The 50,309-nt window shown below is 61.3% G+C and carries 49 protein-coding genes and 3 pseudogenes (1 of these 52 cut by a window edge); 33 read left to right on the forward strand and 19 right to left on the reverse strand.

The genetic code is table 11. The features are described 5' to 3' along the window. Positions 1-148, forward strand: the 3' portion of a protein-coding gene (locus HMPREF3140_RS12860; RefSeq protein ID WP_002909014.1) for a GlsB/YeaQ/YmgE family stress response membrane protein. It extends 101 nt beyond the left edge of the window; 148 of the gene's 249 nt are visible here — the last part of the coding sequence; its start codon lies off the left edge, out of view; its stop codon occupies positions 146-148. Positions 149-245: 97 nt separating this feature from the next. Here the strand turns inward: HMPREF3140_RS12860 and HMPREF3140_RS12865 are convergent. Then, a pseudogene (locus HMPREF3140_RS12865) lies at positions 246-498 on the reverse strand (hypothetical protein). A 569-nt stretch (positions 499-1,067) separates the two neighbouring features. On the opposite strand from HMPREF3140_RS12865, the gene HMPREF3140_RS12875 reads away from it, so the two are divergent. After that, positions 1,068-2,048 (forward strand): DUF1852 domain-containing protein, encoded by a 981-nt coding sequence (locus HMPREF3140_RS12875; protein WP_002909008.1) that lies wholly within the window; start codon positions 1,068-1,070, stop codon positions 2,046-2,048. 23 nt (positions 2,049-2,071) lie between these two features. Then, positions 2,072-3,103: a methionine synthase gene (locus tag HMPREF3140_RS12880; protein ID WP_002909005.1), complete on the forward strand. Its 1,032-nt coding sequence runs from the start codon at positions 2,072-2,074 to the stop codon at positions 3,101-3,103. An 82-nt stretch (positions 3,104-3,185) separates the two neighbouring features. Here HMPREF3140_RS12880 and HMPREF3140_RS12885 read toward each other — a convergent pair whose 3' ends face one another. The 5 genes from HMPREF3140_RS12885 to HMPREF3140_RS12905 all read right to left on the reverse strand — a co-directional run bounded on the left by HMPREF3140_RS12885 (position 3,186) and on the right by HMPREF3140_RS12905 (position 8,295). Continuing rightward, positions 3,186-4,373, reverse strand: a complete 1,188-nt coding sequence (locus tag HMPREF3140_RS12885; RefSeq protein ID WP_024622677.1) for an MFS transporter EitD — start codon at positions 4,371-4,373, stop codon at positions 3,186-3,188. 56 nt (positions 4,374-4,429) lie between these two features. After that, positions 4,430-5,191 (reverse strand): siderophore ABC transporter ATP-binding protein EitC, encoded by a 762-nt coding sequence (locus HMPREF3140_RS12890; protein ID WP_004212506.1) that lies wholly within the window; start codon positions 5,189-5,191, stop codon positions 4,430-4,432. Further along, positions 5,191-6,228: a FecCD family ABC transporter permease gene (locus HMPREF3140_RS12895; protein WP_032411769.1), complete on the reverse strand. Its 1,038-nt coding sequence runs from the start codon at positions 6,226-6,228 to the stop codon at positions 5,191-5,193. Before HMPREF3140_RS12895 ends, HMPREF3140_RS12890 begins: the two co-directional genes overlap by 1 nt. Continuing rightward, positions 6,228-7,226, reverse strand: a complete 999-nt coding sequence (locus HMPREF3140_RS12900; protein ID WP_032411766.1) for a siderophore ABC transporter substrate-binding protein EitA — start codon at positions 7,224-7,226, stop codon at positions 6,228-6,230. The genes HMPREF3140_RS12895 and HMPREF3140_RS12900 overlap by 1 nt, the downstream gene beginning before the upstream one ends. 106 nt (positions 7,227-7,332) lie before the next feature. Continuing rightward, entirely contained in the window at positions 7,333-8,295 is a 963-nt protein-coding gene (locus HMPREF3140_RS12905; RefSeq protein ID WP_050483789.1) for a LysR family transcriptional regulator, read from the reverse strand. A gap of 96 nt (positions 8,296-8,391) precedes the next feature. On the opposite strand from HMPREF3140_RS12905, the gene HMPREF3140_RS12910 reads away from it, so the two are divergent. The 4 genes from HMPREF3140_RS12910 (at position 8,392) to HMPREF3140_RS12925 (ending at position 14,362) form a co-directional block, all read left to right on the forward strand. Next, complete coding sequence (locus tag HMPREF3140_RS12910) at positions 8,392-9,378, forward strand: NAD-dependent epimerase/dehydratase family protein (protein ID WP_004151848.1); 987 nt, start codon at positions 8,392-8,394, stop codon at positions 9,376-9,378. A 96-nt stretch (positions 9,379-9,474) separates the two neighbouring features. Beyond that, positions 9,475-10,089, forward strand: a complete 615-nt coding sequence (locus HMPREF3140_RS12915) for a TetR/AcrR family transcriptional regulator (protein WP_002908963.1) — start codon at positions 9,475-9,477, stop codon at positions 10,087-10,089. Between the two features lie 74 nt (positions 10,090-10,163). Then, on the forward strand, positions 10,164-11,273 hold the full coding sequence (locus HMPREF3140_RS12920; RefSeq protein ID WP_004151847.1) for an efflux RND transporter periplasmic adaptor subunit: 1,110 nt from the start codon (positions 10,164-10,166) through the stop codon (positions 11,271-11,273). Beyond that, entirely contained in the window at positions 11,270-14,362 is a 3,093-nt protein-coding gene (locus HMPREF3140_RS12925) for an efflux RND transporter permease subunit (RefSeq protein WP_032411759.1), read from the forward strand. The genes HMPREF3140_RS12920 and HMPREF3140_RS12925 overlap by 4 nt, the downstream gene beginning before the upstream one ends. Positions 14,363-14,417: 55 nt before the next feature. Here HMPREF3140_RS12925 and lldD read toward each other — a convergent pair whose 3' ends face one another. The 4 genes from lldD to HMPREF3140_RS28795 form a co-directional block, all read right to left on the reverse strand. Beyond that, positions 14,418-15,602, reverse strand: a complete 1,185-nt coding sequence (lldD, locus tag HMPREF3140_RS12930; RefSeq protein ID WP_004151846.1) for an FMN-dependent L-lactate dehydrogenase LldD — start codon at positions 15,600-15,602, stop codon at positions 14,418-14,420. 254 nt (positions 15,603-15,856) lie between these two features. Continuing rightward, positions 15,857-16,489, reverse strand: a complete 633-nt coding sequence (locus HMPREF3140_RS12935) for a TetR/AcrR family transcriptional regulator (RefSeq protein ID WP_002908882.1) — start codon at positions 16,487-16,489, stop codon at positions 15,857-15,859. After that, entirely contained in the window at positions 16,486-16,881 is a 396-nt protein-coding gene (locus HMPREF3140_RS12940; RefSeq protein WP_002908881.1) for a DoxX family protein, read from the reverse strand. Before HMPREF3140_RS12940 ends, HMPREF3140_RS12935 begins: the two co-directional genes overlap by 4 nt. 100 nt (positions 16,882-16,981) lie before the next feature. Beyond that, positions 16,982-17,119: a hypothetical protein gene (locus tag HMPREF3140_RS28795; RefSeq protein ID WP_014343173.1), complete on the reverse strand. Its 138-nt coding sequence runs from the start codon at positions 17,117-17,119 to the stop codon at positions 16,982-16,984. Between HMPREF3140_RS28795 and HMPREF3140_RS12950 the strand changes: the two genes are divergently transcribed. The 8 genes from HMPREF3140_RS12950 to ldtE all read left to right on the forward strand — a co-directional run bounded on the left by HMPREF3140_RS12950 (position 17,118) and on the right by ldtE (position 24,409). Continuing rightward, a complete protein-coding gene (locus HMPREF3140_RS12950) occupies positions 17,118-17,315 on the forward strand; it encodes a hypothetical protein (RefSeq protein ID WP_002908880.1) in 198 nt (65 codons plus the stop codon). The genes HMPREF3140_RS28795 and HMPREF3140_RS12950 overlap by 2 nt on opposite strands. 483 nt (positions 17,316-17,798) lie before the next feature. Next, positions 17,799-18,176: a Fe-S cluster assembly scaffold SufA gene (gene sufA, locus HMPREF3140_RS12955; protein WP_004143232.1), complete on the forward strand. Its 378-nt coding sequence runs from the start codon at positions 17,799-17,801 to the stop codon at positions 18,174-18,176. 2 nt (positions 18,177-18,178) lie between these two features. After that, positions 18,179-19,666 (forward strand): Fe-S cluster assembly protein SufB, encoded by a 1,488-nt coding sequence (gene sufB / locus HMPREF3140_RS12960; RefSeq protein ID WP_070553002.1) that lies wholly within the window; start codon positions 18,179-18,181, stop codon positions 19,664-19,666. 16 nt (positions 19,667-19,682) lie between these two features. Then, positions 19,683-20,429 (forward strand): Fe-S cluster assembly ATPase SufC, encoded by a 747-nt coding sequence (gene sufC, locus HMPREF3140_RS12965; protein WP_002908876.1) that lies wholly within the window; start codon positions 19,683-19,685, stop codon positions 20,427-20,429. After that, positions 20,404-21,678: a Fe-S cluster assembly protein SufD gene (gene sufD, locus HMPREF3140_RS12970; protein WP_023285262.1), complete on the forward strand. Its 1,275-nt coding sequence runs from the start codon at positions 20,404-20,406 to the stop codon at positions 21,676-21,678. Before sufC ends, sufD begins: the two co-directional genes overlap by 26 nt. Then, on the forward strand, positions 21,675-22,895 hold the full coding sequence (gene sufS / locus HMPREF3140_RS12975; protein ID WP_002908867.1) for a cysteine desulfurase SufS: 1,221 nt from the start codon (positions 21,675-21,677) through the stop codon (positions 22,893-22,895). The genes sufD and sufS overlap by 4 nt, the downstream gene beginning before the upstream one ends. Before the next feature lie 11 nt (positions 22,896-22,906). Continuing rightward, entirely contained in the window at positions 22,907-23,323 is a 417-nt protein-coding gene (gene sufE / locus HMPREF3140_RS12980; protein WP_002908865.1) for a cysteine desulfuration protein SufE, read from the forward strand. Positions 23,324-23,422: 99 nt separating this feature from the next. Beyond that, positions 23,423-24,409, forward strand: coding sequence for a L,D-transpeptidase LdtE (ldtE, locus tag HMPREF3140_RS12985; RefSeq protein WP_032411756.1), 987 nt, complete (start codon positions 23,423-23,425; stop codon positions 24,407-24,409). A 61-nt stretch (positions 24,410-24,470) separates the two neighbouring features. Here ldtE and HMPREF3140_RS12990 read toward each other — a convergent pair whose 3' ends face one another. Beyond that, positions 24,471-24,707, reverse strand: a complete 237-nt coding sequence (locus HMPREF3140_RS12990) for a major outer membrane lipoprotein (protein ID WP_002908860.1) — start codon at positions 24,705-24,707, stop codon at positions 24,471-24,473. 312 nt (positions 24,708-25,019) lie between these two features. Then, positions 25,020-26,432 carry a pyruvate kinase PykF gene (gene pykF / locus HMPREF3140_RS12995; protein WP_002908859.1) on the reverse strand — a complete coding sequence of 471 codons (1,413 nt, stop codon included), beginning with the start codon at positions 26,430-26,432 and terminating at the stop codon, positions 25,020-25,022. A 137-nt stretch (positions 26,433-26,569) separates the two neighbouring features. Between pykF and HMPREF3140_RS28800 the strand changes: the two genes are divergently transcribed. The 3 genes from HMPREF3140_RS28800 to fumD all read left to right on the forward strand — a co-directional run bounded on the left by HMPREF3140_RS28800 (position 26,570) and on the right by fumD (position 27,150). Then, positions 26,570-26,701 (forward strand): hypothetical protein, encoded by a 132-nt coding sequence (locus HMPREF3140_RS28800; RefSeq protein WP_004217210.1) that lies wholly within the window; start codon positions 26,570-26,572, stop codon positions 26,699-26,701. 88 nt (positions 26,702-26,789) lie between these two features. Continuing rightward, entirely contained in the window at positions 26,790-26,948 is a 159-nt protein-coding gene (locus HMPREF3140_RS13005) for a hypothetical protein (protein WP_014343172.1), read from the forward strand. Beyond that, complete coding sequence (gene fumD, locus HMPREF3140_RS13010; RefSeq protein ID WP_004180357.1) at positions 26,938-27,150, forward strand: fumarate hydratase FumD; 213 nt, start codon at positions 26,938-26,940, stop codon at positions 27,148-27,150. The genes HMPREF3140_RS13005 and fumD overlap by 11 nt, the downstream gene beginning before the upstream one ends. A gap of 17 nt (positions 27,151-27,167) precedes the next feature. Here the strand turns inward: fumD and HMPREF3140_RS13015 are convergent, their stop codons facing one another. Then, positions 27,168-27,806: a TetR/AcrR family transcriptional regulator gene (locus HMPREF3140_RS13015; RefSeq protein WP_032411753.1), complete on the reverse strand. Its 639-nt coding sequence runs from the start codon at positions 27,804-27,806 to the stop codon at positions 27,168-27,170. Positions 27,807-27,932: 126 nt separating this feature from the next. Here HMPREF3140_RS13015 and HMPREF3140_RS13020 point away from each other — a divergent pair, with 126 nt between their 5' ends. The 4 genes from HMPREF3140_RS13020 (at position 27,933) to HMPREF3140_RS13035 (ending at position 32,832) form a co-directional block, all read left to right on the forward strand. Beyond that, a complete protein-coding gene (locus tag HMPREF3140_RS13020) occupies positions 27,933-29,786 on the forward strand; it encodes a bifunctional sugar phosphate isomerase/epimerase/4-hydroxyphenylpyruvate dioxygenase family protein (RefSeq protein WP_032411751.1) in 1,854 nt (617 codons plus the stop codon). Between the two features lie 71 nt (positions 29,787-29,857). Then, the gene (locus tag HMPREF3140_RS13025) at positions 29,858-31,180 is read left to right on the forward strand and encodes an MFS transporter (protein ID WP_004148701.1); all 1,323 of its coding nucleotides are present in this window, start codon (positions 29,858-29,860) and stop codon (positions 31,178-31,180) included. Between the two features lie 15 nt (positions 31,181-31,195). Then, complete coding sequence (locus HMPREF3140_RS13030) at positions 31,196-32,032, forward strand: shikimate dehydrogenase family protein (protein ID WP_064185894.1); 837 nt, start codon at positions 31,196-31,198, stop codon at positions 32,030-32,032. Between the two features lie 56 nt (positions 32,033-32,088). Further along, a complete protein-coding gene (locus tag HMPREF3140_RS13035) occupies positions 32,089-32,832 on the forward strand; it encodes a substrate-binding domain-containing protein (protein ID WP_021313482.1) in 744 nt (247 codons plus the stop codon). Here HMPREF3140_RS13035 and HMPREF3140_RS13040 read toward each other — a convergent pair. The 4 genes from HMPREF3140_RS13040 to HMPREF3140_RS13055 form a co-directional block, all read right to left on the reverse strand. After that, the gene (locus tag HMPREF3140_RS13040; RefSeq protein ID WP_004151841.1) at positions 32,816-33,565 is read right to left on the reverse strand and encodes an ABC transporter ATP-binding protein; all 750 of its coding nucleotides are present in this window, start codon (positions 33,563-33,565) and stop codon (positions 32,816-32,818) included. The two genes, HMPREF3140_RS13035 and HMPREF3140_RS13040, sit on opposite strands and share 17 nt — an antisense overlap. Further along, positions 33,562-34,569, reverse strand: a complete 1,008-nt coding sequence (locus tag HMPREF3140_RS13045) for a FecCD family ABC transporter permease (RefSeq protein ID WP_032411745.1) — start codon at positions 34,567-34,569, stop codon at positions 33,562-33,564. Before HMPREF3140_RS13045 ends, HMPREF3140_RS13040 begins: the two co-directional genes overlap by 4 nt. Beyond that, positions 34,559-35,617, reverse strand: coding sequence for an ABC transporter substrate-binding protein (locus HMPREF3140_RS13050; protein WP_032411743.1), 1,059 nt, complete (start codon positions 35,615-35,617; stop codon positions 34,559-34,561). Before HMPREF3140_RS13050 ends, HMPREF3140_RS13045 begins: the two co-directional genes overlap by 11 nt. A gap of 91 nt (positions 35,618-35,708) precedes the next feature. Next, positions 35,709-36,521 (reverse strand): DNA-binding transcriptional regulator, encoded by an 813-nt coding sequence (locus tag HMPREF3140_RS13055; protein ID WP_004200238.1) that lies wholly within the window; start codon positions 36,519-36,521, stop codon positions 35,709-35,711. A gap of 177 nt (positions 36,522-36,698) precedes the next feature. Here HMPREF3140_RS13055 and HMPREF3140_RS13060 point away from each other — a divergent pair, with 177 nt between their 5' ends. The 8 genes and pseudogenes from HMPREF3140_RS13060 (at position 36,699) to HMPREF3140_RS13095 (ending at position 45,067) form a co-directional block, all read left to right on the forward strand. Further along, the gene (locus tag HMPREF3140_RS13060) at positions 36,699-38,363 is read left to right on the forward strand and encodes a bifunctional 3-(3-hydroxy-phenyl)propionate/3-hydroxycinnamic acid hydroxylase (RefSeq protein WP_032411740.1); all 1,665 of its coding nucleotides are present in this window, start codon (positions 36,699-36,701) and stop codon (positions 38,361-38,363) included. Position 38,364: 1 nt separating this feature from the next. Next, on the forward strand, positions 38,365-39,309 hold the full coding sequence (gene mhpB / locus HMPREF3140_RS13065) for a 2,3-dihydroxyphenylpropionate/2,3-dihydroxicinnamic acid 1,2-dioxygenase (RefSeq protein ID WP_020801869.1): 945 nt from the start codon (positions 38,365-38,367) through the stop codon (positions 39,307-39,309). Positions 39,310-39,326: 17 nt separating this feature from the next. Then, positions 39,327-40,193 (forward strand): 2-hydroxy-6-oxonona-2,4-dienedioate hydrolase, encoded by an 867-nt coding sequence (mhpC, locus tag HMPREF3140_RS13070; protein WP_032411738.1) that lies wholly within the window; start codon positions 39,327-39,329, stop codon positions 40,191-40,193. Positions 40,194-40,203: 10 nt separating this feature from the next. Next, a pseudogene (gene mhpD / locus HMPREF3140_RS13075) lies at positions 40,204-41,011 on the forward strand (2-keto-4-pentenoate hydratase). Continuing rightward, positions 41,004-41,954 (forward strand): acetaldehyde dehydrogenase, encoded by a 951-nt coding sequence (mhpF, locus tag HMPREF3140_RS13080; protein WP_004200234.1) that lies wholly within the window; start codon positions 41,004-41,006, stop codon positions 41,952-41,954. Before mhpD ends, mhpF begins: the two are co-directional and overlap by 8 nt. Then, positions 41,951-42,967: a 4-hydroxy-2-oxovalerate aldolase gene (gene mhpE / locus HMPREF3140_RS13085; protein ID WP_023159651.1), complete on the forward strand. Its 1,017-nt coding sequence runs from the start codon at positions 41,951-41,953 to the stop codon at positions 42,965-42,967. Before mhpF ends, mhpE begins: the two co-directional genes overlap by 4 nt. A 75-nt stretch (positions 42,968-43,042) precedes the next feature. Continuing rightward, positions 43,043-44,239, forward strand: coding sequence for a 3-(3-hydroxy-phenyl)propionate transporter MhpT (gene mhpT, locus HMPREF3140_RS13090; RefSeq protein ID WP_004148691.1), 1,197 nt, complete (start codon positions 43,043-43,045; stop codon positions 44,237-44,239). Positions 44,240-44,341: 102 nt separating this feature from the next. Then, positions 44,342-45,067, forward strand: a complete 726-nt coding sequence (locus tag HMPREF3140_RS13095; protein WP_009307636.1) for a purine nucleoside phosphorylase YfiH/LACC1 family protein — start codon at positions 44,342-44,344, stop codon at positions 45,065-45,067. 12 nt (positions 45,068-45,079) lie between these two features. Here the strand turns inward: HMPREF3140_RS13095 and HMPREF3140_RS13100 are convergent, their stop codons facing one another. After that, the gene (locus HMPREF3140_RS13100) at positions 45,080-46,660 is read right to left on the reverse strand and encodes a rhodanese homology domain-containing protein (RefSeq protein WP_032411731.1); all 1,581 of its coding nucleotides are present in this window, start codon (positions 46,658-46,660) and stop codon (positions 45,080-45,082) included. A 5-nt stretch (positions 46,661-46,665) separates the two neighbouring features. Further along, a complete protein-coding gene (locus HMPREF3140_RS13105) occupies positions 46,666-47,268 on the reverse strand; it encodes a cysteine dioxygenase family protein (protein ID WP_002908526.1) in 603 nt (200 codons plus the stop codon). A gap of 106 nt (positions 47,269-47,374) precedes the next feature. Here HMPREF3140_RS13105 and HMPREF3140_RS13110 point away from each other — a divergent pair, with 106 nt between their 5' ends. From HMPREF3140_RS13110 to HMPREF3140_RS13120, 3 genes and pseudogenes are all read left to right on the forward strand, one after another. Further along, positions 47,375-48,268: a LysR family transcriptional regulator gene (locus HMPREF3140_RS13110; RefSeq protein WP_014907422.1), complete on the forward strand. Its 894-nt coding sequence runs from the start codon at positions 47,375-47,377 to the stop codon at positions 48,266-48,268. A 144-nt stretch (positions 48,269-48,412) separates the two neighbouring features. Further along, positions 48,413-49,508 (forward strand): annotated as a pseudogene (locus HMPREF3140_RS13115) (LLM class flavin-dependent oxidoreductase). Beyond that, positions 49,495-50,309, forward strand: an 815-nt coding sequence (locus HMPREF3140_RS13120; protein ID WP_180339939.1) for an acyl-CoA dehydrogenase family protein, incomplete at its 3' end; no start/stop codon positions are given. The pseudogene HMPREF3140_RS13115 and the gene HMPREF3140_RS13120, both read left to right, overlap by 14 nt.

Genomic DNA, 50,309 nt, shown 5'->3' on the forward strand with positions numbered 1-50,309 from the left:
TTTGGGGATCATCGGCGCCGTGGTCGGCGGCTGGATCAGTACCCTGTTTGGTTTTGGCAAGGTCGATGGGTTTAATTTCGGCAGCTTCGTGGTAGCGGTTATCGGTGCGCTGGTGGTACTGTTTATCTACCGGAAAGTGCGTAGCTAATTTTCAGCTGCTCAGCTGTAAATAAGTACATAAAAGCTGCCGCGATATGCGGCAGCTTTTTTATTGCTGACAGATGACAGCGTAGATATCCCCTGGGCTATTGTCTGTCGGTTCCCTCGCCAACCGGCACCACCTCAACGTGCACTTCGTAGTGTTTCGCCTGGCCGGCGGGGATCAGCGCGGTCAGTTTGTTAATGGTTTCCGCTGGCGTATCGGTTGCTACCGTGGCTGAAAACAGCACCGGTCTGTGCGGCAGAAGCTGCGGCGGGAACGGCGGCAGGGGGCCACGATCCCTCTCCATCGGCGGTAACGGTGGCGATAGCGAACAGGGCAAGCAGAGCTTTTTTCATCCGGGATTCCTCAATAAGCAAGTCCCAAAAGAGTAGAGGGTGCCGGCAGGCGGAACAATCCCAGGCGGCGCGAATCCTCTGAATCTTCTTTTTTCCTCGCGAATGTGGAGGTCAGATGAGAGCGAGTGTCATTGCGTTCGGGAGCCTCTTAATTCAGCAGTACGCTCATAATCAGCAGTACGGCCATGCACATCGACATAATACTGATATCAACAATCATTCTGTACGACAAAAGCTCCAGCTAAACGGGTACGGCGGGCAGGTAAAAGCCCATCTTATAGTGGTTAAAGAGTGTACCCTGCCGACATCCATTGAACAAACGTTTATTGACTAATATTGTCGGCCTGCGTCGGCCATCGGCCACCGCCTGGAGCAACATGAGGATGGCTCATGTTGCATTGAATTTAAGTCGCTTTCCCTCCAGCGCTGACTCTGGCAAAAATAGGTTCATTAACGAATCAACAACATTTACCGGTTGAAGCGCGCCCGGCCTGACTCCGCGTCGCCAGGCTGGTGGAGAATATTCCGCCGGGTTCGCTTTATGCCCGCCATCAGGATGGACAATCGCCATGAATAATAAATTTACCTATACGATTAAGCGCACCCGGTTTGATGAAAACTATAACCCTGCGGAAAATACGCGTATTACCACCAACTTCGCTAATTTAGCCAGAGGGGTGAACCGTGAGGAAAATCTGCGCAATACGTTAATCATGATGAATAACCGTTTTAATAGCCTGGCCCACTGGGATAATCCCCATAACGATCGCTATGCGGTGGAACTGGATATTATTTCTGTCGAGATGAATATTGCTCAGGATAGCGCCAGCTTCCCGGTGATTGAGATCCTGCAAACGCATATTGTCGATAAAAAGAGCGGGGAGCGTCATGCTGGTATCGTCGGCAATAACTTCTCCTCCTATGTGCGGGATTACGATTTTAGCGTACTGCTTCTGGAACATAATAAGGACCAGAGTCGCTTCAGCGTACCGGAAAACTTTGGCGAGTTGCACGGCAATATCTTTAAGGATTTTGTGCAATCCAGCGCCTGGCGCGCCAACTTCAGCAAGGCGCCGGTGATTTGCCTGAGCGTCTCCAGTAAAGATGTTTACCATCGCACCGGTAACGAACATCCGGTCCTCGGCATTGAATATGCTCAGGAAGGCGTCTCGCTGACCGAGCGCTATTTCAGCAAAATGGGGCTGCAGGTACGCTATTTTATGCCAAAAAACAGCGTCGCGCCGTTGGCCTTTTATTTTACCGGCGATCTGCTCAGCGATTACACCAGCCTGGAACTGATCGCCACCATCAGCACGATGGAGACGTTTCAGAAAATATATCGCCCGGAGATCTACAATGCCAACTCCCCGGCGGGGCAATACTATCAGCCCAATCTCAGCCACCTGGATCATTCATTAACAAAAATCGTCTATGACCGGGAAGAGCGCAGCCTGTTGGCGATTGAGCAGGGGAAATTTACACAACAACATTTTATCAACCCGCACAAGACGTTGCTTGAGCAATGGTCTGCTAATTTCGCGCTTTGCTAAACCCATATAAAAGGCTAATGACTATGAAAACATGGCTTCCGACATCGACCGCCGGCAGTTTACCGAAACCTTCCTGGCTGGCGCAGCCAGAGACCCTGTGGTCGCCCTGGAAACTGTCCAGCGAAGAATTACTGGCCGGCAAGCGCGACGCCTTGCGGTTATCCCTCGACGACCAGCTGCGGGCCGGGATCGATATTGTCAGCGACGGCGAGCAAACGCGGCAGCACTTTGTCACCACCTTCATCGAGCATCTCAGCGGGGTGGATTTTGCCAAACGCGAGATCGTGAAAATTCGTAACCGCTATGAGGCCAGTGTTCCGACGGTGGTGGGCGCCGTGGAGCGCCAGAAACCGGTCTTCGTGGAGGACGCTCGCTATCTGCGGCAGCTCACCAGTCAGCCGATCAAATGGGCGCTTCCGGGCCCGATGACCATGATCGACACGCTGTATGACAACCACTATAAAAGCCGGGAAAAGCTGGCCTGGGAATTTGCCAAAATCCTCAATCAGGAAGCGAAAGAGTTAGAGGCTGCGGGGGTTGATATTATTCAGTTCGATGAGCCGGCCTTTAACGTCTTCTTCGATGAGGTCAACGACTGGGGGATCGCCGCCTTAGAACGAGCCACCGAAGGGCTGAAGTGTGAGACAGCGGTGCATATCTGCTACGGCTATGGCATCAAGGCCAATACCGACTGGAAAAAGACGCTGGGCTCCGAGTGGCGACAGTATGAAGAGGCTTTCCCGCAGCTGCAGAAATCGTCCCTTGATATTATCTCTCTCGAGTGCCACAACTCGCGCGTGCCGATGGATCTGCTGGAGTTGATCCGCGGTAAAAAGGTGATGGTCGGGGCGATCGATGTCGCCAGCCATGCTATCGAAACCCCGGAAGAGGTGGCTGGAACCCTGCGCAAGGCGCTGGCGTTCGTCGATGCCGACAAACTCTACCCGTCCACCAACTGCGGTATGGCGCCGCTGCCGCGCCATGTCGCGACCGGCAAACTGCACGCCCTGAGCGCCGGCGCCGAGATTATTCGTCGCGAGCTGGCGGCAAAGTAAGGCGGGGCGCGCCCGTTATCTTCCCCAGGCGGTGTACTTTATCGTCGGTTCACTTCCAGAGCGGGCTGTTACCCGCTCTGCGTCATGTTGCCGCCAGCGGGCGACAGATCGCCCGCAGGGCGACGGCGCTGCACAGCGGAAACAGCGCCAGCAGAAGCCAGGGATAAACCGCCTGCGGCGAGGGAATGAGCGCCAGGTCAAGCAAATGACCGAGCAGTAAATTCCCGGCTAACACCGCGCACCCTCCTGCGGTGGCGAGCGCTCCGTAGTGGGCGCCCAGCGTCGACTCCTCGGCGAACAGCGGGATCAGATCCTTGGCTGCGGGCACTAACAGCATCTGGCCGAGGGTGAGCAGCGTGACAAAACCAGCCGCCGGCATTAACCGCAGCCAACCTTCGGCGGGTGGGGCGGCGGCGAATAACGCCACGCTGGCAAAGGAAGCCGACAGCAGCAGAAAGCCCACCGGCAGGATGCGCACGGCGCCCATTCGCCGGGCGAAGCGGGCGAGAGGGAGCTGGAGGGTGATAATCAACAGCGAGGCCAGCATAAAGAGCGGCGCCAGATCCTGCTCGCGGCCGCCGGAACGTTGGATCTCCACCGGCAGGGCGAGGTACAGTTGGTTGTAGCTCAACAGCCATGAGCTGTAGGCGAGAATAAACGCGACAAAGCGCGGCTGGCGCAAAGGCGTCCACCATGGGACTCGTCTGCGCGTTGTTGTCGTGTGCCCGTCGGCGGGCAGACAGAAAAAGAGCACCGCCAGCGCCAGAAGAAATATTCCCGCGCCGGCGAGGGCGATATGCCGAAAGCCGATCCCGCTCAGCACGCCTCCGGCCACCGGGCCGATCACCGCTCCCAGTTCACCGCATACCGCAAACAGCGCAAACCACTCGGCGCGACTGCGTTTCCCGTTGGCCTGGCTTAGGGTGCCGGCCCGCGCCAGCAGGGCCTCTATCGACGGGGAGAACAGGGCGCCGCCGACGCCGGTCAGGCAGGCGCCGAGGATAATGGGCCACAGCGACGCCCCGCACGCCAGCAGGAGAAAACCGGCGACGCGAACGACGCAGCCGGCGAGAATGATCGCCTTAGCGCCATAGCGGTCGGCCAGCGTCCCGCCGAGGATAAACATGCCCTGTTGGGAGAAGGTACGCAGCCCGAGGATCAGGCCGATAAGTCCGCCTGAGAGCAGCATGTCGTCGCGCAGGAAGAGGGCGAGGAAAGGAACGACCGCGTAAAAGCCAATATTAAAAACGAACTGGCTTCCCAGTAACACCGGAGGCCAGAGGGTTGCCGCAGGGCGCAGGGAGAAAAGAGGCATATCCGCCCAACCTAAACGATGAAATGAATGTGCTTTTTGCCGTGGTAAGGGGAGATCTCGATTTTGGTTTTCACCCGGAAAACGTCCCACAGCAGCGCTTCGGACAAAATCTCCTCCGGCGTCCCGCTGGCGAGGATCTGCCCCTGCTGCATCACGATCAGCGAATCGCAGAACATCGCGGCATGGTTAAGATCGTGAATGGCCACAATGCTGGTTACCGGCAGCTCGCTGATCAACTGCATTAACTGCATCTGATGGTGTATATCCAGATGGTTGGTCGGCTCATCCAGCAGGATTTCGCTCGGGCTCTGCGCCAGCGCGCGGGCGATATGCACCCGCTGCCGCTCGCCGCCGGAGAGGCTTAACCATCCCTGTTCGCTTTTCTCCAGCATCGCTACCCGCTGCAGCGCGGCGGCAATCGCCTCGTCATCCTGAGCGCTCCAGTTTGAGAACGGAGAGTGGTGGGGAATGCGTCCCAGGCGCACGACGTCGCGCACCCGCATATTGGCCTCGGTCATGCCGTGTTGCTCGACGAAAGCCACGCGGCGGGCGAGCTGCTTTTTCGCCATCCGGGCGATATCCTGGCCGTCGAGGGTGACGCGACCTGCATCCGGGCGGCGCAGGCCCGCCAGAACGCGCAGCAGCGAGGATTTGCCGCAGCCGTTGGGCCCCAGCAGTCCGACCGTTTCGCCGCGCGGCACCCGCAGCGAGACATTATTGACGATGACCTTTTTGCCTGCCTTCCAGGTAATATTTTCAGCGCAAATACTCATCACTTATTCCTTGAGCGGTAGATAATCACGGCAAAGAAAGGCACCCCAACCAGGGCGGTTACCACCCCAACGGGCAGACTCTGCGGGGCAATCAGCAGGCGCGACGCAATGTCCGCCAGTACCATCAATATCGCCCCTGCCAGCGCGCTGGCGATCAGCAACGTCCGGTGTAGCGGGCCAAAGAAGAAGCGCATCACGTGCGGCACCACCAGGCCGACAAAGCCGATCGAGCCGGCCATACTGACGATGGTGGCGGTGATCAGCGCCGCGGTGGTGAAGAGGATCAGGCGTACCTGTGGCACGGCAATCCCCAGCGAGGCGGCGGCATCATCGCCGAAGGTGAACGCATCCAGCGCCCGGGCATACCACAGACAGACCGCCAGGCCCGCGAGCACCACCACGATGACCAACTGGAATTCGGGCCAGCGAACGCCGCTGAAGCTGCCTAGCAGCCAGAACATCACATCGCGCGCCTGCTGCGCGCTGGCGGAGGTGCTGATGGTATAGGCCGTGATGGCGTTAAATAACTGCGAGGCGGCAACGCCCGCAAGAATCGTACGCTCATTGCCGCCGCGCGCGCCGTTAGTCAGCAAGGCGACAAAGGCGAAGGCGGCGAAGGCCCCGGCAAAGGCGCCTGCCGAGAGGGAAATCGCGCCAGCGCCAAGGCCCAGCACCACGATCGACACCGCGCCGGTGGAGGCCCCGGCGGAGACGCCGAGGACGTAGGGTTCGGCGAGGGCATTTTTCAGCAGGCTTTGCAGCACGACGCCGCAGATAGCGAGGCCTGCGCCGCAGCAGGCGGCGACCAGCGCGCGGCTGAGGCGGAAATCCCAGATTACGCTCTCATAGATACGGTTGAGCGGCTCAGCGGTTAAGCCGGTTCTGTTGCTGATAGCATAAAAGACATTCTGCAGCGGGATGGCCAGCTCGCCGACGCTGACGCCCACAGCGATCACCAGCGCCAGCACGATCGCTGCCAGTACACACCAGCCGGTGAGCAGTATGCTGCGGCGCGTCTCAATCGCGGCGACGCTCATCAGTTCAGCCCCATTTTTCTCAGCTGCTCGCCCACCTGTTCCGCGCCGTAAAGCGTGCGGATGGTCGGATTCATCGCCTGACCGTCCATGACCACGATATGGCCTTTTTTCACCGCCTCCAGCTGGCTGACGGCGGGATCGCTTTTGAGGAATTTGATCTTCTCCTCGGCCTTATCCAGCGCCCAGCGGTTACGGTCCAGACTGGCGACCACGATCACATCCGGGTTGGCGGCAATAATGCTCTCCCAGCTCACCGTGGGCCACTCGGTCTCGGAGGTAATCGCATTATGTCCGCCCAGCACGCTGGCGATAAATCCGGAGGCGCTGTTTTTGCCGCCAACATAGGCATCGGCCGAAGGTGAGGCGCTGGAGAACCAGAAGACGAAGGAGAGATCCTTTTTGTTTTTACCAAATTCGTGGCGCAGGTCGGCTTCACGTTTTTTGAAATCGGCAATCAGCGCCTGACCACGATCTTCGACGTTGAAAATGCGGGCGAAATCGCTAATTTCCTGATACAGCCAGGTCATATCCCACAGCTTTTGCCGGCTGCCGTACATATCGCCGGTGGCCTTTTTGGTGGCGCACATCCCCGGTGAGACGTAGCTGTTTACGCCGACGGTAGCGAGATCTTCACGCCTGGCGACTTTGCTTTCCGGCCCCAGCAGCAGCGGCAACTGGGCGGGAACGAAATCGGGATTTTGCGCCAGCACCGATTCCAGGCTCGGAATTTCCACCGTCAAGGTTTTAATCTTCGCGTTTTGCTCAGCCAGCTGCGGTAAAACGCTGGTCGGCCAGAAGGCGCTGGCGACCACCTGCTTTTGCAGCCCGAGCAGCAGCAGAATTTCGACCGTATTTTGCCCCAGCGCGACCACGCGCTCCGGCGGCCGGGTGAAGGTCTCCTGATAGCCGCAGTTGTCAATCGTCAGGGGGTAGGTTGTTGCCAGCGCGGAACTGACGGCGGTGAACATCAAGCCTAACGCGCAAAGGACCTTCTTCATTAAACGCTATCCTTGTAAACAGGCGAGTGGATGACCAGCAAATGGGAGTAATGCAAATGAAACTCATTATTGGGGCGGGGTTTTATACAATGCCATATTTACAGTGTCAATGAGTGACTATTTCCGCAGGCAATGAAATGCCCGCGCGATGGGGGGGGCAGCTCGCCAGTGGGCCACGAATATACGCCTGCAACCCCTGGGCGAGAAAATCAAACACCCGCTTACAGGCAGGGCTGTGGCGCAGATCCTCATGCATTACCAGCCAGGTATCAAGATACAGAGAAAAGTCGGCCGCCAGCACTCGCTGCAGGGGAATAATGCCATCCGCAAGAGGCGCCTGGCAGATGCCGATCCCCGCTCCGGCGCGGATCAGGCTCAACTGGGCGAGGTCGCTATCGGTCCGCATCGCGAAGGCCTCACGCTGAAAACGAGGGTAAGCCTGCAGGGCCCGGCGCACGAGGGGGGTGGCGCTATCAAAACCAATCAGCGCGTGGCTGGCCAGATCGTCGAGGGTCGCGGGCAGGCCCTGGCGCGTCAGGTAGGCGGCGGTGGCATGTAATCCAAGCTCAATCCTGCCGAGACGGCGGGCGATAAGCTGCTCCTGCTGAGGGGCGACCATCCGCACCGCGATATCCGCCTCCCGGTGAAGCAGATCCTGAAATCGATTGGAGAGCATCAGTTCGATGACGATATTCGGGCACGCTTGCCTGAGCCGGGCAACCAGCGGCGGCAGCACCTCCGCGCCGACCACCTCGCTGGCGGCCACCCGCACCACGCCACGCAGATCGGCTCTGTCGCGACTAAAGTTGGCCGCCGTGCGTGTCAGCGCCCGGGCGGTGTTGTCCATCGCCTCGGCGTGCACCCGCAGCGCCAGCGCCGCGTCGGTCGCCAGCAGGCCGGTTTGCGAGCGGGTAAATAAGGCCTGGCCGAGGGCGGCCTCCAGCCCGGCAATATGGCGCCCCGCCGTCGGCTGAGTGATGTTCAGGGTACGCGATGCGCCCGATAAAGAGCCTTCCTGCAGGACGGCGAGAAAGGTTCGGTACCACTCCCAGGGAATAGAGGTATTCATACAAAAATGTATAGCCGCTCGACGATGGTATGCAATTTCATTTGATATGAGCCGCAGGTAGGCTGTCAAGCATCCATTAGCGAACGGGGAAAGAGGATGAACAGCAGCGGCAAGGTACTTATTCTGGGAGCAAGCGGGGGCATCGGCGGGGAAGTGGCGCGCCGGCTGGTGGCAGACAACTGGCAGGTTCGGGCGCTGAAGCGCGGCGCCCAGATGCGTGATCCCGAAGATGGCATACAGTGGATAGCCGGCGACGCGCTGGATGGCGGCCAGGTCGCGGCGGCGGCTGCCGGTTGCGACGTCATCGTCCATGCGGTGAATCCGCCGGGCTACCGGCACTGGCGGCAACAGGTACTGCCTATGCTGCGCAACACCCTGCAGGCTGCCGAACGGCAGCGGGCGCTTGTAGTCCTGCCCGGCACGGTCTACAACTATGGACCGGATGCCTTTCCGCTGATTGCTGAAGAGGCCGCACAACAGCCGGTGACCCGCAAAGGCGCCATCCGGGTGGCGATGGAGCTGGCGCTGAAGGATTACGTGCAGCGCGGCGGCCGGGCGTTGATTGTTCGGGCGGGCGATTTTTTTGGCCCGCGCGCCGGAAATAACTGGTTTTCTCAGGGGCTGGTCAAGCCTGGTCAGCTTCCCCGCATCATTAGCTACCCGGGGGCGATCGGCGTGGGGCATCAGTGGGCCTGGCTGCCCGACGTGGCCGCCACCATCGCCGCGCTGCTCGCCCGCAGGCGCGAGCTTGAGCCGTTCGCCCGCTTTCATATGCAGGGCCACTGGGACCCGGACGGCAGCGAAATGAGTCAGGCGATCCAGCGGGTGGTCGCCCGCTATGGCGGCAGGGCGGTAGTGAAGTCCTTTCCCTGGTGGCTGGTGAAGATGGCGGCGCCCTTCAACGCCACCCTGCGCGAAATGGTCGAGATGCACTATCTCTGGCGTCTACCGGTACGCCTGCGCAACGATAAACTGGTTGATTTTTTAGGCGCGGAACCGCATACCCCGCTCGACAGCGCGGTTTATCAGACGCTGCAAGGCCTGGGTTGTCTGCCCGCCGGCGCGATAAACTCCGAGGCGTGACGCGGCGAAGCGGATCGCAAACCGGGGCGTTATTGTGACCAAATCATAATAACGTCACTCGTTGTCAAACGATAACGATCGCATTAAGCTAAACGGATGACGAAAAATACCCCCACCCCTGCAAGCCGTGGTCCCCATGACCACAGCGTTCGGGACCAGATTCTTGACGCGGCCATGGCGCACTTTAGTCGCTATGGCTATGAGAAAACGACGGTCACCGATCTCGCCAAAGCGATAGGCTTTTCCAAAGCCTATATCTATAAATTCTTTGACTCCAAGCAGGCGATTGGCGAGGCGATTTGCGCCAGCCGGCTGGAGAAGATCATGGTGGCCGTCAGCGAGGCCATCGCCGATGCGCCGTCCGCCAGCGAGAAACTGCGCCGCCTGTTCCGGGCGCTGACCGAGGCCGGCAGTGAACTGTTTTTCGAGGATCGCAAACTGTACGACATCGCCGCCGTCGCGGCGCGCGATAAATGGCCTTCAACGGAACAGTATGCCGGTCATCTGCAGCAGCTGATTGGTCAAATCCTTGTCGAAGGCCGCCAGGCGGGTGAGTTCGAGCGCAAAACCCCGCTGGATGAAGCGACCCTGGCGGTGTATATGGTGATGTGTCCTTTCATCAATCCGGTGCAGTTGCAATACAATCTCGACACCGCGCCCACCGCGGCGGTGCTGCTTGCCTCCCTGATCCTGAGAAGTCTCTCCCCCTGATTGGTGACTATTGACTTTATTGGTCACTAGTCTGAGAATGCGGTCACCATCCGGTCTTTTCATTAAGGTGACCCATGCTCAGGCTCAACGCCGTCCATCTTGCCGTCTGCCTCCTGCCGCTGGCCCTCGCGGGCTGCGGCGAACCTGCCGATCATGACGACCCCCGCATCCGGCCGCCGCTGGTCCGGGTGGCGACCGTCGAGCGCGCGGAGGCCGGCTCGCGGGCCTTTACCGGCGTGGTAGTGGCCCGAACCCAAAGCGACCTCGGCTTCAGGGTGGCGGGAAAAGTGCTTGAACGGCGGGTGGAAACCGGGCAGAGCGTCAAGCGCGGTCAGCTGCTGCTGCGCCTGGATCCGGCTGATCTAGCCTTGCAGGGGCAGTCCCAACAGAGGGCCGTAGATGCCGCGCGGGCGCGAGCCAAAAAGGCGGCCAACGATCTGGCCCGCTATCGCGGCCTGGTGGCGAGCGGCGCCATCTCTGCCGCGGAATTCGACCAGATTAACGCGACAGCAGAGGCGGCGAGAGCCGACCTCAGCGCGGCCCAGGCGCAGGCCAATGTGGCGCAAAACGCCACCGGCTATGCCGGACTGCTGGCGGATGCTGACGGCGTGGTGGTGGAAACCCTCGCTGAGCCGGGGCAGGTGGTCAGCGCCGGGCAGGTGGTGATCCGCCTGGCGCGGGCGGGGCAGCGCGAAGCGCGGGTGCAACTGCCGGAGACGCTGCGCCCGGCGGTCGGCAGCGAGGCGCTGGCGACACGCTATGGCAGCGAATCTCAGCCGGTCACGGCGACCCTGCGCCTGCTTTCGGACGCGGCTGACGCCACCACCCGCACCTTTGAAGCGCGCTATGTGCTGAACGGCGCGCTGGCGAATGCCCCGCTGGGGTCTACCGTGACCCTGCGCATCGGCAACGACCAGGCGCCAGGCCAGGTGCTGGCGGTGCCCCTGGCGTCGGTCTACGATCCGGGTAACGGCCCTGGCGTCTGGCGCATTGCCTCTCGTCCGGCCACCGTCTCCTGGCAACCGGTAACTGTGCTCGGCCTGGATGATGAAACCGCGCGGGTGACCGGCCCGCTGAAGCCCGGCGAGCCGATCGTCGCCCTGGGCGCCCATCTTCTGCGCCAGGGCGAGGCGGTGCGTCTGGCGGAACGACGCGAGCATAATGCCGCCGGGAGCCAGCCATGAGCGCCGGGCGTTTTAATCTCTCCGCGCTGGCCGTCCGCGAGCGGTCGGTGACCCTGTTTTTGATTATCCTTATCTCCGTCGCCGGGCTGGTGGCGTTCTTCGGACTCGGGCGAGCGGAAGATCCGCCCTTTACGGTCAAGCAAATGACGGTCATTACCGTCTGGCCCGGCGCCACCGCGCAGGAGATGCAGGATCAGGTCGCCGAGCCGCTGGAAAAACGACTCCAGGAGCTAAAGTGGTACGATCGCACGGAGACCTATACCCGCCCTGGCATAGCGTTGATCACCCTGTCGCTGCAGGATCAGACCCCGCCTTCCGAGGTGCCGGAGCAGTTTTATCAGGCGCGCAAAAAGCTCGGGGATGAGGCGAAAAACCTGCCTGCCGACGTCTCCGGCCCGATGATGAATGACGAATTCGCCGATGTCACCTTTGCCCTCTTTGCTCTGAAAGCGCGGGGAGAGCCGCCGCGGCAGCTGGTGCGTGACGCTGAAGCCCTGCGCCAGCAGCTGCTGCATGTATCCGGGGTGAAAAAAGTGAATATCCTCGGCGAACAGGCGGAGCGCATTTATCTCTCGTTTTCTCATGATCGTCTCGCCACCCTGGGCCTTTCGCCAGAGGCGATTTTTGCCGCGCTGAACAGCCAGAATGTGCTGACCGCCGCCGGGGCTATCGAGACCCGGGGCGGGCAGATCTTTATCCGCCTCGATGGGGCGTTTGACCGCCTGCAGCAGATCCGCGACACGCCGATTATTGCCGGGGGCAGAACGCTGAAACTGGCCGATGTCGCCACGGTTGAGCGGGGGTACGAAGATCCCGCCACCTTCCTGATCCGCCATCAGGGCGAACCGGCGCTGCTGCTGGGGGTGGTGATGCGCGAGGGCTGGAATGGTCTGGCGCTGGGAAAAGCGCTGGATGCCGAAACGGCCAGCATCAATCAGAACCTGCCGCTCGGCATGTCGTTGACCAAGGTGACCGATCAGTCGGTGAATATCAGCGCCGCGGTCGATGAGTTCATGATCAAATTCTTTGTCGCCCTGCTGGTGGTGATGGCGGTGTGCTTTGTCAGCATGGGGTGGCGCGTGGGCGTGGTGGTCGCGGCGGCGGTGCCTTTAACCCTCGCCGTGGTGTTTGTGGTGATGGAGGCGACCGGCAAAAACTTCGACCGCATCACTCTCGGCTCGCTGATCCTCGCCCTGGGGCTGCTGGTGGATGATGCCATTATTGCCATCGAAATGATGGTGGTAAAAATGGAGGAGGGGTATGACCGCCTCAAAGCCTCGGCCTATGCCTGGAGCCATACCGCCGCGCCCATGCTGGCCGGTACCCTGGTGACGGCCGTGGGCTTTATGCCTAATGGATTTGCGCAGTCCACCGCCGGGGAGTACGCCAGCAATGTGTTCTGGATCGTCGGTATCGCGCTGATTGCCTCCTGGATGGTGGCGGTGATTTTTACCCCCTGGCTGGGGGTGCACCTGTTGCCGGACAGAAAGCCCGCGGCGGCCGGCCACGCCGCGCTGTATGACACCCCGCGCTATCAGCGCTTCCGTCGGCTGCTGACCCGGGTTATTGCTCACAAATGGCGCGTGGCCGCCGGGGTGGTGGCGCTGTTTATCGTGGCGATCCTGGGCATGAGCGTGGTGAAAAAGCAGTTTTTCCCCACCTCCGATCGTCCGGAAGTGCTGGTTGAAGTGCAGCTGCCTTACGGGTCGTCGATTAGCCAGACCAGCGCCGCGGCGGCGAAAATTGAGCACTGGCTGCAGCGGCAGCCGGAGGCGAAGATTGTCACCAGCTATATCGGCCAGGGCGCGCCGCGCTTTTACCTGGCGATGGCTCCGGAATTGCCCGATCCCTCCTTCGCCAAACTGGTGGTGTTGACCGACGGGCAGGGTGCCCGCGAGGCGCTCAAGCGGCGGCTGCGGGAGGCGGTGGCCAATGGCCTGGCGCCGGAGGCGCGGGTGCGCGTCACTCAGCTGGTGTTTGGCCCTTATTCGCCTTATCCGGTCGCCTGGCGGGTGATGGGGCCCGATCCGCACGCTCTGCTCGACATCGCCGAGCGGGTTAAATCGGTGCTGCAGGCCAGTCCGCTGATGCGCACCGTCAATACCGACTGGGGTTCGCGGGTACCGGTGATGCATTTCAGCCTCAATCAGGACCGGCTGCAGGCGAGCGGACTCAGCTCCCAGTCCGTCGCCCAGCAGCTGCAGTTCCTGCTGTCAGGGATCCCGATCACCACCGTCCGGGAAGATATTCGCGCCGTGCAGGTGATCGGCCGCGCGGCGGGCGACATCCGTCTGGATCCGGCGAAAATCGCCGACTTCACCCTGGTGGGCAGCGGCGGGCAGCGGGTTCCCTTGTCACAGATTGGCGACGTGTCGATCAGGATGGAGGACCCGCTGCTTCGCCGTCGCGACCGCACGCCGACCATCACCGTCCGCGGAGATGTTGCGGAGAACCTGCAGCCGCCGGATGTCTCCACCGCGCTGATGAAGCCGCTGCAGCCCATTATCGACTCGCTGCCGCCTGGCTATCGCATCGAGACGGCGGGGTCGATTGAGGAATCCGGCAAGGCCACCCGGGCGATGGTGCCGTTATTTCCGATAATGATCGCCCTCACGCTGCTGATCATTATCCTGCAGGTGCGTTCGCTGTCGGCGATGGTCATGGTTTTCCTGACCGCGCCGCTGGGGCTGATTGGCGTGGTCCCGACGCTGCTGCTGTTCAATCAGCCGTTTGGCATCAATGCCCTGGTGGGCCTGATCGCCCTGTCGGGGATCCTGATGCGCAATACGCTGATCCTGATTGGCCAAATCCATCATAACCAACAGGCGGGGCTCGATCCGTTCCACGCGGTGGTGGAGGCGACGGTGCAGCGCGCCCGCCCGGTTCTGCTGACCGCGCTGGCGGCGATCCTGGCGTTCATTCCGCTCACTCATTCGGTCTTCTGGGGAACGCTCGCCTATACGCTAATTGGCGGGACGCTGGGGGGAACCATCATGACCCTTATCTTCCTGCCGGCCATGTACGCGATCTGGTTCCGCATCCGCCCGGAGAACACGGTACAGCAGACAGAGTTGCACCTTCAGAGGTAATTCCACTTTGCCGGACCTGGGCGAGGCACATGGCCAGGCCAGGTCCCGGGCAGCGTCAGGCGGGTAAGGATACCGGCACCGCATGAGTGCGGTGTTGATCCTGTTCGAGGCGATCAAGGCAATCGAGGCTGATGGCCGATGGCGAGGTCGCGCCGGTGAGGGTCATGGTAACCTTCATATCCTCGGCAAATAAGCGCAGCAGATGCGCCACGCCCGCTTCGCCCGCCGCGGCCAGGGCATAAATATAGGCCCGACCGAGCAGCACGCCTTTCGCGCCGAGGGCCAGCAGACGTATAACGTCCACGCCGGAGCGCACCCCGGAATCGGCAAGCACTGTTAGATCGTCGCCGACCGCATCCACCACCCTGGGTAGCGCCCGGGCGGTGGGGATGGCGCCATCGAGCTGTCTGCCGCCATGATTCGACACCACAATACCATCGGCGCCCAGCCGCACGGCATTGCGCGCATCGTCGGCATCGAGGATCCCTTTGATGATTAATTTCCCTTGCCAGCTGTCGCGGATCCACTCCAGATCGTGCCAGGCGATGGACGGGTCGAAGTTGTTGCTGATGAACCCCATATAGTCGTCCATGGTCATTTTGTGGCCGGTGTAGGCTTCGATATTACCAAACGACAGGGGTCTGCCCGCCAGCCCGACGTTCATCGCCCAGCGCGGATGGGTGCAAGCCTGGAGATATTGTCGCAGGGTGGCGTGCGGCCCGGACATCCCTGAGCGGTTATCGCGATACCGCGAGCCGGGGATTGGCATATCGACGGTAAATACCAGGGTTTTCATGCCAGCGGCCCAGGCGCGCTCCAGCGCGTTACGCATATAGCCGCGATCTTTCAGTACGTACAGCTGGGACCAGAGCGCGCCGCTGGCGTGGCTCGCCACCTCTTCAATCGAGCAGACCGACACGGTGGATAAGGTGTACGGGATCCCGGCGCGGGAGGCGGCGCGGGCCGCCTGGACTTCGCCGCGGCGGGCGTACATCCCGGTGGCGCCGACGGGCCCCAGCGCCACGGGCATCGCCCATGGGGCATCAAGGATCGTGGTCGCCAGCGTCGGTTCGCCGGCCCCGCACAGTACGCGCTGGCGAAGAGCTACCGAGGCAAGCTCGGCGGCGTTGGCGTTCATGGTGTTTTCCGCCACCGCGCCACCGTCAATATAATCGAAAAGGAAGCGGGGCAGACGACGACGAGCGGCTTCGCGATAATCGCTGGGGGCTGAAACAATCATTATTATGTCCTTATGTTTTTTAACCTTAGTGGATGTTCTGCAGGTAAAAAAACTATAGGCCTCTAAAAACCGGCGAGGAAATGAAATATTAGCATTCCCACTATTCCCTCATGGAATAATCTGCGTTGCACTCTGTGGTTGTTATTTTCTTTTAATGCTAACCGGTAAGGACATTATTTTTTGCGCCGGGCGCGGATTGGGCACAATAAATCAGCCTTACGCCAGGCCACAGCACTGAAAAGGGGAAGGAGGGATCAGCCCGGCGCCAGGGAATACGCGCGCAGAAAGACGTCCAGGGCGCGCTCAACCCGCTGTTTGATTTCGTCGTCGGACAGCGGAGGTCTTGCGCCAAGTTTTATCGCCAGGCTGGTCATTCCCAGCCATAAACCGGCCAGTTCGTCGGCAGCCTCCTGCGGATCGCAGGCTCGTAAAGTACCGGCTTCGATCGCCTCGGCGATGATCGCTTCCAGCATCTGCTGCGCGCGCCCCGGCCCGGCGGCGTAAAAGCGGCCGGGGAGATCGGGGTGACGCACGGCAGCCGAGGCGATCAGTCGGTCCCAGCCGGTCAGTTCCCGCTGGTTGATAAAGCGGACAAAGCGATAGCCAAACGCCGTCAGCACCTCGATCAGCGGCAGATGATGGCGCTGGGCGAAATCATGGTCGCTGATGGTGAGATCCGATTCCTGGCGTAAGACCGCCTCTATCAGATGTTCTTTATCGCTGAAATTGGCATACAGGGTGGCTTTCGCCACCCCGGCTACGCGGGCGATTTCGGCCGTTGTCACCTCCAGGCCCTGTTCCAGAAACAGCTTACGGGCGGCCTGAAGTATCGCCTGCGTTTTCAATGGATCTTTTGGCCGACCTTTCTGACGAGGGGTTTCGCTCATCGCCGATAGCCTGCAAACAGCGCGCTCATAATTAATCCTCCGACCACGGTAATGTGTTCAAGCGCAATATGGAATTCCTCAGTGCGCCGGGGTTCACTGAAGGCCCAGAAGGCGTGTCCCAGCGGAATAGTGAGTAATGTAAACACAATCAGCATCACCGATCCAATCCAGCCGTAGCCGGCAGGATTAAAAACGATCAGCGCCGAACCCGCCAGCTGGCAAAAAATCGTGCCCGCCGCGAACAAGACCGGCCACGGCAGGCCGACGGTCACCATCTCCTGAACGATCTCCGCGAAATGAAAGACGCCGTAGATGCCTGCCATCCAGAAGAAGAAGGTCACCAGGACGCGAGAGAGACAAAGGGTGATGAAAAATAAGGTCGAATTAGGCATAAGATTTTACGCAATTGATAATTAACAGACCAATGAGTCTAAAAAATAATTTCAAGGCTCACAAGTCTGTTAATTGTTCATTAGTGTTATGCCATTGCAATCAGCCGCTTAGTTTGTTTTTCTCCTGCCAGGTGCCCTGCCGCAGGCTTTGCGTCAGACGTAAAGAAGGTGAATTTGAAATTGAGCAGATGGTATCTTTTGCTAGCCTTTCTGAGGAGGACAGACGGAGCGACACCATGAAAGATAAAGATGAACAAACGGCATTGATTGGCATGGCCATCGGCGCGGCGGTCATTAGCTTAGTGGCGACCCAAAAGCAGATTAATCAGGGGAGTATCGTGGATGAACTGGTGAGGCTGGGCAGACAGAAGGGGGACGGGGTAGAGGATGAGGTCTTTGTCCAGGCCGCCCGGCTGGTGAGTAAAGGCACCTAGCCAGCCGGTATCCCGCCTGGCAGCCCCGTTTGCCCGTTTTATTTTGGTTTTTATTTCCCGAACGCGGCCAGGCGAGCGGCGCTTATTCCTTTCCTGAAGCGTTACCGGCGGGCGCTTTCACTACCCGCTTTTTTCTAGCGCATGGCCGGGGCCGCGCCCCGCGCTGGCATGGTCTTTCTGTTACGTTGTCACTTTATGCTCGCCTGCAAAGGATAACCAGCAAGGTGGTCTGCCGCTATTGCATAAATCGGTATTTTCGATACATCTTTGCCATTGCGTGCGGAGATAGAATGATTTCAAAATAACATATTATAAATCAATCGATTAAGTTCTCTTTGCACGCCCTGATAATCCCCGGGCGAGGGTCTATGCTTATAAAAAGCACTAAATGAGGCAATACCCCTGCTGCAGAAGGGTTGAAGTGATAATCATTATCACTAACATGGCGGTATGCCTTGATGGCGCCAACCTGGAGGTCTATCGATGGAAGTACAAGCAGGAACTTTTAATCCCGCCGATTTCAGCTGGCAGGGACTGACCATGACGCCGGCCGCTGCCGCGCATATCCGCGATCTGATGCGCAAGCAGCCGGATAAGAAAGGGCTGCGGCTGGGCATTAAAACCAGCGGCTGCGCTGGTTTTGGCTATGTGCTCGAAATGATTGCCGAGCCGGCGCCCGACGATCTGCTCTTTGAATCTGACGGGGCGAAGCTGTTTGCGCCGCTGCAGGCGATGCCGTTCATCGACGGCACCGAGCTGGATTATGTCCGGGAAGGTTTAAATGAAATCTTTAAATTTCATAACCCGAAAGCGCAGCATGAGTGCGGCTGCGGCGAAAGTTTTGGGGTGCAGGCGGAGTAACTATGTCGCGTAATACTGAAGCAACTGACGATGTCAAAACCTGGACCGGCGGCCCGCTCAACTACAAAGAGGGCTTTTTTACTCGCCTGCAAACCGATGAGCTGGCCAAAGGCATTAATGAAGAAGTCGTTCGGGCTATCTCGGCTCGCCGCAATGAGCCGCAGTGGATGTTGGAGTTTCGTCTGAATGCCTACCGGGCGTGGCTGGAAATGGAGGAGCCGCACTGGCTGAAAGCGCATTACGATAAGCTGAATTATCAGGATTCCAGCTACTATTCCGCGCCCTCCTGCGGCAACTGCGATGAGACCTGCGCCTCCGAGCCTGGCGCGGTGCAGCAGACCGGGGCCAATACCTTTCTGACCAGCGAGGTGGAAGAAGCCTTTAACCAGCTTGGCGTGCCGGTACGCGAAGGGCGCGAGGTGGCGGTGGACGCGATATTTGACTCGGTGTCGGTGGCGACCACCTACCGAGAAAAGCTGGCCGAGCAGGGGATCATCTTCTGTTCTTTCGGCGAGGCGATCCACGACCATCCGGAACTGGTGAAAAAGTATCTGGGCACCGTAGTGCCGGGGAATGACAACTTCTTTGCCGCGCTGAACGCCGCGGTGGCTTCGGACGGCACCTTTATCTATGTGCCGAAGGGCGTCCGCTGCCCGATGGAGCTGTCGACCTATTTCCGCATCAACGCCGAAAAGACCGGGCAGTTTGAACGCACCATTCTGGTGGCCGATGAAGGCAGCTACGTCAGCTATATTGAAGGCTGCTCGGCGCCGGTGCGCGACAGCTATCAGCTGCATGCCGCGGTCGTTGAAGTCATCATCCATAAAGACGCGGAAGTGAAATACTCCACGGTGCAGAACTGGTTCCCCGGCGATAACAACACCGGCGGGATCCTCAACTTCGTCACCAAGCGCGCCCTGTGCGAAGGGGAGAACAGCAAAATGTCATGGACCCAGTCGGAAACCGGCTCGGCCATCACCTGGAAATACCCCAGCTGCATCCTGCGCGGCGATAACTCGATCGGCGAATTCTTTTCGGTGGCGCTGACCAGCGGCCATCAGCAGGCGGACACCGGCACCAAAATGATCCATATCGGCAAGAACACCCGCTCGACCATTATCTCGAAAGGGATCTCCGCTGGACACAGCCAGAACAGCTATCGCGGGCTGGTCAAAATCATGCCGACCGCCACCAACGCCCGCAACTATACCCAGTGCGATTCGATGCTGATCGGCCCGGACTGCGGGGCGCATACCTTCCCGTATGTTGAATGCCGCAACAACAGCGCCCAGCTGGAGCACGAGGCGACCACCTCGCGGATTGGCGAAGATCAATTGTTCTACTGCCTGCAGCGCGGGATCAGCGAAGACGATGCCATCTCGATGATTGTCAACGGTTTCTGTAAAGACGTCTTCTCCGAGCTGCCGCTGGAGTTCGCTGTAGAGGCGCAAAAATTGCTGGCCATTAGCCTTGAACATAGCGTCGGCTGATAATTAAGGAAAAAAGATGTTAAGTATTCAAGATTTACACGTCGCCGTCGAAGATAAAGCGATCCTGCGCGGGCTGAACCTAGAGGTGCGCCCGGGAGAGGTCCACGCCATTATGGGGCCGAACGGCTCAGGCAAAAGTACGCTTTCGGCCACCCTGGCCGGGCGTGAAGATTATGAGGTGACTGGCGGTCGCGTCGAATTTAAGGGCAAAAACCTGCTCGAACTCGCTGCGGAAGATCGCGCCGGGGAAGGTATCTTTATGGCCTTCCAGTATCCGGTAGAGATCCCCGGCGTCAGCAACCAGTTTTTCCTGCAGACTGCGCTGAATGCCGTGCGCAACTATCGTGGCCAGGAGGCGCTGGATCGTTTCGATTTCCAGGACTTAATGGAAGAAAAGATCAAGCTGCTGCAGATGCCGGAAGATCTCCTGACCCGCTCGGTGAACGTTGGCTTCTCCGGCGGTGAGAAAAAGCGTAACGATATTCTGCAAATGGCGGTGCTTGAGCCGGAGCTGTGCATTCTCGATGAATCGGATTCGGGGTTGGATATCGATGCCCTGAAAATCGTCTCCCAGGGAGTTAATGCCCTGCGCGACGGCAAACGCGCCTTTATCATTGTCACCCACTATCAGCGCATCCTTGACTATATCAAGCCGGACTATGTCCATGTGCTGTATCAGGGGCGGATTGTGAAGTCGGGCGATTTCTCTCTGGTCAAACAGCTGGAGGAGCAGGGCTATGGCTGGCTTACCGAACAGCAGTAACGCGCTGCAGCAGTGGCACCATCTGTTTGAAGCGCAGGGCGGCCCGCGTACCCCGGAGGCCAGTCAGCATCTGCAGCAGCTGCTGCGCCTTGGGCTGCCGACGCGCAAGCACGAGGACTGGAAATACACTCCGCTGGATGCCCTACTTAACGGTCGCTTTGTCGCCGATGAGGGGGCCTCTCTCAGCGCTGAACAGCGTGATGCGCTGGCGCTGCCGCTGGACGCCTGGCGGCTGGTGTTTATCGATGGCCGCTATCATCCTCAGCTGAGCGACGATCTTGCCGCCAGCGGCGTGGAGGTCAGTGTCGATAATCAGCGCCAGCATCTGCCGGATGCCCTGCAGCCGGAGGTGTTTCTCCATCTGACCGAAAGCCTGGCCCAGACGGTGACCCGCATTCGCGTGCCGCGCAACCGCCGCCTGGATAAACCGCTGCTGCTGATGCATATCACCAGTGGCCTGGCCGGCGATGCGCTGAATACCGCCCACTATCGCCATCACCTGGCGCTGGAGAGCGGGGCGGAGGCGACGATTGTCGAGCATTACCTGAGCCTCAATGAGCAGCCGCATTTCACCGGCGGGCGATTGACCATGACGGTGGCCGATAACGCGCACCTCGAGCATATCAAGCTGGCATTTGAGAATGCCCGCAGCTATCACTTCGCCCATAACGACCTGCTGCTGGGCCGCGACGCCTCGGCCTTCAGCAGCAGTTTCCTGCTTGGTGGCCAGGTGCTGCGTCACCAGACCAGCACCCGCCTGGGCGGCGAAAACAGCAACCTGCGCCTCAATTCGCTGGCGATGCCGGTGAAAAATGAGGTCTGCGATAGCCGCACCTGGCTCGACCATCAGGTCGGCTACTGCACCAGCCGCCAGCTGCACAAAACCATCGTCAGCGATAAGGGGCGGGCGGTGTTTAACGGGCTGATCAACGTCGCGCCGCTCGCGCTGAAAACCGACGGCCAGATGACCAACAATAATCTGCTGCTCGGGCGGCTGGCGGAGGTCGACACCAAACCGCAGCTGGAAATTTACGCCGATGACGTGAAATGCAGCCACGGGGCGACGGTGGGGCGCATTGACGAAGAGCAGCTGTTCTATCTGCGCTCGCGCGGTATCGAACAGCAGGCGGCGCAGCAGATGATCCTCTACGCCTTTGCCGCCGAGCTCACCGAGGCTATCCGCAGCGACGCGCTCAGAGAGCAGGTGCTGGCGCGTATTGGACAGCGTTTGCCGGGAGGCACAGTATGACATTTTCAGTAGAACAGGTTCGCGCCGATTTTCCAGTACTGAACCGGGAGGTCAACGGTCAGCCGCTGGTCTATCTCGACAGCGCCGCCAGCGCCCAGAAGCCGGAGGCAGTGATCGGCGCCGAAGCGGAATTCTATCGCCACGGCTACGCGGCGGTGCACCGCGGCATCCATACCCTCAGCGCGGAAGCCACCGCGCGGATGGAAGCCGTGCGTCAGCAGGCGGCCACCTTCCTTAACGCCGGATCGGCGGAGGAAGTGGTGTTCGTCCGCGGCACCACCGAGGGTATCAACCTGGTGGCCAACAGCTGGGGAAACGCCAACGTCGGCGCCGGGGATAACATCATCATCAGCGAAATGGAGCACCACGCCAATATTGTGCCGTGGCAGATGCTGTGCGCCCGCGTCGGGGCTGAGCTGCGGGTGATCCCCCTGAACCCGGACGGTACGCTGCAACTGGATGTTGTCCCGGGACTGTTTGACCCGCGCACCCGCCTGCTGGCGATAACCGAGGTCTCCAACGTGCTGGGGACGGAAAACCCGCTGGCGGCGCTGATTGCTCTTGCGCATCAGCATGGCGCGAAAGTGCTGGTGGATGGCGCCCAGGCGGTGATGCACCACCCGGTAGACGTCCAGGCGCTGGGCTGCGATTTTTATGTTTTCTCCGCCCACAAGCTGTATGGGCCGACCGGGATCGGCGTGCTCTACGCCCGGTCCGAGCTGCTGCAGACGATGGCGCCTTGGGAAGGGGGCGGGTCGATGATCGCCACCGTCAGCCTGACGGAGGGCACCACCTGGAATCAGGCGCCGTGGCGCTTTGAGGCCGGCACGCCGAATACCGGGGGGATCATTGGCCTCGGCGCGGCGCTGACCTACGTCAGCCAGCTGGGACTAACGCAGATTGCCGAGTATGAGCAGACGCTGATGCGCTACGCGCTCGATGCCCTGCGCGCGGTACCGGATCTGATCCTTTACGGCCCGGCGCAGCGTAAAGGGGTAATTGCTTTCAACCTCGGTCAGCATCACGCCTATGACGTCGGCAGCTTCCTCGATAACTACGGGATCGCCGTGCGGACCGGACACCACTGCGCGATGCCGTTGATGGCCCGGTATCAGGTACCGGCTATGTGTCGGGCATCGCTGGCGATGTACAATACCACGGAAGAGGTGGACCGCCTGGTGGCCGGCCTCCAGCGGATCCGCAAACTGTTAGGGTAAAGGACGGGACAATGGCGGCACTACCGGACAAAGACAAACTGTTGCGTAACTTTAGCCGTTGCGCCAACTGGGAAGAGAAGTATCTCTATATCATCGAGCTTGGCCAGCGTCTGGCGCCGCTAAGCCCGGAAGAACATAGCGTGCAGAACATTATTCAGGGCTGTCAAAGCCAGGTCTGGATCGTGATGGACCAGGATCCCACAGGCGTGATCACCCTGCGCGGCGATAGCGATGCGGCGATCGTCAAGGGTCTGATAGCGGTGGTGTTTATCCTCTATGACCGGATGACCGCTCAGGACATCACCGAGTTCGACGTGCGTCCGTGGTTTGAAAAAATGGCGCTCACCCAGCATCTCACCCCCTCCCGCTCGCAAGGCCTCGAAGCCATGATCCGCGCGATACGCGCGAAAGCGGCAAATATTAGCTAGAATAAACAGGTAGATTTCATTCTGTTACGTCCGGCAGGGCGCTGACCCTGCCGCCGTTCAGTCTCCTGGCGTTTTATCAGCGAAAGAAGGAATCTCAGTATGAAACGCAAAACGATGATCACCTTAGCCCTTCTCAGCGCCCTTGGCGCCTCCACGGCCGCCTGGGCCGTTGATTATCCGCTTCCTCCCGCCAACAGTCGGCTGATTGGTCAGAATCAGTACTGGACGGTCCAGGAGGGAGATCGCAACCTGCAGGCGATTGCGCGCCATTTCGATACCGCGGCGATGCTGATCCTCGAAGCCAACGATACGATTGCGCCGGTGCAGCCGAAGCCCGGCACTCAGGTCCTTATCCCTTCTCAGATGCTGCTGCCCGACGTGCCGAGGGAGGGCATTGTCGTCAACCTCGCCGAACTGCGGCTGTATTACTTCCCGCCGGGAGAGAATCAGGTGCAGGTCTATCCGCTGGGCATTGGCCAGTTAGGTCTGGAAACGCCGGAGATGATCACCCGCGTGGGGCAGAAGATCCCTAACCCTACCTGGACGCCTACCGCCGGCATCCGCGCGCGCTCGCTGGAGAAAGGAGTGACGCTGCCAGCGGTGGTCCCGGCCGGACCGAACAATCCCCTGGGCCGCTATGCGCTGCGTCTGGCCTACGGTAACGGTGAATATCTCATCCACGGAACTAACGCCCCAGACAGCGTTGGTCTGCGCGTCAGCTCGGGCTGTATGCGGATGAACGCTGATGACATCAAAGCGCTGTTCAGCCAGGTGAAAACCGGGACGCCGGTACGGATTATCAATCAGCCGGTGAAGTTTGCCGTCGAGCCGGATGGTAAACGCTATGTCGAAGTCCACAGGCCGCTTTCGCAGACCGAAGGGGAAAACACCCGGACCATCGCTTACACGCTGCCAGCGGCGTTTCACGCCTTCGCAGAGGATAAAGCAGTGGATGACCTGCAGTTGAAAAAAGCGATGTCGAGAAGGGCGGGGTATCCGGTGGTGGTGTCGGCGGGGGCAGGTAGCGCGGCGACGTCGCTGTCGGCGCAGAATAGTTCGTCTGACAACGGTCTGCTTACCCAATAGCCCTCATGCTGAGGGCAAAAAAAATGGCGCACAGAGTGCGCCATTTTTATTACCAGAACTCTTACTTACGGTAAGAGTGAGCCTGGTTGTCCAGACGCTGGTTAGCGCGAGCTGCGTCGTCTTTAGCAGCCTGAACGTCGGAACGCATTGCGTTCACGTCGTTGCTCAGCTGGTCAACTTTAGCGTTCAGAGTCTGAACGTCAGAAGACAGCTGATCGATTTTAGCATTGCTGGAGCAACCAGCCAGCAGAGTAGAACCCAGGATTACCGCGCCCAGTACCAGTTTAGTACGATTCATTATTAATACCCTCTAGATTGAGTTAATCTCCATGTAGCGTTACAAGTATTACACAAAGTTTTTTGGGATGAGAATATTTTTTTTACCTGAACGCACTTATTTTTGATCGTTCGCTCAAAGAAGCATCGAATTGCTCAGAATCGCTGAAAAAGGCGAGTGAAAACAGCGCGCTTCCATCGGATTCATCTTAGATAATCCCTTATTAAATAGTAAATTCCGATTTGCATTTTTAATAGGAAGAGCTAATCAATGAATAAAAAAAAGCGCCCCGCGAGGCGCTTTATTAAAAAAAACCAATTAACCTGTAAATTATTACAGCACGTGTACGGAAGCGGTATTAGTCGTGCCGCTCGGCACTAATGCGCCGGAAACCATCACCACTACGTCGCCTTTACGCGCGAGGCCGCTCTTCAGCGCCAGGTCTTTGCCCAGATGATAGAAATCATCGGTAGAGGCAATCTCTTCCACCAGCTGCGGTACCACGCCTTTGCTCAGCACCAGCTGACGAGCGGTGGTTTCGTTGGTGGTCAGTGCCAGGATGGTGGCATCCGGGAAGTATTTGCGCACAGCGCGTGCGGATTTACCGCCCTGGGTGGCGACCACGATCAGCGGCGCTTCCAGTTTCTCAGCGGTTTCTACCGCGCCGCGGCACACCGCTTCGGTGATGCGCAGTTTACGGTTGTCGTTGTTGAAGTCCAGACGGCTGGTCATCACGCGGTCGGTACGTTCGCAAATGGTCGCCATGATGGTGACCGCTTCCAGCGGGTATTTACCTTTCGCGGATTCGCCGGACAGCATCACCGCATCGGTGCCGTCGAGGATGGCGTTAGCCACGTCGCCGGCTTCAGCGCGGGTCGGACGCGGGTTCTTGATCATGGAGTCCAGCATCTGGGTGGCGGTGATAACCACTTTACGCGCGCGGATACATTTTTCGATGATCATTTTCTGGGCGAAGATAACTTCTTCAACCGGGATCTCCACGCCCATGTCGCCACGCGCAACCATGATGCCGTCAGACGCTTCGAGGATTTCGTCGAAGTTGTTCAGGCCTTCCTGGTTTTCGATTTTGGAGATGATCTGGATGTTTTCACCGCCGTGGGCTTTCAGGTGCTCACGGATCTCGACGACGTCGGAACGTTTACGGATGAAGGAGGCCGCGACGAAGTCCACGCCCTGTTCGCAACCGAAGATCAGATCCTGTTTGTCTTTCTCAGCCAGCGCCGGCAGGGCGATGGAGACGCCCGGCAGGTTAACGCCTTTGTTCTCGCCGAGGTCGCCATTGTTCAGCACTTTACAGATAACTTTGTTGCCTTCGATAGCCGTGACTTCCATACCGATCAGGCCATCGTCCACCAGGACGGTGTTGCCGACGGCGAGGTCGGAGGTGAAGCCTTCATAGGTTACCGCAACGATTTCGTTGTTGCCGATGACGGATTTATCGGTAGTGAAGGTGAAGGTCTGGCCTGCTTTCAGGGAGACGTCGTTGCCGCCTTCCAGCTTGATGGTACGAATTTCCGGCCCTTTAGTGTCCAGCAGAATAGCGGCTTTCTTACCGGTTTTGCTCATCACATTGCGCAGGTTCTGGATGCGCTGACCGTGTTCCGCATAGTCACCGTGGGAGAAGTTCAGACGCATCACATTCATGCCGGCTTCCAGCATTTTGGTCAGCATCTCTTCAGATTCGGTTTTCGGACCGATGGTGCAAACAATTTTGGTCTTTTTCATGACAGTTTTAGTCTTTAAGTTGTGAAGGATATGGAATTCTCGCTCCGCGGGCGCACTGCCGGGGAGCCAAACCTGTATTACGAAAGTTGCTAAGCCACGCCCTAAGGATAGGTGACAACCCTGAAGCGTGCAGAAGAATGTGTGCTGGCGGTTCAGCCCATGAAATGTGGCAAGGTGTTATGCGTTTTATCATGCAGTCCAATGCGCTGAAACCATTCAAGAAAGAATCGAAGCGCATTATACGCTGCCGAAATCAAAAAGGAAAATAAAAACCTCGTTTCAAATTATGGACAAAACGCGTAACAAAACCGGCACGTTATGCAAAAATCTACGCAACACACTTTTTCGTCACCGGCTATGAAAAAGAGTAAAAGAAATGGATTATTTCGCCATCATGAGCCGGTAAAATGCGTCATTGAACCTTTAAAGTGGCGATGGTTTGCGTTGTGCGGGAAATCTATCAATAATGATTTGATTGATAATGATAAAATACGAGCTAAATTCTATGGGAAATAAAGCGAAAGACGACGACCTGTACCAGGAAATGTGCCGCGTGGTGGGTAAAGTCGTGCTGGAAATGCGTGATCTGGGTCAGGAGCCGAAACACATTGTCATTGCCGGTGTGCTGCGCACCTCGCTGGCGAACCGCAAAATCCAGCGTTCGCCGCTCACCGTGGAGGCTATGGAGAAAGTCATTCATGCGCTTTCCGGGCACTGATCCCTTGCGCCGGCGGGTCAGGAAATCACGAAGCGGATCACCGCCCTGACGGCAATGTCACAATGGTGAGCCACCATCGCTTCATCGTCGATGGCGGGTAGCGGATCGTCAAGATACAGGCTGCTGAAGGTGTAGAAGTTCGACACCTGATAAAAGCTGAAGCTGCTGATTAACCGGTGGACATCGCGCGTGTCGAGCCCCGCCTGAAAGACGCCCTGCTGCTGGCCGCGCAGTAAAATGTCTTCCAGAATCGACAGGGCGGTACGATTCAGCGGCTTCAGTTCACCCGAGCTTTTTAACCACTTGCCGCGCTGCATATTCTCCATGCAAATGACGCGCATATAGTCCGCATGGGTGGCGTGATAGCGCACGCTCCAGCGCACCAGCCGCACCAGCGCCTCCACCGGCGGCACATTCTCCAGCCCCAGCTGCTGCTCGGTTTCGCGGATCCGCGCATACACATGCTGCAGCACCTCCTGATAGAGCTGTTCTTTGCTTTTGAAGTAGTAAACCACCATGCGTTTGGTGGTCTGCGCCTCGGTGGCGATCTGCTCCATGCGGGCGCCTGACAGCCCGTGTTCAGCAAAGACAGCGATAGCGGCGCTGAAAATCCGCGCCTTCAGGGATTGTGCTTCATCATGGGCAACGACGGTCATGGCAACTCCTTTTTCTTGGGTGACAAAAAATACACATAATGATCACAATTTAGCAACCTGGTATGGCGCAAATGAACCAAATGATACATATTCAAGGCTTACGTCAGCTGTTGACCCGAGGACCTTATGCTGCGCTCTATCGCCACCGTTTCGATTTCCGGCACCCTGCCTGAGAAGCTGCACGCTATTGCGGCGGCGGGGTATCAGGGGGTGGAAATTTTCGAGAACGATCTGCTCTATTATACGGGGACGCCGGCGGAAATCCGCCAGCTTGCCGCCGATTTAGGGTTAAAAATCACGCTTTTTCAACCCTTTCGCGATTTTGAAGGCGCCAGTCGGGCGCAGTTTGCGGCGAATATGGCCCGCGCTCGGCGCAAATTTGCTCTGATGCACGAGCTGGGCTGCGAGACGCTGCTGCTGTGCAGCAATGTGCAGCCGGACTGCTCGGCGGATAGCGAATTGCAGGTCGCGGACCTGCGGGCGCTGGCCACGCTGGCGGAAGAGGAGGGGATCGCTATCGGCTATGAGGCCCTGGCCTGGGGAACCCATGTGAACCGCTGGCAGCAGGCCTGGGAGCGGGTGCGGCGGGTGGACAGCCCGGCGTTGGGCCTGGTGCTCGACAGCTTCCATATTCTGGCCCGCGGCGACACGCTGGACGCGCTACCGTCGGTGCCGGTGGAGAAAATCACCTTTGTACAGCTCGCCGATGCGCCGTATATGAAAATGGATTTGCTGGAGTGGAGCCGCCACTTCCGCTGCTTTCCCGGACAGGGGGAGCTGCCGCTGGAGGCGTTTGCCGAGCAGATCACCCGCTGTGGCTACCGCGGCCCCTGGTCGCTGGAGATCTTCAATGACGGTTTTCGCGCCTCGCCGAACGGTGCGACGGCCAAAGATGGTTATCGTTCGCTGCTGTGGCTGGAGGAGCAAACCCGCCGTCGGCTCCCGACGTGCGATGCCGATCTGTTTTCACCGCCGCCGCTGCCGGTCTATCACGGGCTGGAGTTTATCGAATTCGCCGCCAGCGCCGCCGAGGCGCAGCGCCTGGGGCAACATCTGCAGGCGCTGGGTTTTCAGCATGAGGGAAGCCACCGCTCCAGACAGGTGACGCTGTGGCGCAACGGCGGGGCGCGGATCGTCATCAACCATCAGCCGCACAGCTGGGCCGACCATTTTTATCAACGCCACGGGGTATCGCTCTGCGCGATGGCGCTGCGGGTCGAGCACAGCGCGTCGCTTGTCGCCCGCGCCCGCGCGCTGGGGTATGCCACCTGGCAGGGCGACGCCGGGCCGAACGAAACGCCGATCCCGGCGATCTGCGCCCCCGACGGCAGCCTTATCTATCTCATCGACGCCGGGGAGGCTATCTACGAGCGCGATTTTCATCTGCGTGATGGCGTGACGGTGCGCGAGGATTATCTCGGTATCGATCATCTGGCGCTGGGAATGGAGGCCGACAGCCGCGATAACTGGGTGATGTTCTTCCGTACGGTGTTTGGTTTTTCCCTTGAGCATGAGCAGACGCTGCCGGACCCGTATGGACTGGTGCGCAGCCTGGCGGTGCGCAGCCCGCAGGGCGATATCCGTCTGGCGCTGAATATTTCGCAGAGCCGGGCGACGCAGATCGCCCGCTCCGTCGCTTGCTACCAGGGGGCGGGGCTGCAGCATGCCGCCTTTGCCTGCCGCGATCTGCCGGCCGCCTGCGACCAGCTTGCCGAGGTTGCCCGCCATACGCTGCCGATCCCGGCCAATTATTATGACGATCTGCTGGCGCGCTTTGGCGGCGAGCTGGACGTCGGGCAGCTTCAGCGCCAGCAGCTCCTCTATGACCGCGATCCGCAGGGGGAAGATTTCCTGCATCTTTACACCCGGCCGTTTACCGCCGGCCGCTTTTTCTTTGAGTTAACCGAGCGCCGGGCTGGCTATGCGCTCTATGGCGCAGCGAATGCGGCCGTCCGTCTGGCGGCGATGCAGTATTGTTAGCCTGAATCAAATGGTTCATTATGCGTTAAACACAATAACAACACCCTCTGTACCCGAGACAGGAACCGACTATGAGCTCATATAGCCCTAACCCGACGGCTGCCGCCCAGCCAGCCGTTACCGTGCGCCGTTCCCGGCGGCGTATCGGCATTCTTGCGCTGTTGGCCATTGGCACCATGATCAACTATCTCGATCGCACCGTACTGGGGATCGCCGCCCCAAAGCTCACCGCTGAGCTGGGGATCGACCCGGCGATCATGGGAATCCTCTTCTCCGCCTTCGCCTGGACCTATGCTCTGGCGCAGATACCCGGCGGATTGTTTCTCGACCGCTTTGGCAACAAAGTGACCTACTTTTTGTCACTGACCCTGTGGTCGCTGTTTACCCTGTTCCATGGCATGGCGGTGGGGCTGAAGACGCTGCTGCTGTGCCGCTTCGGGCTCGGCATTAGCGAAGCGCCGTGCTTTCCGGTCAACAGCCGGGTGGTCAGCGCCTGGTTCCCACAGCAGGAGCGGGCGAAGGCCACGGCGGTGTACACCGTGGGGGAGTATCTCGGGCTGGCCTGCTTTGCGCCGCTGCTGTTCTGGATCATGGACGGTTTCGGCTGGCGGGTGCTGTTCGTCAGCGTTGGCGCCGTCGGCATTCTGTTTGCCCTGGTGTGGTGGCGCTGCTACCGCGAACCGCATGAAGATCCGCGCCTTAGCCAGCAGGAGCGCGAGCATATCGAAAACGGCGGCGGCCTCAGCGCCCCGACCGACCAGCAGGTGGCGTTCAGCTGGCCGCTGGTCCGCCAGCTGCTGAGCAAACGGCAGATCATCGGCGCCAGTATCGGCCAGTTTGCCGGCAATACCGTGCTGGTGTTTTTTCTCACCTGGTTCCCCACCTGGCTGGCCACCGAGCGGCATATGCCCTGGCTGAAGGTTGGCTTCTTCTCCATCCTGCCGTTTGTCGCCGCCGCCGGTGGGGTGATGTTTGGCGGCTGGCTCTCCGACAAGCTGCTGAAAGCCACCGGGTCAGCCAACCTCGGTCGTAAGCTGCCGATCGTCGCCGGTCTGCTGATGGCCAGCTGCATCATTACCGCCAACTGGCTGGAGAGCGACCTGGCGGTGATCCTGGTGATGTCGTTTGCCTTTTTTGGCCAGGGGATGGTGGGTCTCGGCTGGACGCTGATCTCCGATATCGCCCCGAAGGGGCTGGGCGGCCTGACCGGCGGCCTGTTTAACTTCTGCGCCAACCTCGCGGGGATCCTCACCCCGCTGGTGATCGGCTTTATCGTTGCCGGGTTCGGCAATTTCTTCTACGCCTTGATCTACATCGGCGGCGCCGCGCTGCTGGGCGTGGTGGCCTATCTGTTTATCCTCGGCGACGTCAAACGTATCGAGTTATCGCAGTAAGCAAAGGAGCAAGGCATGGTGATTAGTGGGAATACGCGGCTGATAGCGCACCTTGGCTATCCGACCGCCAGTTTTAAGGCGCCGATGATCTACAACCCGTGGTTCGTTGACCAGCAGGTGGACGTGAAGGTGGTGCCGATGGGGGTCAGGCCGGAGGACTACGCCGCGTTTATTCCGCCGCTGTTTACGATGACCAACATCATCGGCGCGCTGGTGACGATGCCGCATAAAATCGCTACCTGCGAACTGGTGCAGCGCCTGAGCCCGACGGCGGCCATCGCTGGCGCCTGCAATGCCATCCGCCGCGAGGCTGACGGTAGCCTGAGCGGAGACATGTTCGATGGCGAGGGATTTGTGCTGGGCCTGCGTCGTAAAGGGTTTAACCCGCAGGGGACGCGGGCGCTGGTGGTTGGCAGCGGCGGGGTGGGATCGGCTATCGCCGCCTCCCTCGCGGCGGCGGGGGTCAGCGCCCTGACCCTGTACGATACCCGGCCCGAGGTGGCGCACGCCCTCGCCGGGCGGCTGCATCAGCACTATTCGCAGCTCGATATCACCCTGATGCAGTCCGATCCTGCCGGACACGAGCTGGTGGTCAATGCCACCCCGCTGGGGATGAAGGCCAGCGATCCGCTGCCGCTGGACGTTGACCGTCTGGCGCCAGGCGCCTGGGTGGGGGAAGTCGTCATGACTCAGGAGTACACCCCGCTGCTGAGGGCCGCTCAGGCACGACAGTGCCACATCCAGCGCGGGACCGACATGCTGTTTGAAATGATCCCTGCCTATCTGCGCTTTTTTGACCTACCGGTAGCCACCCCCGAGCAGCTGCGGGCGCTGGCAGAAATTCGCTACTGACGCGACGGCAAACCGGGTAATATAGCGCTATATTATCCGGTTTATAGCGATATCCTATGGCAAATACCACTCTCACGCTGCTGGCGGCGGGAAGCCTGAGAAGCGCCTTCCTGCCGCTGGTGGCGCACTTTCGGCAGCACACTGGCCTGGCGGTCGATGCGCAGTTTGGCCCTGCCGGCCTGCTGCGCGAGCGGATCGAAGCCGGGTCGCCGTGCGCGGTTTTTGCTTCCGCCAACGCGGCGCACCCGCAGGCGCTGCTGCAGGCGGGTCTGGCGCAGGAATGCCAGGGATTTGCCAGCAACCAGCTGATGCTGACCGCCCGGCGGTCGCCGGACAACGATGGCCTGGACTGGCTGGCGCTGCTCAGCACGCCCCGCCTGCGGTTGGCGACCTCCACGCCGGGCTGCGATCCGTCGGGAGATTATACCTGGCAGCTGTTCGCCCGAATTGAGGCACGCTATCCAGGGTTGGGCAACGCGATGGCCGGGCGGGCGCAGCAGCTGGTCGGCGGCAGAGACTCACTGAGCGTGCCGCCGGGAGAGATAGCCGGCGCGTGGCTTATTCGCCAGAATCTGGCGGATCTGTTTATCGGCTATGCGCACTATGGCCCCGCGCTGGCCACCTGCGACGATCTGCGTACCCTGACCATCCCGGCGCCGTGGAATATTCGCTGCGATTACCAGCTGGCGCGTCTCAGGGCCGATCCCGCCGCGCTGGCCCTGTATCGCTTTATCCTCGGCGACGTTGGCCAGGGGTATCTTCGGCAGGCGGGTTTTATGCCGTTCAGCGACGCAGCGTAAACCCCGGCGCCAGCAGAGGGAACGCGGAGGCGGCATGGCGGATCAGGCGTACCGGCAGGCCGTACGCTTGCCGGAGATGCGTTTCGCTCAGCACGTCGGCGGTCTCGCCCGCCAGCCACCGGCCCTCCGGCAGCAGAAGCAGCGTATGGCTGGCCACCTGTAGGGCGTGGTTGGGATCATGGGTGGTGAACAGGACGGTGCGCGCCTGGCGGTGGGCGAGGTCGCCGATCAGCTGCAGCACCACCTGCTGGTTACCGAGGTCCAGCGCCGAGCAGGGCTCATCCAGCAGGATATTCTGGCTGGCGCTGACCAGCGCGCGGGCAATCAACACCAGCTGCTGCTGGCCGCCGGAGAGGGCGCCGAAGTCATCTTCGGCCAGGGCGGCAATCCCCAGCTGCGCCAGCGCCTGCTCAACCCGCCGGGCATCCTCCTCGTCCGGCTGGGCAAAGAGATCCACATGACGGGCCCGGCCCATCAGCACCACATCGCTCACGCGCCAGCGAAAAGCGGGACGAAACGACTGCGGAACCAGGGCCACGCCGCCCTCGCACTGCATCTCGCCGCCCAGCGGCGGCAACACGCCGGTCAGGGTATCCAGCAGGGTACTTTTTCCCCGGCCATTGGCGCCCAGCACCGCCCAGATCTCACCGGGCCGGCAGGCCAGCGTGAGCGGGGCGAAGAGCGGCTGACGGTGGCCGTAGCGTAGCGCTTGCAGCGATAATGAGCTGTTCATCGGGTCGTACTCCGGCGTCGGGATTGCACCAGCAACACGGTAAACAGCGGCGCCCCGAGCAGGGCAGTGATGATCCCGATCGGGATCTCCGCCTGGGTCAGCGTGCGCGCCAGATCGTCCACCACCAGCATCAGCGCGGCGCCGAGCCAGAAGGCGGTGGGCAGCAGGCGACGATGGTCAGCCCCTACCAGCAGACGGGCGAGGTGCGGGACCACCAGACCCATCCAGGCGATGCTGCCGCTGACCGCCACCTGGGCTGCCACCAGCACCGCGCAGCAAACCAGCACGCCGCGACGCAGCGCGGCCACCGGAACGCCAAGACTGCGGGCATCGCGTTCCTCCAGGGCCAGCAGGTTGATACGCCAGCGCAGCTTCCACAGCGCCCCGGCAGCCACCGCCAGGGGCAGGGACATAAGCAGTACCTTATGCCAGCTGGCGGTCGCGAAGCTGCCGAGCAGCCAGAAAACGATGTTCGGTAACGTCTCTTCGCTGTCGGCGAGGTACTGCATCAGGCTGACCAGCGCGGCGAAGAAGCCGCTGAGAATGATCCCGGACAGAATCAGCCCCAGCGTGCTGTCCCGCCCCTGCAGGGCGGCGAGGGCGTAAATCAGCCCCAGCGCGACGAGGCCGAAGAAAAAGGTCGAGGCCATCATCAGCAGACTGCCGACGCCCAACAGGATCGCCAGCGTGCCGCCGAAGGCGGAGCCGGCGGTTACCCCGATGATGTGCGGGTCCACCAGCGGGTTCTGGAACACGCCCTGCAAGGTGGCGCCGCACAGCCCCAGCGCGCCCCCGGCCAGCAGGGCCATCACCACGCGCGGCAGGCGAACCGACCAGACGATCTGCCCGATCACCCCTTCACCTGGCGGCAGATGGACCAGGGTGTGGCCAACGGCGCTCAGGCTTAACGGGTACTGGCCGAAACAGAGCGAGGCGACCGCGATCCCCAGCGTCGCCAGCGCCAGGCTACCCTGCACCAGCCAGGGATGATGGTTAGCGGGCATCTGGCGTCCACGTCACGCGGTAAAAACGCTGATAGTAATCGCTGGCTTTACTGTCCACATCGATGCTCTGGTAGCGCGCGGGATAGAGTTTTTTCGCCATCCACAGCTCACCCAGCGCCAGGGCCTCTGGCATGGGATAGCCCCAGGCTTTGGCGTACTCCGGCATCAGCCACACGCGGTGATGTTTCACCGCATCGATCGTCTGCCACTGCGGGTCGTTCTCTATCTGTTTGACCACCTGCGGATAACGGTCCTGGACGAAGATCACCTGTGGGTTCCACTCCAGCACCTGCTCAAGCGACACCTGCCGGGCGCCTTTTACACTGGCGGCCGCCACGTTAAGCGCCCCGGCGCGCGCCATCATCAGCCCGGTGTATTTGCCAGCGCCATAGGTATTCAGATCGGGGTTGGCCATGTACACCCGCACCCGCTGGTTCTGGGGAATATCGGCCACCGGCGCATTGGCTTGCTTGCGCGCCTCGAAGGTGTAGTGAATCAGCGCCTCGGCCTCGGGCTGGCGCTCGACCACCTCGCCGATAAGGCGGATCCCCTCCATCAGCCCGGCGTTATAGGCTTGCTCTTCGTCAGCCATGGTGGGGTTCATTTTATTTTTTTCCCCGGCGGCATCGTGGCGAAGCGAGATGGCCACCACCGGGATCCCGGCCTGTTGGATCTGCGCGATCATCGCCGGCGGCGCATAGTTGGCGACGAAAACCACCTGCGGACGCAGCGCCAACAGGCTTTCAATATTGACCTGGGTGAGATCGCCCGGGGTCGCCAGTTGCCCGATCTCGGGCATAAAGCGGGCGAACTGCGGCCCGAGCTGTTTCTGCCAGCTGCTTAAGACGCCGACGATATCCTCGGCGGCATGCAGTTGTACCAGCAGGTTGAGCGTCTGATGCTGCAGAACCACAACGCGGGTGACGTGGTCGGGGAGGGTGACCTGGCGACCCAGCTGGTCGGTGACGGTGCGGTCGGCGAAGGTCTGGCCGGTGAACAGGCTGGCGCTGAGCAGCGTCAGGCCCAGCAGTAAGGGGTGTTTTGACATGGTGTGGCCCGAATGGCGTGAAAATTCGTTGTGTATTAAATTATATAACGAAGCCGGGCGCAATGGGCGATCGCATTTATCCTCATCACGATCAGGGCATTTCGTACCACACTTCTTCCTCTTCCATGCGGGCTTCTATCTGCCTCGCCACCCTCTGCAGTGCAGGGAGATGCTTCTGCGCCGCCTGCTCAATGGTCATTGCGCTGGCGATATAGACCAGGTTCAGGCAGCCGATAACCCGCTGCTGACTGCAGACCGGCACGGCGATCGAGGCGATTTTCTCCTCCTGCCGCCAGCCGCGGAAGTTTTCGCCATAGCCGTTCTGGCGGGTGCGGGCGAGGATCGCCGCCAGCCGTTCCGGTTCGCGGGCCAACTGATACTCAGCTTCCGGACGGGCGGCCAGCATGCTGACGATGGCGTCGCGTTCCGCGTCGGGGGCAAAGGCCAGCCACGTCAGTCCGGAGGCGGTGAGCAGCAGCGGCAGCCGCCGTCCGACCATCGCGCGGTGAAACGACAGTCGGCTGAAGCGGTGGGTAGTCTCGCGCACCACCATGGCGTCGACGTCGAGGGTGGTGATGTCCGTTGGCCACTGCACCTCGCGCAGCAGCTCGCCGAGCAGCGGCGTGGCGAGGGCAGAAATCCAATGTTCGTCACGAAATCCATCGCTCAGCTGGCGGACGTTAATGGTCAACCGGAAGCTGTCATCGGAGCGGCTGCGGCGGACAAAACCCTCCTCCTGTAGCGTCTCCAGCAGCCGGCGCACGGTGGTGCGATGCAGGCCGCTAAACTCCGCCAGCAGGCCCGGCGTCGCGCCGCCGTCGAATTTATTTAACAATTTTAATAACAATAAACCCCGGCTTAATCCGCGCACCGTTTTGTACGCTGCGGACTCATCGTCACGCATAAATCCTCCCTTAAAATGCTTTAAAAACAGTGTGGTGCACTTGGTACACATTCGATGATGTTTTGATTGTAGCCGAAAACCCCCGCCCTATACTCAGCCCATTATAAAAAAACGTTTACACATGATTAACAAATTGCCTGTCAGCCGGGCAGTTTCCGAGTCGTGAGGTCGCTGAGAATGACAACATCTACACCCGATATTCAACCCGCCGTGCAGCATACCGCTCAGGTCGCCATCGTTGGCGCCGGTCCGGTTGGTCTGATGATGGCCAACTACCTTGGCCAGATGGGCATCAGCGTGCTGGTGGTGGAAAAGCTCGCCACACTGATCGATTACCCGCGGGCCATCGGCATTGACGATGAATCCCTGCGGGCGATGCAGGCGGTGGGGCTGGTGAATGACGTGCTGCCGCATACCACGCCGTGGCACGCCATGCGTTTTCTCACCCCAAAAGGCCGCTGCTTTGCCGATATCCAGCCGATGACCGATGAGTTTGGCTGGTCGCGGCGCAACGCCTTCATTCAGCCGCAGGTCGATGCGGTGATGTATCACGGTCTGCAGCGTTTCCCGCAGGTCCGCTGCCTCTTCTCCCGCGAAGTGGAAGCCTTTAGCCAGACCGGTGACAGTGTCACGTTAAATCTTAAAGGACCGGACGGCGAACGGGAGACGGTGCGCGCGGACTGGCTGGTGGCCTGCGACGGCGGCGCCAGCTTTATTCGTCGTACGCTGAACGTCCCCTTCGAAGGCAAGACCGCGCCGAATCAGTGGATCGTCATCGATATCGCTAACGACCCGCTGGCCACTCCGCACGTTTACCTGTGCTGCGACCCGGTGCGACCCTACGTTTCCGCCGCGCTGCCCCACGGCGTGCGCCGCTTTGAATTTATGGTGATGCCCGGCGAAACCGAAGCTCAGCTCAGCGAACCGCACAATATGCGCCGTCTGCTGAGCAAAGTGCTGCCGGACCCGGACCGCGTCGAGCTGATCCGCCAGCGGGTCTATACGCATAACGCCCGCCTTGCCGAGCGCTTTCGCATTAACCGGGTGCTGCTGGCCGGCGATGCGGCGCACATCATGCCGGTCTGGCAGGGCCAGGGGTACAACAGCGGCATGCGCGACGCCTTCAACCTGGCGTGGAAGCTGGCGCTGGTGGTCAATGGCAAAGCGGGAGAGACGCTGCTCGACAGCTACCAGCAGGAGCGCCGCGACCACGCGAAAGCGATGATTGATCTGTCGGTCACCGCCGGCTACGTGCTGGCGCCGCCGAAGCGCTGGCAGGGGGCCGTGCGCGACGGTCTCTCCTGGCTGCTGAATTACCTGCCGCCGGTGAAACGCTACTTCCTCGAGATGCGCTTTAAGCCGATGCCGCAGTACCGCGAGGGGGCGCTGCTGACCGACGGCGCCGGCAAGACCTCGCCGGTGGGCAAAATGTTTATTCAACCGCAGGTGACGCTGGAGAGCGGCGAGAGCGTGCTGCTCGACGAGGTTATCGGGGCGAATTTCGCCATTATTGGCTGGGGCTGCAACCCGCAGTGGGGGCTCGACGCCGGGCAGATCGCCCGCTGGCGCGCGATTGGCGTGCGCTTTATCCAGGTGGTGCCGGAGGTGCAGATCCACCGCGAGCAGGATAACGCCCCCGGCACGCTGCGGGTGGGCGATACGCAAAATCGCCTGAAGAGCTGGTTTGCTCAGCATAACACCGCCATCGCCGTGGTCAGACCGGACCGCTTTGTCGCCGCTCTCGCCATCCCGCAGACCCTCGGCGCGCAGCTGACCGCCCTGGCGGAAAAACTGACCCTCGCAACCGGGGATACCGCCCACGCTGAAGAGAAGGTGGCCTGATATGCATGCCTATTTGCACTGTCTCTCCCACACTCCGCTGGTGGGATTCGTGGACCCGGAGCAGGCGGTCCTCGATGAAGTGAACCGGGTGATTGCCGACGCCCGGCGGCGGATCGCTGAATTCGATCCAGAGCTGGTGGTGCTCTTCGCCCCCGATCACTACAACGGTTTTTTCTATGACGTGATGCCGCCGTTCTGCCTCGGCGTCGGCGCCACCGCGATTGGCGACTTCGCCAGCGCCGCCGGCGACCTGCCGGTGCCCGCCGAGCTGGCGGAAGCCTGCGCCCACGCCATCCTCAACAGCGGTATCGACCTGGCGGTGTCGTACAACATGCAGGTGGACCATGGCTTCGCCCAGCCGCTGGAGTTTCTGCTGGGTGGCCTGGACCGCGTGCCGGTGCTGCCGGTGTTTATTAACGGCGTCGCCGCGCCGCTGCCGGGTTTTCAACGCACCCGGCTGCTGGGCGAGGCGATGGGCCGCTTTCTTAATACCCTCAATAAGCGGGTGCTGATCCTCGGCTCGGGCGGACTCTCGCACCAGCCGCCGGTGCCGGAGCTGGCGAAGGCCGACGCCCATCTGCGCGATCGCCTGCTCGGCGGCGGAAAACAGCTGCCGCCGGACGAACGCGAACGGCGCCAGCAGCGGGTGATCAATGCCGCCCGACGGTTTACCGAAGACCCGCACTCGCTCCATCCCCTCAACCCGGTCTGGGACAACCGCTTTATGAGCCTGCTGGAGCAGGGGCGGCTGAGCGAACTGGACGCGATCGGCAATGACGAGCTGTCGGCGATGGCCGGCAAATCGACGCACGAAATTAAGACCTGGGTGGCCGCTTTTGCCGCGCTATCCGCTTTTGGCCGCTGGCGCAGTGAAGGCCGCTATTACCGGCCGATCCCCGAGTGGATCGCCGGATTCGGCTCGCTGAGCGCCACCACCGAGATTTGATTAACCGGGAGACTAACATGAGCTATCAACCGCAAACTGAAGCCGCCACCAGCCGATTCCTCAATGTCGACGAGGGGGGCCGCACGCTGCGTATCCATATCAATGACTGCGGCGACGGGAAAGAGACCGTGGTCATGCTGCACGGCTCCGGGCCGGGGGCCACCGGCTGGGCCAACTTCAGCCGCAATATTGACCCGCTGGTCGAGGCGGGCTATCGCGTGCTGCTCCTCGACTGTCCGGGGTGGGGCAAAAGCGATGCTATCGTCAACAGCGGCTCGCGTTCGGATCTCAACGCCCGCATTCTGAAAAGCGTGGTCGATCAGCTGGGGATCGATAAAGTCCATCTGCTGGGCAACTCGATGGGCGGCCATAGCGCGGTGGCCTTCACCCTGAGCTGGCCGGAGCGGGTGGCTAAGCTGGTGCTGATGGGCGGGGGGACCGGCGGCATGAGCCTGTTCACGCCGATGCCGACCGAGGGCATCAAGCTGCTGAACGCCCTGTACCGCGAGCCGACCATTGAAAACCTCAAAAAGATGATGAGCATCTTCGTCTTCGACACCCGCGACCTCACCGAGGCGCTGTTCGAGGCGCGTCTCAACAATATGCTGTCGCGCCGCGACCATCTGGACAACTTCGTCAAGAGCCAGGAAGCCAACCCGAAGCAGTTTCCTGACTTTGGCCCGCGGCTGGGCGAAATCAGCGCGCCAACTCTGATCGTCTGGGGACGCAATGACCGCTTCGTGCCGATGGACGCCGGGTTGCGCCTGCTCGCCGGGATCGCCGGTTCGGAACTGCATATTTACCGCGACTGCGGCCACTGGGCGCAGTGGGAACATGCCGACAGTTTTAATCAGCTGGTGCTCAATTTCCTCGCACGGGCTTAAGGAGTAAATGATGACTTTTTCTCTTGACGCGCTGGCCCGGCAGCTGCGCGACGCGGAACAGAGCGGCCAGGCGATCGCCCCGCTGCGCGATATTCTCGGCGTCGACAATGCCGACGCCGCCTATGCCATCCAGCGCCTGAACGTCCAGCACCATGTGGTCCATGGCCGGCGGGTGGGTGGGCCGCAAGGTGGGCCTGACCCATCCCAAAGTGCAGCAGCAGCTGGGCGTCAATCAGCCGGACTTCGGCACCCTGTTTGCCGACATGTGCTACGGCGACAACGCCGAGGTGCCGTTTGGCCGCGTGCTGCAGCCCAAGGTGGAGGCCGAGATCGCCCTGGTGCTGAAGCAGGATCTGCCGCATGCCGATACCACTTTTGATGAACTGTATAACGCCATCGAATGGGTATTGCCGGCGCTGGAGGTGGTGGGCAGCCGCATTCGCGACTGGTCAATCGGCTTTGTCGACACCGTCGCCGATAACGCCTCCTGCGGCCTGTACGTCATTGGCGGCCCGGCGCAGCGTCCGGCGGGACTGGATCTGAAGCAGTGCGCCATGCACATGACCCGCAACCAGGAGCTGGTCTCCAGCGGCCGCGGCAGCGAGTGTCTGGGGCATCCGCTGAACGCCGCAGTCTGGCTGGCGCGCAAGCTGGCGAGTCTCGGCGAACCGCTGCGGGCGGGGGATATCGTGCTGACCGGGGCGTTAGGCCCGATGGTGACGATTAACGAGGGGGACAGCTTTGTCGCCCATATCGAAGGTATTGGCTCAGTCGCGGCACGCTTCGTCGCCGCCGGAGAAGGAGATCGTGATGCGTAAACGTAAAGTCGCCATTATCGGCTCCGGGAATATCGGCACCGATTTAATGATTAAAATCCTGCGCCACGGCCAGCATCTGGAGATGGCGGTGATGGTCGGCATCGACCCGCAGTCGGATGGCCTGGCCCGCGCCCGGCGCCTGGGCGTTGCGACCACTCACGAAGGGGTGGGCGGCCTGATGCAGATGGCGGAATTTGCCGACATCGATTTTGTTTTTGACGCCACCAGCGCCGGGGCGCACATCAAAAACGATGCCGCGCTGCGCGAAGCGAAGCCGGGGATCCGCGTTATCGACCTGACGCCGGCGGCGATTGGCCCGTACTGCGTACCGGTGGTCAACCTCGCGGCCAATCTCCATCAGGGCAACGTCAATATGGTGACCTGCGGCGGGCAGGCGACCATCCCAATGGTCGCCGCGGTCTCGCGAGTGGCGAAGGTGCATTACGCGGAGATTGTGGCCTCGATCGCCAGTCAATCCGCCGGGCCGGGCACGCGGGCCAATATTGACGAATTCACCGAAACCACCTCGCAGGCGATTGAAAAAGTCGGCGGGGCGGGCAAGGGCAAAGCGATTATTGTACTGAACCCGGCGGAGCCGCCGCTGATGATGCGCGATACCGTCTACGTCCTGAGCGAGCTGGCGTCGCAGGAGGCGATTGCCGCCTCGATCGCCGAAATGGCGGCGGCAGTGCAGGCTTACGTCCCAGGCTACCGGCTGAAGCAGCAGGTGCAGTTTGAGGTTATCCCCGAGGACAGGCCGGTCAACCTGCCCGGCGTCGGCTGTTTTTCCGGCCTGAAAACCGCGGTTTACCTCGAAGTGGAAGGGGCGGCGCACTATCTGCCAGCGTACGCGGGCAACCTCGATATTATGACCTCGGCGGCGCTGGCGACGGCGGAGCAAATGGCCGGGGCAATGCACAGCGCGGCGGGAGCGACAGCATGAACGGTAAAAAACTTTATATCTCGGACGTGACGCTGCGCGATGGTATGCACGCTATTCGTCACCAGTATTCCCTGGCGCAGGTGCAGCAGATCGCCGGCGCGCTGGATAAGGCTGGGGTCGACTCCATCGAAGTGGCCCATGGCGATGGCCTGCAGGGATCCAGCTTCAACTATGGCTTTGGCGCCCACAGCGACATCGCCTGGATTGAAGCGGCAGCGGATGTCGTGAGCCAGGCGAAAATCGCCACCTTACTGCTGCCGGGCATCGGCACGCTGCACGATCTGAAAGCGGCGTATCAGGCCGGGGCGCGGGTGGTGCGGGTCGCCACCCACTGCAGCGAAGCGGACGTCGCCGCGCAGCATATTGCCTTTGCCCGCGAGCTGGGGATGGACACCGTCGGTTTTCTGATGATGAGCCATATGATCTCCCCGCAGGAGCTGGCGCAGCAGGCGCTGAAGATGGAATCTTATGGCGCGACCTGTATCTATGTGGTGGATTCCGGCGGGGCGATGAACATGAACGACATTCGCGACCGCTTCCGCGCCCTGAAGGCGGTGCTGAAGCCGGAGACCGCCACCGGGATGCATGCCCATCATAATCTGAGCCTCGGGGTGGCGAACTCGATCGTCGCGGTGGAAGAGGGGTGCGATCGCATTGACGCCAGCCTGGCCGGGATGGGGGCGGGGGCGGGCAATGCGCCGCTGGAGGTGTTTATTGCCGCCGCCGACAAGCTCGGCTGGCAGCATGGCACCGATCTCTACGCCCTGATGAACGCGGCCGATGAGCTGGTGCGGCCGCTGCAGGATCGCCCGGTGCGTGTCGACCGCGAAACGCTGGCGCTGGGCTACGCCGGAGTCTACTCCAGCTTCCTGCGCCACAGCGAAGCGGCGGCCAAGCGCTATGGCCTCAGCGCGGTGGATATTCTCGTCGAGCTGGGCAAGCGGCGGATGGTCGGCGGCCAGGAGGATATGATCGTCGACGTCGCGCTGGATCTGCTTAACCGCAATAAATAACTAAGAACGTGCGGCTGACAAAGCATCAGCCGCCAGTCACCTGCTCCGTTTGTTCGGCTATCGCCAAGGTACCCTATGACCAAGATAACGACTGCAACCCCCTCGCGCCTGGTGGTCACCATCGGGCTCTGTTTTATGGTGGCCCTGATGGAAGGGCTGGATCTGCAGGCGGCGGGGATCGCCGCCGTCGGCATGGCGCAGGCCTTTGCGCTGGATAAAATGCAGATGGGCTGGATCTTCAGCGCCGGGATCCTCGGCCTGCTGCCCGGCGCGCTGGTGGGCGGCATGCTGGCGGACCGCCACGGGCGTAAGCGCATTCTGTTGGGGTCGGTGCTGCTGTTTGGCCTGTTCTCGCTGGCCACCGCGCTGGCATGGAGCTTCCCGACGCTTCTGCTGGCGCGCCTGCTCACCGGCGTCGGGCTCGGGGCGGCATTGCCGAACCTGATTGCCTTAACCTCGGAAGCCGCTGGCTCACGTTTCCGCGGCCGGGCGGTAAGCCTGATGTACTGCGGCGTACCCATTGGCGCCGCGCTGGCGGCAGCGCTGGGCTTTTCCGGTCTCGCCGCGGCCTGGCAGATTATTTTCTGGATTGGCGGCGTGGTCCCGCTGCTGCTGATCCCGTTGCTGATGCGCTGGCTGCCGGAGTCGCAGGCATTTCAGCGAGCGGAGGCCAGCGTGCCGCTGCGCACCCTGTTTGCCCCGGGCCAGGCCGCCGCTACGCTGCTGCTGTGGCTGGGTTATTTTTTCACCCTGCTGGTGGTCTATATGCTGATCAACTGGCTGCCGATGCTGCTGGTGGGCCAGGGATTCCGCGCCAGCCAGGCGGCGGGGGTGATGTTCTCTCTGCAGATCGGCGCCGCCTGCGGCACGCTGCTGCTGGGGGCGCTAATGGATAAGCTCACCCCGCTGCGGATGTCGCTCCTGATCTACAGCGGCATTCTGGCGTCGCTGCTGGCGCTGGGCAGCGCGTCGTCGCTGACTGGCATGCTGCTGGCGGGGTTTGTCGCCGGGCTGTTCGCCACCGGCGGACAAAGTGTGCTTTACGCTCTGGCGCCGCTTTTTTATCCCGCGGCCATCCGCGCCACCGGGGTGGGCACCGCCGTGGCGGTGGGGCGTCTTGGGGCGATGAGCGGCCCGCTGCTGGCCGGCAAGATGCTGGCCCTCGGCACCGGCACCGTCGGGGTGATGGCGGCCTCGGCGCCGGGCATTGTGCTGGCCGGCGTGGCGGTGTTCTGGCTGATGCATCGCCAGCAGCGCGCGGCCATGGTCTGATATGCATCCGGCGGTCTGGTAAAAAAATGCCGGGCCGCCGCCTTGCCTGTCCGCGTCCCCTGGCCTAAGGTAAGACATCATTCCCTGACGCTTATCGTCCCTATGGCTTACACCTCCCGTTTGCTCAATGCGATCCCTGGCATCCGCCACGCTTTTCTCGATGTCCATGAAACCGCCGCCTTTCCCTATGCCGAGCTGGCTCCGGTGAAGCTGGTGCATGGTAATGAGGTTCATCATTATCAGCAGCCGCTGCCGACGCGCCCGCACGCCGACGCGGTGTTTACCGCGGTAGCCGGGCAAAAGGTGGGGGTGGTGACCGCCGACTGTCTGCCGCTGCTGATCGCCTCGCGCGACGGTCGCTACGTCTGCAGCGTGCATGCCGGCTGGCAGGGGCTGGTCAGCGGTATTGTCGACAACAGTCTGGCCTGTTTTCGCCAGCAGGGGGTGGCATTGGCCGATCTGGTCATCGCCGTGGGGCCGTATATTCACCCCTGCTGTTACGAAGTCTCCGCCGGATTCTATCAGCAACTGCTGGACCAGCCCGGCGGTGACCGGGTGGCCCGCCATCGCCAGCGGCTGTTCCACTCCCGTTCGGGCCCGGTCAGCGATCCGCTCAAAGCCGCCGCACGCGGCAGCGATAATCTGTGGTTTGATCTGCGCGCCTTTGCCGAAGCGATCTTCGCAGAGGCGGGGGTGGCGCCGGCGAGCGTTGAATGGCTGGGGAGTTGTACCTACTGCACCCCGCAGTCGCTGGGCTCCTACCGGCGCCGGACCCATTTTCCGGCGCCGAAGAGCTTTCAGTATTCGTGGATCATGCGCGAAGCTTGAGGCGGGCTCGCGCTAGAGCACCCGAAAACCGTGGGTGCCGTCGCGGGCCAGCTGATCCACGAGGCCATACTCCCACTCCAGATAGGCCTGCATGGCCTCGGCGGAATTATCGGTTCCTTCGTACGGACGACGATAGCGGTCACGGCGCTCGACGGCGAGGCCGCTGTCGCCATGCGCCAGCGGCAGACCGGCGGCGATCCACGCCAGCGTCCCGCCGGTAAGCAACTGCACCGGTTTACCGGTCAAGGCCGCCACCTCCGGCACCGCGTAGCGGGCCAGCAGACTGCTGCCGCAGGTCACCACGTAACGTTGGGCGGGAGGGATTGCTTCCAGGGCCTGGCGCAGCTGCGAGCGCGTTAGCCACCACGCGCCGGGGATATGGCGAGCGACAAAGTTGGCGCTGGTGGTAAAATCGAGCACCACCGTACCGGGTTCTTCCAGCTGTTGCGCCAGCTGCGCCGGGCTTATCTCCTCCGCCTGCGGGCCGGGCGGCACCTCGGCGGCTGGCACCCCGCGTTCGCTCAACTGGCTGGTCGACAGCGCGCTCAGCCGCGCCGTCTCCCAGCCCATCTGCGCCAGCCACGAGCCGGTTATCGCCGCCCGGATGCCATCGTCATCCAGCAGCACAATGCGCGCCCCTCGTACGCTGGCGAAGTGGTCGGTCTCCTGCACCAGCTGGCCGCCTGGCGCGCTCAGGCTGCCGGGATAGTGACCCGCCGCGTACTCTTCGGGGCTGCGGACATCAAACAGGAAGGTGGTGCGGTCGCTCTGCTGCAGCCAGCGTTGCAGCGTGGCCTCATCGATGACCGCCACCCCGGCCCGTTCGGCAAAATGCGCCACCTCAGCGGCCCGGGCGCCGGAGGCGCGGGCGGAGGGATCGTATTGCCGCTGTTGCTGGTGCGCCAGCGTCTGGCCGGCCAGCGTCCAGCCGATAGTGCCATTGCGCAGGGCATGGACCGGGTTTGGCACGCCGGCGTTGATCAGCGACTGGGTGCCGATGATGCTGCGGGTGCGTCCGGCGCAGTTGACGATAACCGGCGTCTGCGGGGAGGGCGTCAGGCTCTCCACCCGCAGGGCCAGCTCGCCGCCGGGCACGCTGATGCTGCCGGGGATGCTCATGGTCTGGTACTCATCGAAGCGCCGGGCGTCGACGATCACCACCTCCTGCCGGCTGTCGATGAGCGCCTGAACCTCCTGGGCGCTGAGCGACGGTGTGTGACGCACGCTTTCCACCAGCTCGCCAAAGGCTTTACTGGCGGAGTTGACGTCTTGAAACAGCTCGCCGCCGCTGCGGCGCCAGCCGGCGAGACCCTCGGCCAGCAGGGCCACATCCTGATAGCCCCAGGACCGCAGCCGTTCGACGGCGATCTCCGCCAGACCCTCGCCGTTGTCGTAGACGGTGAGCGGGGTGGTGAAGCGCGGTATCCGCCGGCGGACCTCGAGCTCCAGTTTGCTGAGCGGCAGATTGACGGCAAACAGTGGATGAGCGGTGGCGAAATCGGCCTCTTCACGGACGTCGATCAGCGCCAGTTCACGACGGTCGAGCAGCGCCTGGCGGATCCCGGCGGCCTGGCGATAAGCGTAGGTGGGCATAGTGGTTATCCTTGATGTTCGCGGGAGGAATCCCAGATATTGGGTAAATGGCGGTTAGAGTAGCCGGAGATAAACGGTTTCTGCTGCCCTTCCGGGGTATACACGGCGCGCTTCACCGCGCCGATATTGCCGCCGTAGACATGAATGCTGATGGAGACGCGATCCGCCAGCGCATTGCTGACGCGATGAATATCGCCATCGTCAGCGGAGACTTTCTCCACCTGACCTGCTTCCAGAAGCGTGGCGGCGCCCAGCGCGCGCGGTATGCCATCGGCATCCAACTGGTAGCGCTGGTTTTCCTCCGCGCCGCGCAGCATCCCAATGGCCCCCCACACCCGGTGATCATGGATCGGCGTCGCTTGCCCCGGTCCCCAGACGAAGCTGACAATCGAGAAGCGCTCCCCGGAGTCGGCATGCAGCAGATACTGCTGGTAATGGTGCGGATGCGGCAGGGTGTACTCTTCCGGCAGCCAGTCGTCGTAACGCACCAGCGCCGCCAGCCGCTGCGCCACGGCGTCAAGCAGCGGGGCGGTCTGGTGGTGTTCGCGGTGCAGGCGGTCTACCTCATGAATGAAATGGCGTAATTTTTCCAGTCGTGGTGCAGTCATGTGCGGTTCCTGTCAGAGGGACTGGTCAAAACGCTAACAGAGGCGTTAATATTATTTAAATGCAATTTACGCATATATTAATATGCAAATTTCACATAAGGTTCCTATGCGCATTGACGATATCGACGCTTTGCTGGCCACGGTGCAGTTTTCCTCCCTCAATCAGGCCGCGGAATATCTGGGGATCACCCAGTCGGCCATCACCCGGCGCCTGCAGCGTCTGGAACAGGAGCTGAACGTCACGCTGTTAGAGCGCCAGACCCGCCCGCTGACCCTAACCGCCGCCGGACACCGGGTGTACGAGCAGTGTCTGAGCATTAAGCGTGAGACGAAAAAACTCTACAGCCTGTTGGATCCGGAAGGCGAGCCGCGCGGCGCCCTGCGTCTCGGCGTGCCGCAGAGTCTCAGCGAGATTGCCCTGCCGGCGGCGCTGTCGGCGCTGAGCCAGCAGTTTCCCGGACTGTCGCCGCAGATCACCTGCGGCTGGAGCGGACAGCTGCAGCGCCGGCTGGAAAACGGCGAGCTGGACGGCATGCTGGCGATGGGGCCCGCCCAGCAAAGCTTCGCCGAGGGCTACAGCGGGCGCCTGCTGTGTCCCCTGGAGGTGGTGCCGATCGTCGGCCGGCGTTTGAATTTGCGCGCGTCATCCCTGCGGGAGTGCGCCGAACGGGGCTGGATCCTTAACCCCGACGGCTGTGGCCTGCGCGCCGGGCTCATTCGCGAGCTGCAGAGCCAGGGATTGCGGTTGACGCTCAACGTCGAGAGCGCGGGCGCGCAGCTGCAGATAGCGCTGGTGGCGCAGGGGCTGGGGCTGGGTCTGGTGCCGAGGGCGGCGCTGGCCAGCAGCCCGTGGCGGGATGAGGTCGCGGTCCTCAGCCTCAGCGATTTTCAGCCTGCGGTCTCACTGTGGCTGATCCACGCCCAGTATCTGGCGAACCTGCAGCCGCCGCTGACCTTTTTTGCCAGCAAAGTGGTGCAGCAGCTGACCGTATCCGACTGAAAGCACTATGTATTTTTGTTTAATGCTAATTAAGCATATTAAGATATGATAAAAATGCATTTTGCTCATTAACACGCTCTGTATAGGGTAATGACCAGCGCCGCTGTCGCGGCCACTCCATTACCCTGACGCAAGGAGTTGTTCATGAGCATTCAGTTTCTCGGCATGATTGGCCACCGCCTCTCTTCCGAAACGATTGCCCCGGTGGGGCCGATCTTTGACCGCGACTATATCGTTCGCTTTGCGCAAACCCATGAAGCCGCCGGGTTTGATCGTCTGCTGGTCGGCCACTGGTCCGATCAACCCGACGGCTTTCTGGTGACGGCCCTGGCCGGACTGTCGACGCAGAAAATTCAGTACCTGCTGGCCCATCGTCCCGGTTTTGTTTCCCCAACCCTTGCCGCGCGCAAATTCGCTACCCTTGAGCACCTGCTGGGGGGCCGCTTGGCGGTGCATATCATCAGCGGCGGCAACGATGCCGAGCAGCGCCGGGATGGCGATTATCTCGACCACGACCAGCGCTACGCCCGCACCGACGCCTTCCTCGACATCGTGCGCCAGGTGTGGACCAGCGAGCAGCCGGTGGATATTCACAACGATTTCTATCAGGCCGAGCAGGCCTGGTCCGCCATTCGCCCGCTGCAAAAACCGCATCTTCCGATCTATTTTGGCGGCTCGTCGGAAGCGGCCATCGCCGTCGCCGGCAAACATGCCGACGTCTTCGCGCTGTGGGGCGAGTCGCTGGCGCAAACCGGCGAGACCATCCAGCGGGTGCGCGCCGAAGCGGCGAAACACCAGCGTGATATCGGCTTCAGCGTCTCGTTCCGGCCGATTATCGCCGACAGCGAAGCCGAAGCCTGGGAGAAAGCCGAGCATATCCTGCACGTCGCCACCGAGCAGGCGGCGCAGCGCGGGGGCGGGTTCAAAGCCAAACCGGACAGCATCGGCGCCCAGCGGCTGCGGGCCACCGCGGCGCAGGGCAGAGTGGTAGACAAACGTCTGTGGACCGGCATCGCCCAGCTGGTGGGCGGCGGACATAATTCCACCGCGCTGGTGGGCACCCCGGAGCAGGTGGCGGATGCGCTGCTCGACTACTACGACCTCGGGGTGCGTAACTTCCTGATCCGCGGCTTCGATCCGCTGAACGACGCGGCCGACTATGGCCGGGCGCTGCTGCCGATCGCCCGGGAAAAAGCCGCCCGGCGTGCGGTGGCGGAGCGCGCATCGTGATCCATCCTGAGCGCGACGACTGGGCCCGGCAGCTGACGGCGCTCCGCCAGCAGATGGCGGAGCAGGCAGCCAGCCTTGACGCCAGCGGCGAGTTTCCCTGGCGTAATATCGACCATCTGCGTGCGGGGGGCTGGTTAAGTCTCGCCGTGCCGCCATCCTGCGGCGGCGCGGGCGCCAGTCTGGCCCAGCTGCAGCAGGTCATCGCCGCCATCGCCTGGGGAGAGCCGGCGACAGCGCTGATCGTCTGCATGCAGTATCTCCACCATTTGCGGCTGGCGGAAAACGACGCCTGGCACGCGCCGCTGCGCCAGCAGGTTTTTCACGATGCTGTCGAACACGGTGGCCTCATCAACAGCCTGCGCGTCGAGCCGGAGCTGGGATCCCCGGCGCGGGGCGGCCTGCCGGACACCGTGGCGACCCGTCGCGCGGAGGGCTGGGACATCAGCGGCCATAAAATTTATACCACCGGCATTGAAGGGCTGCGCTGGCTGGCGGTGTGGGCCAGAAGCGATGATAACCCGCCGCTGGTGGGCACCTGGCTGGTGCCTGGCGACAGCCCGGGTATCACGGTGGTGAAGAGCTGGGATCACGCCGGGATGCGGGCCACCGGCAGCCATGAAGTTATTTTTAACCACGTGCGGGTGGCGGCAGAGCACGCGGTGGATGTCTGGCCGGCCGATGCGCCACCCGCCGCCCAGGCCGAACCGTTTCGCCTGTTCGCCAACCGGCAGACGGCGCTGCTGGCGGCGATCTATGACAGCATTGCCCACGCCGCTCACGACTGGCTGGTGAGGTGGCTGGCGGGGCGGGG

It is taken from the genome of Klebsiella sp. HMSC16A12 (assembly GCF_001808265.1).
Taxonomy (GTDB): domain Bacteria; phylum Pseudomonadota; class Gammaproteobacteria; order Enterobacterales; family Enterobacteriaceae; genus Klebsiella; species Klebsiella pneumoniae.

What these genes read in the sequence shown, in the direction of transcription:
- sufA (WP_004143232.1), top strand. Translation starts at nt 17,799, where the DNA reads ATGGAAGTACAAGCAGGAACTTTTAATCCCGCCGATTTCAGCTGGCAG.
- fumD (WP_004180357.1), top strand. Translation starts at nt 26,938, where the DNA reads ATGGGAAATAAAGCGAAAGACGACGACCTGTACCAGGAAATGTGCCGC.
- mhpT (WP_004148691.1), top strand. Translation starts at nt 43,043, where the DNA reads ATGACCAAGATAACGACTGCAACCCCCTCGCGCCTGGTGGTCACCATC.
- HMPREF3140_RS12940 (WP_002908881.1), bottom strand. Translation starts at nt 16,881, where the DNA reads ATGCCTAATTCGACCTTATTTTTCATCACCCTTTGTCTCTCTCGCGTC.
- HMPREF3140_RS13025 (WP_004148701.1), top strand. Translation starts at nt 29,858, where the DNA reads ATGAGCTCATATAGCCCTAACCCGACGGCTGCCGCCCAGCCAGCCGTT.
- HMPREF3140_RS13005 (WP_014343172.1), top strand. Translation starts at nt 26,790, where the DNA reads ATGAAAAAGAGTAAAAGAAATGGATTATTTCGCCATCATGAGCCGGTA.
- HMPREF3140_RS28800 (WP_004217210.1), top strand. Translation starts at nt 26,570, where the DNA reads ATGTGTGCTGGCGGTTCAGCCCATGAAATGTGGCAAGGTGTTATGCGT.
- HMPREF3140_RS28795 (WP_014343173.1), bottom strand. Translation starts at nt 17,119, where the DNA reads ATGGTGTCGCTCCGTCTGTCCTCCTCAGAAAGGCTAGCAAAAGATACC.
- HMPREF3140_RS13100 (WP_032411731.1), bottom strand. Translation starts at nt 46,660, where the DNA reads ATGCCCACCTACGCTTATCGCCAGGCCGCCGGGATCCGCCAGGCGCTG.
- HMPREF3140_RS12920 (WP_004151847.1), top strand. Translation starts at nt 10,164, where the DNA reads ATGCTCAGGCTCAACGCCGTCCATCTTGCCGTCTGCCTCCTGCCGCTG.
- HMPREF3140_RS12890 (WP_004212506.1), bottom strand. Translation starts at nt 5,191, where the DNA reads ATGAGTATTTGCGCTGAAAATATTACCTGGAAGGCAGGCAAAAAGGTC.
- HMPREF3140_RS12915 (WP_002908963.1), top strand. Translation starts at nt 9,475, where the DNA reads ATGACGAAAAATACCCCCACCCCTGCAAGCCGTGGTCCCCATGACCAC.
- HMPREF3140_RS12905 (WP_050483789.1), bottom strand. Translation starts at nt 8,295, where the DNA reads ATGAATACCTCTATTCCCTGGGAGTGGTACCGAACCTTTCTCGCCGTC.
- HMPREF3140_RS12925 (WP_032411759.1), top strand. Translation starts at nt 11,270, where the DNA reads ATGAGCGCCGGGCGTTTTAATCTCTCCGCGCTGGCCGTCCGCGAGCGG.
- lldD (WP_004151846.1), bottom strand. Translation starts at nt 15,602, where the DNA reads ATGATTGTTTCAGCCCCCAGCGATTATCGCGAAGCCGCTCGTCGTCGT.
- HMPREF3140_RS13030 (WP_064185894.1), top strand. Translation starts at nt 31,196, where the DNA reads ATGGTGATTAGTGGGAATACGCGGCTGATAGCGCACCTTGGCTATCCG.
- HMPREF3140_RS12900 (WP_032411766.1), bottom strand. Translation starts at nt 7,226, where the DNA reads ATGAAGAAGGTCCTTTGCGCGTTAGGCTTGATGTTCACCGCCGTCAGT.
- ldtE (WP_032411756.1), top strand. Translation starts at nt 23,423, where the DNA reads ATGAAACGCAAAACGATGATCACCTTAGCCCTTCTCAGCGCCCTTGGC.
- sufC (WP_002908876.1), top strand. Translation starts at nt 19,683, where the DNA reads ATGTTAAGTATTCAAGATTTACACGTCGCCGTCGAAGATAAAGCGATC.
- HMPREF3140_RS12895 (WP_032411769.1), bottom strand. Translation starts at nt 6,228, where the DNA reads ATGAGCGTCGCCGCGATTGAGACGCGCCGCAGCATACTGCTCACCGGC.
- sufD (WP_023285262.1), top strand. Translation starts at nt 20,404, where the DNA reads ATGGCTGGCTTACCGAACAGCAGTAACGCGCTGCAGCAGTGGCACCAT.
- HMPREF3140_RS13060 (WP_032411740.1), top strand. Translation starts at nt 36,699, where the DNA reads ATGACAACATCTACACCCGATATTCAACCCGCCGTGCAGCATACCGCT.
- mhpE (WP_023159651.1), top strand. Translation starts at nt 41,951, where the DNA reads ATGAACGGTAAAAAACTTTATATCTCGGACGTGACGCTGCGCGATGGT.
- HMPREF3140_RS13040 (WP_004151841.1), bottom strand. Translation starts at nt 33,565, where the DNA reads ATGAACAGCTCATTATCGCTGCAAGCGCTACGCTACGGCCACCGTCAG.
- HMPREF3140_RS13015 (WP_032411753.1), bottom strand. Translation starts at nt 27,806, where the DNA reads ATGACCGTCGTTGCCCATGATGAAGCACAATCCCTGAAGGCGCGGATT.
- HMPREF3140_RS12880 (WP_002909005.1), top strand. Translation starts at nt 2,072, where the DNA reads ATGAAAACATGGCTTCCGACATCGACCGCCGGCAGTTTACCGAAACCT.
- HMPREF3140_RS12990 (WP_002908860.1), bottom strand. Translation starts at nt 24,707, where the DNA reads ATGAATCGTACTAAACTGGTACTGGGCGCGGTAATCCTGGGTTCTACT.
- pykF (WP_002908859.1), bottom strand. Translation starts at nt 26,432, where the DNA reads ATGAAAAAGACCAAAATTGTTTGCACCATCGGTCCGAAAACCGAATCT.
- HMPREF3140_RS13045 (WP_032411745.1), bottom strand. Translation starts at nt 34,569, where the DNA reads ATGCCCGCTAACCATCATCCCTGGCTGGTGCAGGGTAGCCTGGCGCTG.
- HMPREF3140_RS13020 (WP_032411751.1), top strand. Translation starts at nt 27,933, where the DNA reads ATGCTGCGCTCTATCGCCACCGTTTCGATTTCCGGCACCCTGCCTGAG.
- HMPREF3140_RS13095 (WP_009307636.1), top strand. Translation starts at nt 44,342, where the DNA reads ATGGCTTACACCTCCCGTTTGCTCAATGCGATCCCTGGCATCCGCCAC.
- HMPREF3140_RS13105 (WP_002908526.1), bottom strand. Translation starts at nt 47,268, where the DNA reads ATGACTGCACCACGACTGGAAAAATTACGCCATTTCATTCATGAGGTA.
- HMPREF3140_RS12935 (WP_002908882.1), bottom strand. Translation starts at nt 16,489, where the DNA reads ATGAGCGAAACCCCTCGTCAGAAAGGTCGGCCAAAAGATCCATTGAAA.
- HMPREF3140_RS13110 (WP_014907422.1), top strand. Translation starts at nt 47,375, where the DNA reads ATGCGCATTGACGATATCGACGCTTTGCTGGCCACGGTGCAGTTTTCC.
- mhpB (WP_020801869.1), top strand. Translation starts at nt 38,365, where the DNA reads ATGCATGCCTATTTGCACTGTCTCTCCCACACTCCGCTGGTGGGATTC.
- sufB (WP_070553002.1), top strand. Translation starts at nt 18,179, where the DNA reads ATGTCGCGTAATACTGAAGCAACTGACGATGTCAAAACCTGGACCGGC.
- mhpF (WP_004200234.1), top strand. Translation starts at nt 41,004, where the DNA reads ATGCGTAAACGTAAAGTCGCCATTATCGGCTCCGGGAATATCGGCACC.
- HMPREF3140_RS12875 (WP_002909008.1), top strand. Translation starts at nt 1,068, where the DNA reads ATGAATAATAAATTTACCTATACGATTAAGCGCACCCGGTTTGATGAA.
- HMPREF3140_RS13055 (WP_004200238.1), bottom strand. Translation starts at nt 36,521, where the DNA reads ATGCGTGACGATGAGTCCGCAGCGTACAAAACGGTGCGCGGATTAAGC.
- HMPREF3140_RS13035 (WP_021313482.1), top strand. Translation starts at nt 32,089, where the DNA reads ATGGCAAATACCACTCTCACGCTGCTGGCGGCGGGAAGCCTGAGAAGC.
- mhpC (WP_032411738.1), top strand. Translation starts at nt 39,327, where the DNA reads ATGAGCTATCAACCGCAAACTGAAGCCGCCACCAGCCGATTCCTCAAT.
- HMPREF3140_RS12910 (WP_004151848.1), top strand. Translation starts at nt 8,392, where the DNA reads ATGAACAGCAGCGGCAAGGTACTTATTCTGGGAGCAAGCGGGGGCATC.
- sufE (WP_002908865.1), top strand. Translation starts at nt 22,907, where the DNA reads ATGGCGGCACTACCGGACAAAGACAAACTGTTGCGTAACTTTAGCCGT.
- HMPREF3140_RS12950 (WP_002908880.1), top strand. Translation starts at nt 17,118, where the DNA reads ATGAAAGATAAAGATGAACAAACGGCATTGATTGGCATGGCCATCGGC.
- sufS (WP_002908867.1), top strand. Translation starts at nt 21,675, where the DNA reads ATGACATTTTCAGTAGAACAGGTTCGCGCCGATTTTCCAGTACTGAAC.
- HMPREF3140_RS13050 (WP_032411743.1), bottom strand. Translation starts at nt 35,617, where the DNA reads ATGTCAAAACACCCCTTACTGCTGGGCCTGACGCTGCTCAGCGCCAGC.